General features: G+C 72.8%; 52 protein-coding genes, 2 tRNA genes and 1 riboswitch (1 of these 55 only partly in view). Of the genes, 30 read left to right on the top strand and 24 right to left on the bottom strand.

The features are described 5' to 3' along the window. Nucleotides 1–253: 253 nt before the first annotated feature. The 8 genes from QOL15_RS05000 (at nucleotide 254) to QOL15_RS05035 (ending at nucleotide 9,741) form a co-directional block, all read left to right on the top strand. Nucleotides 254–907, top strand: a complete 654-nt coding sequence (locus tag QOL15_RS05000; RefSeq protein ID WP_065965189.1) for a spermidine/putrescine ABC transporter substrate-binding protein — start codon at nucleotides 254–256, stop codon at nucleotides 905–907. A gap of 249 nt (nucleotides 908–1,156) precedes the next feature. Then, a complete protein-coding gene (locus tag QOL15_RS05005) occupies nucleotides 1,157–1,552 on the top strand; it encodes a DUF3054 domain-containing protein (protein WP_071249653.1) in 396 nt (131 codons plus the stop codon). Between the two features lie 174 nt (nucleotides 1,553–1,726). Continuing rightward, a complete protein-coding gene (locus tag QOL15_RS05010) occupies nucleotides 1,727–3,388 on the top strand; it encodes an inositol monophosphatase family protein (protein WP_083394172.1) in 1,662 nt (553 codons plus the stop codon). A 424-nt stretch (nucleotides 3,389–3,812) separates the two neighbouring features. Then, complete coding sequence (locus QOL15_RS05015; RefSeq protein ID WP_071249655.1) at nucleotides 3,813–4,634, top strand: hypothetical protein; 822 nt, start codon at nucleotides 3,813–3,815, stop codon at nucleotides 4,632–4,634. Between the two features lie 53 nt (nucleotides 4,635–4,687). After that, the gene (locus QOL15_RS05020) at nucleotides 4,688–5,827 is read left to right on the top strand and encodes an ATP-binding cassette domain-containing protein (RefSeq protein ID WP_254784169.1); all 1,140 of its coding nucleotides are present in this window, start codon (nucleotides 4,688–4,690) and stop codon (nucleotides 5,825–5,827) included. Next, nucleotides 5,824–6,672, top strand: coding sequence for an ABC transporter permease (locus QOL15_RS05025; RefSeq protein ID WP_370692462.1), 849 nt, complete (start codon nucleotides 5,824–5,826; stop codon nucleotides 6,670–6,672). The genes QOL15_RS05020 and QOL15_RS05025 overlap by 4 nt, the downstream gene beginning before the upstream one ends. A 172-nt stretch (nucleotides 6,673–6,844) precedes the next feature. Further along, nucleotides 6,845–8,746, top strand: a complete 1,902-nt coding sequence (locus QOL15_RS05030) for an amino acid transporter (RefSeq protein WP_253181712.1) — start codon at nucleotides 6,845–6,847, stop codon at nucleotides 8,744–8,746. Next, on the top strand, nucleotides 8,743–9,741 hold the full coding sequence (locus tag QOL15_RS05035; RefSeq protein ID WP_071249657.1) for a DMT family transporter: 999 nt from the start codon (nucleotides 8,743–8,745) through the stop codon (nucleotides 9,739–9,741). The genes QOL15_RS05030 and QOL15_RS05035 overlap by 4 nt, the downstream gene beginning before the upstream one ends. A 41-nt stretch (nucleotides 9,742–9,782) precedes the next feature. Here QOL15_RS05035 and QOL15_RS05040 read toward each other — a convergent pair whose 3' ends face one another. Continuing rightward, the gene (locus tag QOL15_RS05040; RefSeq protein WP_071249659.1) at nucleotides 9,783–11,465 is read right to left on the bottom strand and encodes a long-chain-fatty-acid--CoA ligase; all 1,683 of its coding nucleotides are present in this window, start codon (nucleotides 11,463–11,465) and stop codon (nucleotides 9,783–9,785) included. A 59-nt stretch (nucleotides 11,466–11,524) separates the two neighbouring features. Here QOL15_RS05040 and QOL15_RS05045 point away from each other — a divergent pair, with 59 nt between their 5' ends. Beyond that, nucleotides 11,525–12,457 carry an oxygenase MpaB family protein gene (locus QOL15_RS05045; RefSeq protein WP_071249661.1) on the top strand — a complete coding sequence of 311 codons (933 nt, stop codon included), beginning with the start codon at nucleotides 11,525–11,527 and terminating at the stop codon, nucleotides 12,455–12,457. Between the two features lie 119 nt (nucleotides 12,458–12,576). On the opposite strand, the gene QOL15_RS05050 is transcribed toward QOL15_RS05045, so the two are convergent. Beyond that, nucleotides 12,577–13,584, bottom strand: coding sequence for an aldo/keto reductase (locus QOL15_RS05050; protein ID WP_071249663.1), 1,008 nt, complete (start codon nucleotides 13,582–13,584; stop codon nucleotides 12,577–12,579). Further along, on the bottom strand, nucleotides 13,581–14,147 hold the full coding sequence (locus tag QOL15_RS05055) for a TIGR03086 family metal-binding protein (protein ID WP_071249666.1): 567 nt from the start codon (nucleotides 14,145–14,147) through the stop codon (nucleotides 13,581–13,583). The genes QOL15_RS05050 and QOL15_RS05055 overlap by 4 nt, the downstream gene beginning before the upstream one ends. A gap of 417 nt (nucleotides 14,148–14,564) precedes the next feature. Between QOL15_RS05055 and QOL15_RS05060 the strand changes: the two genes are divergently transcribed. Then, complete coding sequence (locus QOL15_RS05060; RefSeq protein ID WP_175473893.1) at nucleotides 14,565–14,717, top strand: hypothetical protein; 153 nt, start codon at nucleotides 14,565–14,567, stop codon at nucleotides 14,715–14,717. A 290-nt stretch (nucleotides 14,718–15,007) separates the two neighbouring features. Here QOL15_RS05060 and QOL15_RS05065 read toward each other — a convergent pair whose 3' ends face one another. After that, nucleotides 15,008–15,568 (bottom strand): YceI family protein, encoded by a 561-nt coding sequence (locus QOL15_RS05065; RefSeq protein WP_065965211.1) that lies wholly within the window; start codon nucleotides 15,566–15,568, stop codon nucleotides 15,008–15,010. A 119-nt stretch (nucleotides 15,569–15,687) separates the two neighbouring features. Further along, entirely contained in the window at nucleotides 15,688–16,632 is a 945-nt protein-coding gene (locus tag QOL15_RS05070; protein ID WP_071249668.1) for a hypothetical protein, read from the bottom strand. Nucleotides 16,633–17,238: 606 nt separating this feature from the next. On the opposite strand from QOL15_RS05070, the gene QOL15_RS05075 reads away from it, so the two are divergent. Continuing rightward, complete coding sequence (locus QOL15_RS05075) at nucleotides 17,239–18,243, top strand: aldo/keto reductase family protein (protein WP_071249670.1); 1,005 nt, start codon at nucleotides 17,239–17,241, stop codon at nucleotides 18,241–18,243. 161 nt (nucleotides 18,244–18,404) lie between these two features. After that, nucleotides 18,405–19,196, top strand: coding sequence for a polyprenol monophosphomannose synthase (locus tag QOL15_RS05080; RefSeq protein WP_065964537.1), 792 nt, complete (start codon nucleotides 18,405–18,407; stop codon nucleotides 19,194–19,196). A 259-nt stretch (nucleotides 19,197–19,455) separates the two neighbouring features. Here the strand turns inward: QOL15_RS05080 and treZ are convergent, their stop codons facing one another. From treZ to glgX, 3 genes are read right to left on the bottom strand one after another with little or no spacing between them, the layout of a single operon-like run. Continuing rightward, on the bottom strand, nucleotides 19,456–21,210 hold the full coding sequence (treZ, locus tag QOL15_RS05085) for a malto-oligosyltrehalose trehalohydrolase (protein WP_071249672.1): 1,755 nt from the start codon (nucleotides 21,208–21,210) through the stop codon (nucleotides 19,456–19,458). Then, nucleotides 21,207–23,693, bottom strand: coding sequence for a malto-oligosyltrehalose synthase (gene treY, locus QOL15_RS05090; protein WP_065964531.1), 2,487 nt, complete (start codon nucleotides 23,691–23,693; stop codon nucleotides 21,207–21,209). The genes treZ and treY overlap by 4 nt, the downstream gene beginning before the upstream one ends. Continuing rightward, nucleotides 23,690–26,203 (bottom strand): glycogen debranching protein GlgX, encoded by a 2,514-nt coding sequence (glgX, locus tag QOL15_RS05095; RefSeq protein ID WP_175473894.1) that lies wholly within the window; start codon nucleotides 26,201–26,203, stop codon nucleotides 23,690–23,692. Before glgX ends, treY begins: the two co-directional genes overlap by 4 nt. A gap of 129 nt (nucleotides 26,204–26,332) precedes the next feature. Between glgX and QOL15_RS05100 the strand changes: the two genes are divergently transcribed. From QOL15_RS05100 to QOL15_RS05115, 4 genes are all read left to right on the top strand, one after another. After that, nucleotides 26,333–26,653 (top strand): hypothetical protein, encoded by a 321-nt coding sequence (locus QOL15_RS05100; RefSeq protein WP_065964529.1) that lies wholly within the window; start codon nucleotides 26,333–26,335, stop codon nucleotides 26,651–26,653. Nucleotides 26,654–26,785: 132 nt separating this feature from the next. Next, nucleotides 26,786–26,897, top strand: a riboswitch (TPP riboswitch). Then, the gene (locus QOL15_RS05105; RefSeq protein ID WP_254784170.1) at nucleotides 26,892–27,536 is read left to right on the top strand and encodes an ECF transporter S component; all 645 of its coding nucleotides are present in this window, start codon (nucleotides 26,892–26,894) and stop codon (nucleotides 27,534–27,536) included. It overlaps the preceding riboswitch by 6 nt. Before the next feature lie 5 nt (nucleotides 27,537–27,541). Then, nucleotides 27,542–30,103 (top strand): ATP-binding cassette domain-containing protein, encoded by a 2,562-nt coding sequence (locus tag QOL15_RS05110; protein ID WP_217641023.1) that lies wholly within the window; start codon nucleotides 27,542–27,544, stop codon nucleotides 30,101–30,103. Between the two features lie 286 nt (nucleotides 30,104–30,389). Continuing rightward, the gene (locus QOL15_RS05115) at nucleotides 30,390–30,902 is read left to right on the top strand and encodes an ATP-binding protein (protein ID WP_253181546.1); all 513 of its coding nucleotides are present in this window, start codon (nucleotides 30,390–30,392) and stop codon (nucleotides 30,900–30,902) included. Nucleotides 30,903–31,023: 121 nt separating this feature from the next. Here QOL15_RS05115 and QOL15_RS05120 read toward each other — a convergent pair whose 3' ends face one another. From QOL15_RS05120 to QOL15_RS05140, 5 genes are all read right to left on the bottom strand, one after another. Next, nucleotides 31,024–31,368 (bottom strand): metallopeptidase family protein, encoded by a 345-nt coding sequence (locus QOL15_RS05120; RefSeq protein ID WP_065960110.1) that lies wholly within the window; start codon nucleotides 31,366–31,368, stop codon nucleotides 31,024–31,026. Nucleotides 31,369–31,531: 163 nt separating this feature from the next. Then, nucleotides 31,532–31,604: transfer RNA gene (locus tag QOL15_RS05125), tRNA-His, on the bottom strand. Nucleotides 31,605–31,671: 67 nt separating this feature from the next. Continuing rightward, nucleotides 31,672–32,310: an oligoribonuclease gene (orn, locus tag QOL15_RS05130; protein WP_065960113.1), complete on the bottom strand. Its 639-nt coding sequence runs from the start codon at nucleotides 32,308–32,310 to the stop codon at nucleotides 31,672–31,674. Nucleotides 32,311–33,103: 793 nt separating this feature from the next. Then, entirely contained in the window at nucleotides 33,104–34,348 is a 1,245-nt protein-coding gene (locus tag QOL15_RS05135; protein WP_065960114.1) for an MFS transporter, read from the bottom strand. Then, on the bottom strand, nucleotides 34,345–34,803 hold the full coding sequence (locus QOL15_RS05140; RefSeq protein WP_071245769.1) for a MarR family winged helix-turn-helix transcriptional regulator: 459 nt from the start codon (nucleotides 34,801–34,803) through the stop codon (nucleotides 34,345–34,347). The genes QOL15_RS05135 and QOL15_RS05140 overlap by 4 nt, the downstream gene beginning before the upstream one ends. A 61-nt stretch (nucleotides 34,804–34,864) precedes the next feature. Here QOL15_RS05140 and QOL15_RS05145 point away from each other — a divergent pair, with 61 nt between their 5' ends. Together QOL15_RS05145 and QOL15_RS05150 are read left to right on the top strand one after the other, a co-directional pair. Continuing rightward, entirely contained in the window at nucleotides 34,865–35,155 is a 291-nt protein-coding gene (locus QOL15_RS05145) for a hypothetical protein (RefSeq protein ID WP_071245771.1), read from the top strand. A gap of 81 nt (nucleotides 35,156–35,236) precedes the next feature. Then, nucleotides 35,237–35,497 (top strand): co-chaperone YbbN, encoded by a 261-nt coding sequence (locus QOL15_RS05150; protein WP_083230027.1) that lies wholly within the window; start codon nucleotides 35,237–35,239, stop codon nucleotides 35,495–35,497. Here QOL15_RS05150 and QOL15_RS05155 read toward each other — a convergent pair. From QOL15_RS05155 to QOL15_RS05165, 3 genes are all read right to left on the bottom strand, one after another. Next, entirely contained in the window at nucleotides 35,494–36,975 is a 1,482-nt protein-coding gene (locus tag QOL15_RS05155; RefSeq protein ID WP_071245774.1) for a DUF6716 putative glycosyltransferase, read from the bottom strand. The two genes, QOL15_RS05150 and QOL15_RS05155, sit on opposite strands and share 4 nt — an antisense overlap. Nucleotides 36,976–37,091: 116 nt before the next feature. Beyond that, nucleotides 37,092–37,964 carry an N-acetylneuraminate synthase family protein gene (locus tag QOL15_RS05160; RefSeq protein WP_065960126.1) on the bottom strand — a complete coding sequence of 291 codons (873 nt, stop codon included), beginning with the start codon at nucleotides 37,962–37,964 and terminating at the stop codon, nucleotides 37,092–37,094. Further along, a complete protein-coding gene (locus QOL15_RS05165) occupies nucleotides 37,961–38,941 on the bottom strand; it encodes a cytidylyltransferase domain-containing protein (RefSeq protein WP_071245776.1) in 981 nt (326 codons plus the stop codon). The genes QOL15_RS05160 and QOL15_RS05165 overlap by 4 nt, the downstream gene beginning before the upstream one ends. Nucleotides 38,942–39,896: 955 nt before the next feature. On the opposite strand from QOL15_RS05165, the gene QOL15_RS05170 reads away from it, so the two are divergent. After that, a tRNA-Arg gene (locus QOL15_RS05170) sits at nucleotides 39,897–39,969 on the top strand. A 61-nt stretch (nucleotides 39,970–40,030) separates the two neighbouring features. Here QOL15_RS05170 and QOL15_RS05175 read toward each other — a convergent pair. Further along, the gene (locus tag QOL15_RS05175) at nucleotides 40,031–41,224 is read right to left on the bottom strand and encodes a hypothetical protein (protein WP_071245778.1); all 1,194 of its coding nucleotides are present in this window, start codon (nucleotides 41,222–41,224) and stop codon (nucleotides 40,031–40,033) included. A gap of 75 nt (nucleotides 41,225–41,299) precedes the next feature. After that, on the bottom strand, nucleotides 41,300–41,566 hold the full coding sequence (locus QOL15_RS05180; protein ID WP_083230028.1) for a hypothetical protein: 267 nt from the start codon (nucleotides 41,564–41,566) through the stop codon (nucleotides 41,300–41,302). Between the two features lie 172 nt (nucleotides 41,567–41,738). On the opposite strand from QOL15_RS05180, the gene msrA reads away from it, so the two are divergent. From msrA to QOL15_RS05205, 5 genes are all read left to right on the top strand, one after another. Continuing rightward, nucleotides 41,739–42,266, top strand: a complete 528-nt coding sequence (msrA, locus tag QOL15_RS05185) for a peptide-methionine (S)-S-oxide reductase MsrA (protein ID WP_065960131.1) — start codon at nucleotides 41,739–41,741, stop codon at nucleotides 42,264–42,266. Nucleotides 42,267–42,303: 37 nt separating this feature from the next. Beyond that, a complete protein-coding gene (locus QOL15_RS05190; RefSeq protein ID WP_065960133.1) occupies nucleotides 42,304–42,510 on the top strand; it encodes a hypothetical protein in 207 nt (68 codons plus the stop codon). 140 nt (nucleotides 42,511–42,650) lie between these two features. Beyond that, complete coding sequence (locus tag QOL15_RS05195) at nucleotides 42,651–43,313, top strand: single-stranded DNA-binding protein (RefSeq protein ID WP_065960136.1); 663 nt, start codon at nucleotides 42,651–42,653, stop codon at nucleotides 43,311–43,313. Nucleotides 43,314–43,603: 290 nt separating this feature from the next. Next, on the top strand, nucleotides 43,604–45,289 hold the full coding sequence (ettA, locus tag QOL15_RS05200; protein ID WP_065960139.1) for an energy-dependent translational throttle protein EttA: 1,686 nt from the start codon (nucleotides 43,604–43,606) through the stop codon (nucleotides 45,287–45,289). 3 nt (nucleotides 45,290–45,292) lie between these two features. Next, nucleotides 45,293–45,775 (top strand): thioesterase family protein, encoded by a 483-nt coding sequence (locus QOL15_RS05205; protein ID WP_065960141.1) that lies wholly within the window; start codon nucleotides 45,293–45,295, stop codon nucleotides 45,773–45,775. A 197-nt stretch (nucleotides 45,776–45,972) separates the two neighbouring features. On the opposite strand, the gene QOL15_RS05210 is transcribed toward QOL15_RS05205, so the two are convergent. Continuing rightward, the gene (locus QOL15_RS05210) at nucleotides 45,973–46,830 is read right to left on the bottom strand and encodes an acyl-CoA thioesterase II (RefSeq protein ID WP_065960143.1); all 858 of its coding nucleotides are present in this window, start codon (nucleotides 46,828–46,830) and stop codon (nucleotides 45,973–45,975) included. Between the two features lie 43 nt (nucleotides 46,831–46,873). Between QOL15_RS05210 and QOL15_RS05215 the strand changes: the two genes are divergently transcribed. Further along, entirely contained in the window at nucleotides 46,874–47,575 is a 702-nt protein-coding gene (locus QOL15_RS05215) for a hypothetical protein (protein ID WP_065960144.1), read from the top strand. Nucleotides 47,576–47,622: 47 nt separating this feature from the next. Then, nucleotides 47,623–48,465 (top strand): NAD(P)H-binding protein, encoded by an 843-nt coding sequence (locus QOL15_RS05220; protein WP_071245780.1) that lies wholly within the window; start codon nucleotides 47,623–47,625, stop codon nucleotides 48,463–48,465. 220 nt (nucleotides 48,466–48,685) lie between these two features. On the opposite strand, the gene QOL15_RS05225 is transcribed toward QOL15_RS05220, so the two are convergent. The 3 genes from QOL15_RS05225 to pepN form a co-directional block, all read right to left on the bottom strand. Continuing rightward, nucleotides 48,686–49,090, bottom strand: a complete 405-nt coding sequence (locus QOL15_RS05225; protein ID WP_065960262.1) for a globin — start codon at nucleotides 49,088–49,090, stop codon at nucleotides 48,686–48,688. Between the two features lie 119 nt (nucleotides 49,091–49,209). After that, nucleotides 49,210–50,277, bottom strand: a complete 1,068-nt coding sequence (locus QOL15_RS05230; RefSeq protein WP_071245782.1) for a mechanosensitive ion channel family protein — start codon at nucleotides 50,275–50,277, stop codon at nucleotides 49,210–49,212. A gap of 84 nt (nucleotides 50,278–50,361) precedes the next feature. Beyond that, a complete protein-coding gene (pepN, locus tag QOL15_RS05235; RefSeq protein ID WP_065960150.1) occupies nucleotides 50,362–52,941 on the bottom strand; it encodes an aminopeptidase N in 2,580 nt (859 codons plus the stop codon). A gap of 137 nt (nucleotides 52,942–53,078) precedes the next feature. Here pepN and QOL15_RS05240 point away from each other — a divergent pair, with 137 nt between their 5' ends. After that, nucleotides 53,079–53,720 (top strand): DsbA family protein, encoded by a 642-nt coding sequence (locus QOL15_RS05240; RefSeq protein WP_071245785.1) that lies wholly within the window; start codon nucleotides 53,079–53,081, stop codon nucleotides 53,718–53,720. Nucleotides 53,721–53,835: 115 nt separating this feature from the next. On the opposite strand, the gene QOL15_RS05245 is transcribed toward QOL15_RS05240, so the two are convergent. After that, complete coding sequence (locus tag QOL15_RS05245; protein ID WP_071245786.1) at nucleotides 53,836–54,363, bottom strand: GNAT family N-acetyltransferase; 528 nt, start codon at nucleotides 54,361–54,363, stop codon at nucleotides 53,836–53,838. Between QOL15_RS05245 and QOL15_RS05250 the strand changes: the two genes are divergently transcribed. The 3 genes from QOL15_RS05250 to QOL15_RS05260 all read left to right on the top strand — a co-directional run bounded on the left by QOL15_RS05250 (nucleotide 54,362) and on the right by QOL15_RS05260 (nucleotide 56,534). After that, the gene (locus QOL15_RS05250) at nucleotides 54,362–55,009 is read left to right on the top strand and encodes a helix-turn-helix domain-containing protein (RefSeq protein WP_071245788.1); all 648 of its coding nucleotides are present in this window, start codon (nucleotides 54,362–54,364) and stop codon (nucleotides 55,007–55,009) included. The genes QOL15_RS05245 and QOL15_RS05250 overlap by 2 nt on opposite strands. An 88-nt stretch (nucleotides 55,010–55,097) precedes the next feature. Beyond that, entirely contained in the window at nucleotides 55,098–55,586 is a 489-nt protein-coding gene (locus tag QOL15_RS05255) for a ribose-5-phosphate isomerase (protein ID WP_065960159.1), read from the top strand. An 18-nt stretch (nucleotides 55,587–55,604) separates the two neighbouring features. After that, nucleotides 55,605–56,534 carry an Fpg/Nei family DNA glycosylase gene (locus tag QOL15_RS05260; protein ID WP_065960161.1) on the top strand — a complete coding sequence of 310 codons (930 nt, stop codon included), beginning with the start codon at nucleotides 55,605–55,607 and terminating at the stop codon, nucleotides 56,532–56,534. 6 nt (nucleotides 56,535–56,540) lie between these two features. Here QOL15_RS05260 and QOL15_RS05265 read toward each other — a convergent pair whose 3' ends face one another. Then, nucleotides 56,541–56,550, bottom strand: partial view of an amidohydrolase gene (locus QOL15_RS05265; protein WP_071245790.1) — the end only. Its footprint extends 1,463 nt past the window's final position; 10 of the gene's 1,473 nt are visible here — the last part of the coding sequence; its start codon lies off the right edge, out of view; the stop codon is at nucleotides 56,541–56,543.

Raw genomic sequence — 56,550 nt, forward strand, 5'->3', positions numbered from 1 at the left:
GTGTGCTGGTTCCGCCCGCTCGCGGAAGCGGGGTGTTGCCGGGCTGAGCCGCCGTGCGCGAGCGGGCGATGTGTGCAGGCGCGCGCTCGTGTCGGGTGCTGGTTCCGCCCGCTCGCGGAAGCGGGGTGTCGCCGGGCTGCCTCCGGTGCGCGAGCGGGCGGAAGCCGCACCGGGACGCGCGCGAGGGTGCCGAATCCGCCCGTTCGCGCGCGCTGCCCGGGACCGAGCGCCCGCTGCCGCCTACTGTTGGGGCATGGACGGCATCGACGGGCGCGTACGGGTCGCCGTCGACGTCTGGCTCCGGTGGCTGCCCCGGTGGCAGATCGGCAGCGCGCGGCCTCGAACCCGCATCTGCCGCAAGTGCACGGGGTCGCCCATCGCCAGCGCCGCGGGCTTCGGTCCGGACGTGCCGCACGCGGTCCAGCACGCTCTGATCGGCCGCATGTCGGCGATCATCGAGGACGCCGTCGACGAGTACACCGCCAAGAACCTCCCGCTCCTGCAGCGCGAACTCGAGCGGGCGGCCGCCCGGAAACGGCACGCGGGGTACCAGCCGACCGAGGGCCTGTCGCCGGAGTTCCAGGGCCTCGACGTCGACCCGGAGCCGTCCGAGGGCGAGCCGTTCCTGTTCACCCTCGGCGAGCTGACCGGCACCGGTGCGGCCGAGCAGACGCCACGCGAGCCGCTCTCCGACGAGGCGAAGGCCGCACTCCGCCACGAGATCGCCCTGTCCGACGAGTGCGCCCGTGCGACGGGGACGGCGGTGTGCCTCGCGCTCGTGGAGCACCGTCCGCGCATCGCCGAGGCAGTCGACCGCCTCGTCGAACCGCAGATCGCCGCGCTCGTGTCCGACATGTTCCGGGGGTTCGACGGCCCCGACGACGACCTGCGCGACGGCCTGTTCTGAGCCGATCCGCGCCGCCGTCCCAGCGGCACGGCACGGCACAGCACAGCACGGCACCGCACGGCACGGCACGGCCGAGCGGCGGCACAGCACGGCACCGCACGGCACGGCACGGCACGAGCGGTGGCACAGCACGGCACCGCACAGCACGGCACCGCCGGTCACCGCGGGGGCGGGCAGAACGGGGGCGGGCAGAGCGGGGGCCGGGCAGCGTGGGGACGAGCAGCTGCCGGGACGCGGGAGAATGGTCGGGTGACTCGCACCTGGGGCTGGCTCGCAGCCGTCGTCGACATCGTCCTCATCGTCGCCTTCGCCCTCATCGGGCGCTCCTCGCACGCGGAGGCGTCCTCCGTCGCGGGCACCTGGACGACGGCGTACCCGTTCCTCGCGGGCTGGGCCGTCGGCTCCCTCGTGAGCCTCGCGTGGAAGCGGCCCCTCCGGATCTGGCCGACCGGCGTCGTCGTGTGGGTGGCGACGGTCGCGGTCGGGATGCTGCTCCGTGTCCTCACCGGGCAGGGGGACGTCGCCGGCGACCCGCTCCCGTTGTCGTTCGTGATCGTCGCGACCGTGGTGCTCGGCCTGTTCCTGGTCGGGTGGCGGGCGATCGTCCGGCCCCTGGTGGAGCGACGCCCGCGCGGGCGCGCCTGACGGTCCCGCCCCGCACTCGCTCGCCAGCTCCGACGCGCAGGCGGTCGCCCGCCCCCCCTGCCCGCGCGCCTGACCGCTCCGACGCGCACCCGGACCGCCGCACCACCCGCACCGGCACCGCCCCGTTCACCCGGCCGTCACCCGGACGCCACCCGCCGCGGGCACCATGCCGTGATGACGACCACCGCACCCGTCCCCGCCGGAGCGCCAGCCGCGGCCCGGTCGGTCCGGCCCGTCCCACGCCTGGTCGCCCGCCGCGGTGCCCCGCGCGTCCGACGCGAGGACACGCTGCCCGCGATCGCGGTCGCCGAGGCCCTCGGCGCCGACGTGGTCGAGGTCGACGTCCGACGCACCGCGGACGAGGTCGCCGTCCTGCTGCACGACGAGACCCTCGGTCGTCTGTGGGGCGATCCCCGCCGGGTCGCCGACGTGCCGTGGTGCGAGGTCGCGCGACTCGGCAACGGCCTCGACCGGATCCCGCGGCTCGACGCCGTGCTGGAACGCTTGGAGGACTGCCGGAGCACGCTCCTCCTGCACGTCGTCGACCCGGCCGACGCCCTGGTCGCGGCCCGCACGGTCGCGGCGACGTCGGCGACGACCGCGGTCGCCTGGAACGGGTCCCGCGAGGCGCTCGCGGTGGTCCGGACCGTGCTCCCCGCCGCCGAGACGTGGCTGCCGTGGGAGTCGCTGGACGCCCCGACCGCAGCCGACCTCGACACCTCGACCGCGGCGGCCGCCGGCACAGCGGCCGCGGCCCGCCCGGCCACCGCGACGGCCCCGGGCACCCCGACCGCGGCGGCCCCCGCACCCCGCCCCTCGACCCTCGTGCTCGACGACGTCTTCCTGACCCCCGCCACCCTGGCCGCCGCCCACGACCTCGGGCTCCGCGTCGCCGTGCACACGGTCGACGAGCCGGAACCGGTCCGCTGGGCCGCCCGGCTCGGCGTCGACCTGATCGCGACCGACGACGTGGCCTCGACCCGCGCGGCCCTGGTCGGCGGCGAGCGGGACGGCTGGTCGGGTCCAGAGCGGGAGCCCACCGAGGAGGAGGTCGCGACCCGCGCGCAGGCCCTCGCGCACCGCATCGCGCACGAGGTCGTCGCCTTCACCCGCGAGCACCCGGTCGGTCGGGTGTCGACGAAGCGTTCCCCCGGTGACCTCGTCACGGACGTCGACCGCGCGGTCGAGCGACTCGTCCGCGCCCGGGTCCGTGCGGCCTTCCCGACCCACGGGTTCACCGGCGAGGAGTACGGCGACGCCCCCGGCGACCGGCACCGGTGGTACCTCGACCCCGTCGACGGCACGACGAACCTCGTGAACGGCGTGCCGTGGACCGCGATGTCGCTCTGCCTGACCCGCGGCGGTCGTCCGCTCGTGGGCGTCGTCGCCGACCCGTGGCGCGGCGACGTGCTCGAGGCCCGACGCGGCCGTGGGGCCGTCCTGCGGGACACGCCGTTGCTGCTCGACGACGGCCCGCGTCCACTCGCCGGCGCGGTCGTGGGCGCGGAGTTCGGCAGACGGCGCGACCGCCGGTCGTTCGGCGCGCTGGTCGAGGCCCTCGCCGAGCGCTCCTGTGCCCTCCGCGTGATGGGCTCGAGCACGCTGACGATCGCACAGGTCGCCGCAGGCCGCGGGGTCGGCGGGTGCGTCCCGGCGTTCGACCCGGTGGACCACGGCGCGGCCGTGCTCCTCGTGCACGAGGCCGGCGGTGTCGTCATGACCCGCGAGGGCCCGGTGGACGGCTTCCCCGGGGAGGGTGAACCGTTCCTGGTCGCGCACCCGGGCGCGGCCGACGAGTTGCACGCGGTGTGGACCGCGGCGCTCGCCGCGGGCTGACCCCCGGGCGCAGCGCGGACCGGTGACCGGTCCGGCCTGCGTGGCGCGGGCGGTCGACGCCGACGCGTCGGACGGGAGGCGCGGGTCGGCCCCGCCACGCGCCTCCCGTCCGGCTCGGTGACCCGGTGTGGTGGAGGCCGCCGCACCGGCCCGGCAGGGCGTCCCGCGACGCGTCGGACGGGAGGCGCGGGACGGCCCCGCCACGCGCCTCCCGTCCGGTGGGTGGGAACGCCCACCCGGGCCGACCGGCGGTCTCCACGGGCGATGCGCGTGGGACCGGGCGTGGAGCGCGCGGTCGGGCGACGCCTCGCGGGCTCCCGGCCGACTCTGTGCAGCCGCTCAGCCGGGGCACGACGGGGCTGCCTAGGGTGGCACCCGACGCACCGTCCCGACCGGGGCGGACCGCGCACGAAGGAGCATCGCCATGGGATTCCTCGACCGTCTGCTCGGCCGTCCGGACCGCGACCGTCCCCAGCAGGACCAGTGGGGACAGCAGCCGGCCGCACCGCAGCAGCAGGGGTACCGGTACGGGCAGCAGTCGTACCAGGTGACACCGCAGCGGGGCGGGGCTGCGGACCCGTACGGCGCTCCGCAGTGGGGCGGTCCGCAGGGCGGCGGCCAGCCGGGTGGGCAGTCCGGCGCCGGCGCGACGACCGACGACGAGCGCGCGGTCGAGCGGTACCGCTACCTGCTCCGCACGGCCCCGCCGGAGCGCATCGAGGAGGTGCACGCCGAGGCGTTCGCGACCCTCACGCCCGAGCAGCGCCGGATGGTCTACGACGAGTTCACCCGCACCGCCCCCGCCGGTGAGGCCCCGCGCGGCGACGACCCGCGCTCGTTGGCCCAGGCGGCGACGCGGTCCGAGATCCGCCAGCCCGGCTTCATGGAGCGCTCGCTCGGCGGGATGGGCGGCGGCGCGGGCGGGTTCGGCCAGCGTGGTGGGCCCTCGTTCGGCCGGATGGTCGGCGCGTCGGTCCTCGGCACCGTGGCGGGCTACGTCATCGGGTCGGCGATCATGAGCGCGTTCCTGCCCGACCCCGGATCGTTCGACGGCGGTACCGATGCTGCGGGCGACGGTGGTCAGGAGGACACTGGTGGCGATCCCGCCGACGGCGCAGGCGACGGCGGCGGGTACGAGAACGCGGGCTGGGACGACGGCACCGGCGGCGGCGGCGGAGGCGACTTCGGCGGCGGAGACCTCGGTGGTGGCGGCTTCGGCGACCTCGGTGGCGACTTCGACGTGTGACGTGCGGGGTCGCCGGGGCACCTGACGTACTGCACGACCGCAGGAGGACCGCCATGGCCATCATCGAAGCCTCCGGGCTGACCAAGACGTACCGGTCGAAGTCGGGCCCGGTGCACGCCCTCGCCGGGCTCGACCTGTCCGTCCCCGAGGGCACCGTCACCGCCCTCCTCGGGCCGAACGGCGCGGGCAAGACCACCACCGTGAAGGTGCTCACCACGCTCGTCGTACCGGACGGCGGGACGGCGACGATCGACGGCGTGGACGTCGTCGCCGACCCGCAGGCCACCCGGCGCTCGATCGGCGTCTCCGGGCAGTACGCCGCGGTGGACGAGAACCTGACCGGGTTCGAGAACCTCGAGATGATCGGGCGGCTCTACCACCTGGGTCGACGGACCGCGCGGGACCGGGCGCGCGAGCTGATCGACGTGTTCGACCTGTCCGAGGCGGGGGACCGCCCCGTGAAGGGGTTCTCGGGCGGCATGCGACGCCGGATCGACCTGGCCGGGGCACTCGTCATGAACCCGCGGGTGCTGTTCCTCGACGAACCGACGACCGGGCTCGACCCGCGCAGCCGTCTCGCGCTCTGGGGCATCATCGAGGGGCTCGTCGCGGACGGAGCGACCGTGCTGCTCACCACGCAGTACCTCGAGGAGGCCGACCAGCTCGCCGACGACATCGCCGTCATCGACGACGGGCACGTCATCGCGCAGGGCACCGCCGACCAGCTCAAGGCCCAGGTCGGCGGGCACCGGGTCGTCGTCACCCTGGTCGACCCGGCCGACGGGGACGCCGCCACGACGGCGCTGCGCCGCTACGGGGTCGGGGACGTCGAGTCCTCGGGTGACGGCCGGACGTTCGGCATCGCGGTCGAGGCGGGGCCGTCGGCACTGCAGCGGGTCCTGGCCGACCTCGGCGAGGCCGGCATCGCGCTGCACGACGCCGGGATGCGCCGGCCGACGCTCGACGACGTGTTCCTCCGGCTCACCGGCCACGTGGCGACCGGCGACGACGAGGACGGCGACGGCGGTCCGGCGCGCTCGCGACGACGTGGTCGCCGCGGCGGGGCGCCGGACGCTGCCGACACGTCCGGCCGGGCCGACGGGGCGGAGGCGGGGCGCGCCTCCAGGCCGGGTGGTGGCGACCCGCCGGACGGTGCCGACGCCGCGGGCGCGACCTCGGAGTCGGTCCGGTGACCGCCGTCGGCACGGCGACGAGCCGGCAGCTGCCCGTCGCGGTCACGTCTCCGGTGGCGGTGTGGTTCGAGGACGGCTGGACCGTCACGAAGCGCAACCTGGTGAAGATCAAGCGGTCGCCGGACATGCTCGTGTTCGCGGTCCTGCAGCCGATCATGTTCGTCCTGCTGTTCAGCCAGGTGTACGGCGGTGCGATCCAGGTGCGGGGGACGGACTACACGCAGTTCCTGATGGCCGGGATCTTCGCGCAGACGGTCGTGTTCGGCGCGACGTTCTCGGGGTCGGCGATGGCGCAGGACCTCAAGGAGGGGCTGATCGACCGCTTCCGGACCCTGCCGATGTCGGCGTCGGCGGTCCTGGTCGGGCGGACGAACTCCGACCTCGTGCTCAACGGCATCTCGATGGTGATCATGATGCTGACGGGGCTCGCGGTGGGGTGGCGGGTGCAGTCGGCGCCGCACGAGTTCCTCGCCGGGGTCGCGCTGCTGCTGCTGTTCAGCTACGCGTTCAGCTGGGTGATGGCGCTGCTCGGGATGAGCGTGAAGACACCCGAGGTGATCAACAACGCCTCGTTCATGATCCTGTTCCCGTTGACGTTCATCTCGAACGCCTTCGTCCCGAGCGAGACGATGCCGCTCGTGCTGCGGGTGTTCGCCGAGTGGAACCCGGTGTCGTCCCTCGTGCAGGCCGCGCGGGAGCTGTTCGGCAACGTCGGGTCCGCGCCGGTGCCGGACGTGTGGACGATGCAGCACCCGGTGCTCACCGTGCTCGTGGGCATCGCCGTGATGCTCGTCGTGTTCGTGCCGTGGGCGGTGAACAAGTACACGCGGATCAGCGCGAAGTAGCCGCCGGGCGGACGTGGAACCTGCGGTTGTCCACACCCGGCCGTCCCGCGCTCCCGGGACAGCCCGCGACCGCTTACCATCGTCTCTCGTGACCGCGACCGAAGCCGAGCCCGCCGCTCGACGCGACGCCCCCGAGCGACCCGCCGACCGCAGCGACCGGCTGCGCCGGTGGATGCTGCACGGCGCCGACCAGGGGGCGACCCACCAGGGCCCGCACCAGGTCGAGGTCGAGAAGACCCACCCGTGGTGGCGCGTGATGTGCCTGACCGGCGTCGACTACTTCTCGACGCTCGGCTACCAGCCGGCGATCGCGGCCCTCGCCGCCGGGCTGCTCTCCCCGATTGCGACGGTCGTGCTCGTGCTCGTGACGCTGTTCGGCGCGCTGCCCGTGTACCGCCGTGTGGCGCAGGACAGCTTCAAGGGCGCCGGTTCGATCATGATGCTCGAGAAGCTCCTGCCCTGGTGGGCGGGGAAGCTCTTCGTGCTCGTCCTGCTCGGGTTCGCGGTCACCGACTTCATGATCACGATGACGCTGTCCGCCGCCGACGCGACCGCGCACATCGCCGAGAACCCCTTCACGCCCGAGTGGTTCACCGAGATCCCGGTGCCGCTCACCCTGGCGCTGCTGCTCCTGCTCGGGGTGGTCTTCCTGCGCGGCTTCAAGGAGGCGATCGGCATCGCGGTCGGCCTCGTCGCGGTGTACCTCGCGCTCAACGCGGTCGTCGTGGGCGTCGCGATGTGGCACGTGTTCGAGCGCCCCGTGGTGGTGGGCGACTGGTGGACGAGCCTCACGACGCAGCACAGCAACCCGCTCGTCATGATCGGGATCGCGCTCGTGGTGTTCCCGAAGCTCGCCCTGGGCCTGTCCGGCTTCGAGACCGGCGTCGCGGTGATGCCACAGGTCCGCGGCGACGCCACCGACGACACCAGTGCCCGACCCGAGGGACGGATCCGCGGCACCCGCCGCCTGCTCACCGTGGCCGCGGTCATCATGAGCACGTTCCTCATCACGTCGTCGATCGTGACGACGTTCCTCATCCCGCAGCACGAGTTCCAGCCCGGCGGGCAGGCGAACGGCCGCGCGCTCGCGTTCCTGGCGCACGAGTACCTCGGCAACGTGTTCGGGTCGGTCTACGACTTCTCGACGGTCGCGATCCTGTGGTTCGCCGGCGCGAGCGCCATGGCGGGCCTGCTGAACCTCGTGCCGCGGTTCCTGCCCCGGTACGGCATGGCGCCGCAGTGGGCACGGGCGACACGGCCGCTCGTGATCATCTTCACGCTCATCGCCTTCGCCATCACGATCCTGTTCCAGGCCGACGTCGACGCACAGGGCGGTGCCTACGCGACCGGCGTGCTCGTGCTCATCACGAGTGCCGCGTTCGCCGTGACCCTGTCGGCGCGCCGGAAGCAGCAGCGGAAGCGCACGGTCGCGTTCGGCGTCATCACCGTCGTGTTCGTCTACACCACGGTCGCGAACGTCATCGAGCGCCCCGACGGCGTCCGCATCGCGGCGGTGTTCATCATCGCCATCGTCGTCGTGTCGCTCGTGTCCCGCGTCCGCCGGTCGTTCGAGCTCCGCGCCTCGTCGATCGAGCTCGACGCGGTCGCCCGGCAGTTCATCGAGGCCGATGCCGACCAGTTCAGTGCCGTGTGCATCATCGCGAACGAGCCGGGTGCGGGGACCGCCGCCGCGTACCGTGCGAAGGGCCGCGAGGAGCGACGTGACTCGGGCATCCCGGCACGCGTGCCGACGATGTTCCTCGAGGTGCTGCCCGCCGACTCGTCCGACTTCGAGGAGGACCTGCTGGTCGAGGGCCACGTCGTCCACGGGCACCGTGTGCTCCGGGTCCGGTCCGGCAACGTGCCGAACACCATCGCGTCGACGCTGCTCGCGATCCGCGACATCGCCGGGGTCGTGCCCGGGATCTACTTCGAGTGGAACGAGGGCAACCCGATCCGCAACGCGATCCGCTTCGTGTTCACGGGCGTCGGCGACGTCGCTCCGGTCACCCGCGAGGTCCTGCGCGAAGCCGAACCCGACGTGGCCCGGCGTCCCACCGTCCACGTGTCGTGAGTGACGCGGCGGGGTCGGCCCGCGCCTCCCGGTCCGCCGGCGGCGTGACGGCGGTCCTCGTCGCCGCGACCGTCTGGGGGACCACCGGCACCGCGACGCACTTCGCGCCCGGCGTCCCGGCGGCCGTGTTCGGCGCGGTCACCTTCGGCCTCGGCGGACTGGTCTTCGCGGCGCTCACAGGGCGTCGCGCCGTGCATGCCGTCACGCGGCCGGGTGCCCGGCGCTGGGTGGCGCTCGGGGCGTCGTCGCTCGTCGTGTACGCGGTCGCCTTCTACGCGGCCCTCGCCGACGCCGGGGTCGCCCTCGGTACGACGGTCGCGATCGGTTCCTCGCCGCTCTTCGCCGGGCTGGTCGAGTGGGCCGTTGACCGGCGGCGGGTGACGCGGCGCTGGGTGGTCGCCACCGTGGTGAGCGTCGTCGGCATGGTCGTGGTGACGCTCGCGCGGTCCGGGACGACCGGCGACGGGCGTCTGCTGGCCGGCCTGGGCGCCGCGCTGCTGGCGGGCCTCACCTACGCGACGTACTCGTGGGCCGTCGCCCGGGGGCTGGGGGCCGGGACCGTCGTGCGCGCGACGACGGGCGGTGCGGGTGCCGGGGCCGCTGCGCTCCCGGTCGTGACGGCGTCGGACGGGCGCGGCATCGTCGGCGCGGTGTTCGGGCTCGCCGCCGTGCCCCTCACGGTCCTGGCGGTGGTCGTCGGGCGGGACGACCTCGCCGTCGGGGCGAACTGGCCGGTGTTCCTGTACCTGGCACTCGTCCCGACCGTGCTCGGACACTCGCTGTACGCGCTCGGCCTGCGGCGCACGAGTGCGTCGGCGGCCACCCTGCTGTCGCTGTTCGAACCGGTGGTGGCAGCGGTGCTCGCGGTCCTCGTCGTGGGGGAGCGCCTCGGCGTCGCCGGGTGGACGGGCATCGCGCTCGTCGTCGTCGGTCTGGCGGTGCTCGCCGTGCCGGCCGGCGCAGGCAAGGGCGGCCGCGCGGGGCCCGGGGCGTAGCGAGCGGTCTGCGCGCTGCTCCGTCCCGGGTCCGTGCGCTGCTACTTGCCGGTGATCTGGTCCCGCACCTTGCGGCGCAGCACCTTCCCGATCATCGAGCGGGGCAGGTCCTCGACCACGACGACCCGGCGCGGCACCTTGTACGCGGCGAGCTGGTCGCGGGACCACGCCCGGAGCGCCTCGGCGTCGAACGTCCGCGGGTCCTTCGGCACGACCGCCGCCACGACCTGCTCGTTCCCGGCCTGGGTGATGCCGACGACCGCGACCTCGCGGACGCTCGGGTGCTTGAGGAGCGCGTCCTCGACCTCGGACGGCGACACGTTGAAGCCGCCGGTGATGATGAGCTCCTTGAGTCGGTCGACGATGCTGACGAAGCCGTCCGCGTCGATCGAGACGACGTCACCGGTGCGGAACCAGCCGTCCGGCGTGAACACCTCGTCGGTGGCCTCGGCCTTGCCCCAGTAGCCGCGGAACACCTGCGGACCCCGGACCTGGAGCTCGCCGGCCTCGCCGGTGCCGAGGACCTTCGTGGAGTCGTCCGGGTCGACCACGCGGGCCTCGGTCGAGGAGAGCGGCAGTCCGATCGCACCGAGTCGACGCTCGGGCGACACCGGGTTGGCCATGAGCACGGGGGAGCACTCGGACAGACCGTAGCCCTCGACGAGGTACCCGCCCGTCCGTGCCTCCCACGGCTCGACGACGTCCTGGGACAGCGGCATCGCACCCGAGATGCCGATCTCGATGCCCTGCAGCGAGACCTTGGCGGAGTCGGCGGCGTGCTGCAGCCGCGTGTAGATCGGCGGCACGGCGGGGAGGAACGTCGGCGGGTGCTTCTTCATCGCCTTGAGCACCAGCGCCGGGTCGAACGCGGGGAACAGCACCAGGCGCGACGCCATGCTCATCGCGAAGGTCAGGCAGAGCGTCAGCCCGTACGCGTGGAACATCGGCAGCACCGCGTACACGGTGTTGTCGCCCTGACGGATCTGCGGCACCCACGCCCGGGCCTGGGCCGCGTTGGCGATGAGGTTCCGGTGGGACAGGACCGCGCCCTTCGGCACCCCCGTGGTGCCGGACGTGTACTGGATGAGCGCGACGTCGTCGACGGTCGGGCGCGGGTGGCGCTTCGACAGCTTGCGGCTCGACGCGAGGTCGTCCCAGCGCGTCGTGCCCCGGACCGTCGTCGTCAGCTTGGCGCGGGACTCGCGGGCCTTGGCGACCGGCAGCGCGAGGGCGATGCGGGTCGACCGCGGCATGGCGCGCGTGATGTCGACCGAGACGATGGCGTCGAGCGCGACGTCGGCCGGGAAGTCCTGCAGCGTGGCGACCGACTTGTCCCACGCGATCGCGACCTTCGCGCCGTGGTCCTCGAACTGGTGGCGGAGCTCGCGCGCCGTGTAGAGCGGGTTGTGCTCGACCACGATCGCGCCGAGCCGCAGCACCGCGTAGAAGGCCACGACGTGCTGGGGGCAGTTCGGCAGGACGATCGCCACGCGGTCCCCGGCCGTCACCCCGAGCTTGCGCAGGCCGTTCGCGGCGCGCGTGATCTGCTCCTGGAGGTCGGCGTACGTCGTCGTCCGTCCGAAGAACTCCAGCGCGACCCTCCCCGGGAAGCGCTGCGCGGACTGCTCCACGATGTCGGCGAGGGAGCCCGTGGGCTCCTCGATGTCGTGCGGGACCCCCGGGGCGTACGAGGCAAGCCAGGGACGAGGCGTGTCGATGCTCACCCGGCCAACCTACCGGCGGGGCAGTGCGCATTGTCAGGGGCGCGACGGACGATGGACGCATGCCTTCCGTGTCCGCCGCGTTCCGTTCCCGCCTCAACGACACCTTCACCAACGGCGCCACCGAGCGCCCCGAGTGGATCGATGCGCTCGAGCAGGGCTCCGACGCCGGGTTCTTCGGGCCCGGCTCCGCCACCTGGGCCGTGCACGGCGGCAACCACACGGTGCTCGCCGGCGTCCGTGCACTCCTGGTGCAGGCGCTCCACCCCGGAGCGCTCGCCGGGGTGGCCGACCACTCCCGCTACCGCGAGGACCCGTTCGGACGCCTCGCCGGCACCATCCGCTGGATCTACACCGTCTCGCACGGCGACACCGCCCAGGCCACGCACGCCAGCCAGTGGGTGCGGAAGCTGCACGAGCGGGTGGTCGGTGAGTACGTCGACGGGCACGGCGTCACGCGGCCGTACGCGGCGAACGACCCCGACCTCGCGCGGTGGGTGCACCTCGCCTTCACCGACGCGTTCCTGCGGAGCGCACAGGTCTGGGGTTCGGACATCCCGGGCGGCGCGGACGCCTACGTGCGCGAGTGGGCGACCGCCGGGCGGCTCATGGGGGTGGAGGACGCGCCGGAGTCCGAGACGGAGCTCCGCGAGCAGATGAACGGGTACCTCGACCGGGGCGAGCTGCGGGCCGACGCGCGCACCCACGACGTCGTGCGGTTCATCAAGGACCCGCCGCTCGCCCGCCTGCTCCGACCGGGCTACCGTGCGGTCTTCGACGGCGCGGTCGCGACCCTCGACCCGCGGCACCGCTCGATGCTCCGGTTGCGGACACCCGCGATCGGGCCGGTCGAACTGCCCGTGCGGCGGACCGCCGGCCTCGTGCTGGACGGCATCGGTGCGGTCCTGGGGAACCAGCCGGGGACGGAGCGCGCAGCCCTCGCCCGGATCGAGCGGCTCGAGCGCGAACGGCGGGCGGCCGGCGCGCCAGCCTGACCGCGGGACGCTCCGCGACCGACGCGGCCGAGGGACGATCCGGGTCGCGACGCGACCCGTGGACGGACGGGAGGCGCGGTGCCAGCGTGCACCGCGCCTCCCGTCCGTCTCGTGGTGCGTCAGAAACCGGACGGCACCCGGGGTGTGTAGGGCGACTCGAGTCGCGACACCTCGTCGGCGGTGAGCTCGATCGCCGTCGCGGCGACCGCGTCGTCGATGTGGTGCTCCTTGGTCGCGCCGATGATCGGCGCGCTGACGGCCTGCTTGCCGGCCACCCACGCGAGGGCGACCTGGGCCATGCTCACGCCGCGCGCCTCGGCGATCTCCTGCACCGCGCCGACGATCGCGCGGTTCGCGTCCTCGTCCTGGCGGTAGAGGGTCTTGCCGAACTCGTCGGTGTCCGCGCGGCTGCCGGAGCCCTGCGCGTCCCAGGGGCGGGTGACGCGGCCGCGGGCGAGGGGGCTCCACGGGATGACGCCGACGCCCGTCGCCTGCGCGAACGGGTGCATCTCGCGCTCCTCCTCGCGTTCGAGGAGGTTGTACTGGTCCTGCATGCTGACGAACTTCGTCCACCCGTGCAGCTCGGCGACGTGCTGCATCTGCGCGAACTGCCACGTCCACATGCTGCTCGCGCCGATGTAGCGGGCCTTGCCGGCCTTCACGACGTCGTGGAGGGCCTCCATCGTCTCCTCGACCGGGGTGGCCGGGTCGAAACGGTGGATCTGGTAGAGGTCGACGTAGTCCGTGCCGAGGCGCGTCAGCGAGGCGTCGATCTCGTGCATGATCGCGGCGCGGGAGAGGCCGGCGCCGTTGCGTCCGGGGCGCATCCGGTTGAACACCTTCGTGAAGACCTGGACGTCCTCGCGTGGGGCGATCTCCTTGAGGAGCTGCCCGGTGATCTCCTCGCTGGAGCCTGCGGAGTACACGTTCGCGGTGTCGAACGACGTGATGCCGGCCTCGAACGCACGACGGACGAACGGGCGCGCCTGGTCGATGTCGACGCTCCAGGCGTGGGCGCCGCGCTCGGGGTCGCCGTAGGACATCATGCCGAGGACGATCCGGCTGATCTCGAGGCCGGAGGCACCGAGGCGTGTGGTGGGGACCGTCGGGGACTCGTCGCTGGTCATGCGTCCACCCTGGCATCGCGCCCTGTGACGGCGAGCAGGCGGACCTGGAGGGGTGCGTCCGCCCCGGTCTCGACCGGGGCCGCGTAGAGCCCGGTCGCTGCGAGATCCTCGACCTGCGGCTCGAAGTACTCCCACACGGCCTGCACGAGTTCCTCCGGGAGGGTCTCGTCGGTCCCGGTCGCCCGGGCGAGGTCCCACGTGTGGATCGTGATGTCGCTCGTCTGCTCCGTGAGGTACTCCCCGGCGCTGACGACGTCCGTGCTGAGGTGCACCGGGGTGTCAGCGGGCGCATTCCGCCAGGCCCGCGAGGCCTCGGACGCGAACTTCGTCCACTCGGCCGGCAGGTCGTCGCCGATCGGCTCGATGTCGGCCTCGGCCTGGGCGTAGTCGCAGCCGGTGAGGAGCTTCGGGATCCACCGCTGCTCGTCGACGACGTGCCGGACGAGGTCGCGGGTCGTCCACTCGGAGTCCGGGGTCGCTGCGTCCCAGTCGGTGACGGCGGCGACCCGTCGGCCGAACTCGGCGGCGGCGAGCTCCTGCATCGCGATCCAGTCGGTGGCCATGGGGTGCTCCTGTTCGTCGGTGGGGTGCGCGGTGGGTGGGGGCGGTGGTCGGGTGCGCGGTGGGTGGGGGTGCGTGCGTGGTCGGTGCGTGGTGCGTGGGGGTGTGGTGCCGTCGTCGGCCGCGCGCGCTCAGCTTCGCGCGCGGGCGGGCGATGTGTGCACGTCCGTGAGTCGTGCTCGCACCGATTCTGCCCGTCGGACTTCCGCGTGAGTGTTCGCCGTGCTGGCATCGGGTGCAACGAGGGCATCGGGCGGGCGATTCCCGCGTGCGCGTCCGCCCGAACGTCGGCGTGGAGGTCGTGATCGCTCGGTTCAGCAGGCCGTCCGGTCTGCTGTCCGTCTGCATGAGGCGGTCGTCCTCAGGCTGCGTCGTTGGTCCTGCGGGCGGGCGATGTTCGCATCGGTTCAGCTGGTGCCGTGCACATCTCGCCCGCTCGGGGTTTGGGTGTGTCCGCGGCCATGGCGGTGTTCGCGGGCGTGGTGCGGCTTGGCATGGCGCGGCGCGGCGCGTGGCTGAACCTGGCTGCCGTCGAGCAGACCACCGGAGCGGCCCGTACGAGCGGGACGTGAGCGGGCGGATTCGGCACAGCGAGGTCGAGGTCCGGTGCGAACATCGCCCGTTCGCGGGTGGGGCGCGTGTCGGTGACGACCGGGGACGGGGGTGAGAGCGGGCCGGCGGGGGACGGCGGGACGGCGGGGCCTCGGGAGTCGAACCCGGGGCGGGAACGCCGAACGGCCCGGCTCCGTGGGGGAGGAGCCGGGCCGTTCGCCGGGTGCTGCAGTGCGCTTGTTCAGTGTCCCCGCGCACCGTGACCGCTCGGGGCGGTCCCGGTGACGGAGTGCTTCGAGAGCTGGGGAGCTCAGGCCGCCTGGAGGACGAACTGCACGTCGAGGTTGATGGTCACGTCGTTGCCGAGCGTGAAGCCACCGGCCTCGAGTGCGGCGTTCCAGTTCACGCCGAACTCGGTGCGGTCGATCTTGGTCGTCGCCTCGGCGCCGAGCTTGACCTGGCCGTAGCCGTCGGTGGTGACGCCGCCGAACTCGGTCTTCAGGGTGACGTCCTTGGTGACGCCGCGGAGGGAGAGCTTGCCGTCGATGAGCATGTGATCGCCGTCCTCGCGGATGCCGGTCGACACGAAGGTCATCTGCGGGTGCTCCTCGGTCAGGAAGAAGTCACCAGTGGCGAGGTGCTGGTCGCGCTGCGCCTGGTTGGTGTTGATGCTGGCGACGTCGATCGAGGCCTCGAGCTTGGTGTCGAGCGGGTTCTCGGCGGTCACGAGCGTCGCGTCGAAGCGCTCGAACGAGCCCTTGACCTTGCTGATGGCGAGGTGCCGGACCGAGAAGGTGACCTCGGAGTGCGTCGGGTCGATCTTCCAGGTGCCGGTCTGGTAGCCGGGGATGGCGGAGGCGGTGAGCGTCATGGTGACTCCTTCTGAAGCGTTGGTCTGCGGTTCCCGAGCGACGCAGTAGTTTCATGCGCCTGCATCGAACCCGATGGTAGCCCATTCTGCACCTGATTGGTTGAAGCGTCAACCAACGTTCATCTCGCGGACGTGAGCCGACCCCGTCGACGCGTGTCGTGCCTCCCGGCCGTTCCTGCGTCGAGGAGTCGACGGATGCGGCTCGCGAACTCGTCGGCGAGGGGGCCGACGTCGTCGGCCGTCGCTCGCACCAGCCACCAGTCGACGTCCTTCAACCGCTCGCCCCGCGTCAGGTCCTTCCGGAACGCCCGTGCGTCGGTCCGGTGGAGATCGCTCTCGTACTCGATCGCGACCCGTGCCCCGGGGTAGGCCAGGTCGACGCAGGCGACCCACCTGCCCTGCGCGACGACGTCGTGGTTCAGCTCGGGTTCGGGCAGGCCTCGACGGATGAGCGTGAGACGCAGCCTGGTCTCGCCCGGGCTTCTCGAACCGGGCCGCACCAAGGACAGGGCTGCCCGTGCGCGGCGGAGGCCTCGCGATCCTCGGTGGCGTCGCACAGCACGGACGAGTTCGCCGACCGTGCACCAGTTGAGCCACCCGACGATGGCGTCGCCGGCGACGACCAGTTCGTCGACGGTGAGGGAGCGGGCGAGCATCACGAACGTGTCGGCGGGATGGACGACGGCAGCGGTCCCCGAGAAGACGACGCGGGCGCGGCTGGTGCGTGCACGGTGGCCGACCGTGCCGCGGACGCGGAGTGCCTGGTCCTTCCCGATCGTGGTGACGTGGATGCGGGGGTCGTCTTCGAGCCGTCGGGGGAGCGGTATCCCGAGCATCCGCGCGGCGGTCGTGTGACTGAACGCCTGGTCGGGGCGGAGACGCGGGGCGACCGCGCGAGCGAGGTCCTCGTGCGTGCGGGGAGTCGTCCATGTGCGCGTCCCGTGGAACGGACGGACGAGTCGGCGGGAGCGGAGCGTCGATGCCGGGACGCCGCGCTGGATCGCTTCGCGGACGCGGAAGGGGCGGTTGCGGAGGGCTGTCGGGAACCGGGCGGTGAACTCCATGGCGGCAGCGTGGCAGTGCGAGACCGGGGTGATGGGTGGTTCGCAGGCGGCGGTGGAAAGTCGCAGCGGGGGTGACGTTGTGGAGGAATCGGCAGGGGTTGGGTGCGCATTGCGTCGATGGTCCGGCGGCGGTGGTGGTGTGGGTGCGGCGAGCGGGCGGATTCGGGCTGGGGCGCGCGGGGCGAGGTGCACGATTCGCCCGTCGGGGTCGGGAGGGCGGATTCGGGCTGGGGCGCGCGGGGCGGGGTGCACACATCGCCCGCTCGCGATTGAGGAATGGACGAATGGGCCGACGAGCGGGCGGACGAGCGGGAGCGGGCGAGCGGGCGGATTCGGGCCGGGGCGCGCGGTGCGGGGTGCACACATCGCCCGCTCGCGACGGAGGGTCGAGCAGGCAGACGAGCAGGCAGACGAGCAGGCAGTCGAGCAGGCGGACGAGCGGACGAACGAGCAGGCAGACGAGCGGCCGAACGAACGAGCGGGTGGGCGGCCGAGCGAGACCAGCCGCCCCGCCCCGCTGCGCGGACAGACGAACGAGCCCGCCCCCGGCAACCAGGTACTCACACGACCTCTCACCCGCGCGCAGACCCCGCTAGCGTCAGCACCATGGAATTCAGGTACCTAGGCAACTCAGGTCTCAAGATCTCCGAGATCACCTACGGCAACTGGCTGACGCACGGCTCGCAGGTCGAGAACGACGTCGCCACCCAGTGCGTGCGGGCAGCGCTCGACGCCGGCATCACCACCTTCGACACGGCCGACACGTACGCCAACACGGCGGCCGAGACCGTCCTCGGCGAGGCCCTCAAGGGCGAGCGTCGCCAGTCGCTCGAGGTCTTCACGAAGGTCTACTGGCCGACCGGGCCGAAGGGCCACAACGACGTCGGGCTCAGCCGCAAGCACATCATGGAGTCGATCAACGGCTCGCTCGAGCGCCTGCAGACCGACTACGTCGACCTGTACCAGGCCCACCGCTACGACTACGAGACCCCGCTCGAGGAGACCATGCAGGCCTTCGCCGACGTGGTGCGGCAGGGCAAGGCGCTGTACATCGGCGTCAGCGAGTGGAACGCCGAGCAGATCCGCGCCGGTGCCGCGCTGGCCAAGGAGCTCGGCTTCCAGCTCATCTCGAACCAGCCGCAGTACTCGATGCTCTGGCGGGTCATCGAGGGCGAGGTCGTGCCGGCCTCGAAGCAGCTCGGCCTGTCGCAGATCGTCTGGTCGCCCATCGCCCAGGGCGTGCTGACCGGCAAGTACAAGCCGGGCCAGCCGCTGCCCGAGGGCTCCCGCGCCACGGACGAGAAGGGCGGCGCGGACATGATCAAGCGGTTCATGCGCGACGAGGTCCTCGAGGCCGTCCAGCGCCTGCAGCCCGTCGCCGACCAGGCCGGCCTCACGCTCGCCCAGCTCGCGATCGCGTGGACCCTGCAGAACGAGAACGTCGCGAGCGCCATCGTCGGCGCCTCGCGTCCCGAGCAGGTCACGGACAACGTGAAGGCCGCGGGCGTGACGCTCGACGCGGATGCACTCGCCGCCATCGACGAGGCCCTGGGTGACATCCCGGAGCGCGACGCATCCAAGTCGGTCAGCCCGGCGCAGCGTCCCGCCTGACGCGACCACCCGACGGACGGGAGGCGCGGTGCCAGCCGGCACCGCGCCTCCCGTCCGCTGCGTGGTGGCGGCCGCGACACGCACCCTGACCGGCTTCGCAGCGGTGCGGAGGAGGTTCGGGGGCGGGGACCGGTACGGTCGTGGTGCGAACAAGGAGCATCATGAGCAAGTCCCTGGTCATCATCCCGACCTACGACGAGGCGGAGAACGTCCGTCCCATCGTCGCACGCACGCTGGCAGCGACCGACGGTGACGTCCACGTGCTCGTCGTCGACGACAACTCCCCGGACGGCACCGGCGACATCGCGGACGCGATCGCCCGTGAGACCGACCGTGTGCACGTGCTGCACCGCACGGTGAAGGACGGCCTCGGCGGCGCGTACCTCGCCGGCTTCGCGTGGGGGCTCGAGCGGGGCTACGGCAAGCTCGTCGAGATGGACGCGGACGGCTCGCACCACCCGGAGTACCTCCCGCGCATGCTCGAGCTCGCCGACACGAACGACCTGGTGCTCGGCTCCCGGTGGATCAGGGGCGGCGAGGTCGAGAACTGGCCGTGGTACCGCGAGTTCCTGTCCCGCGGCGGCAACCTCTACACGCGGATGGCCCTCGGCATCGCGGTCCGTGACGCCACGGGCGGGTTCCGGGTGTTCACCGCGGACGCCCTCGAGCGCATCGACCTGTCCGGCATCGCGTCGAAGGGCTACTGCTTCCAGGTCGACCTGTGCTGGCGCGCTCTCGAGGCCGGTCTGCACGTCGTCGAGACGCCGATCGTCTTCACCGAGCGCGAGTTCGGCGTCTCGAAGATGAGCGGCAACATCGTCCGCGAGAGCCTCACCCTCGTCACGAAGTGGGGGATCGACCGCCGCCTGCGCGAGGTCCGGTCGCTCGTGAAGGACCACCGCCGACTGCCGTCCGTCCGGACGAACGCACACGTCGCCGTCGACCGGACCTGACCGGCCTGAGCAGTCCCGTGCGGAGCGGCGCGATGCCGCGGGTGGTGACCCGGGCTCCGGCCCGGTGACCCGCGCCGCGCGTCGCGCCGGGGGCCGCACCGGCGCCGCGGATCGTGGTCCGCCCCGCGGGTCGCGGACGGCGGCCGTGCGGATCGCGTCCGGCGCGACGAGCGCGGCGACCCACCACACGACGGACGGGAGGCGCGGTGCCGCTGGGCACCCGTGCCTCCCGTCCGTCGTGTGAACCGTCAGACGGTCGTCAGCGCACCACGACCACGCCACGGGACGCGAAGCGGACGAGCCCGTCCTCGACCGAGGCCTCACCGAAGCGGTAGAGCTCCTCGCCGGCCGCGTCGGGCACCGGGACCTCGGCGGCGTCGTCGGCGAAGTTGACGACCACGTGCACCGGTGCGGCGTCCGGCCCGAGGAGCCCGCGCGTCAGCACGAGCCACCGGTCGTGCTCGTCGAAGCGGACCGCGTTCGCCTCGTAGCGGTGGTCGACGAACGCCTGGTCGGTGCGGCGGAGCGCGACGAGCACCCGGTACGCCCGGAGGATCGCGGACCCGCGTTCCGACGAGGCGTCCGCCCAGTCGAGCTTCGAGTTCGTGAACGTGGACGGGTCCTGCGGGTCCGGGACCGTCGACTCGTCCCAGCCGTGCTCGGCGAACTCCTTGATGCGTCCCTCTGCCGTCACCTTGCCGAGCGCCGGCTCGGGGTGCGAGGTGAAGAACTGCCACGGCGTCGTCGCGGCGAACTCCTCGCCCATGAACAGCATGGGCGTGAACGGACCGAGCAGCGTCAGGGCGGCGGCGATCACGAGGGACTCGTCGTCCAGGGTGGCGGCGAGACGGTCGCCGGCGGCACGGTTGCCGATCTGGTCGTGGTTCTGGTTCGCGACCACGAGGGCGGTCGCCGGCGAGGTGCCGCGGTCGATCGGACGCCCGTGGCGCTTCCCGCGGAAGGACGACCACGTGCCGTCGTGGAAGAACCCGTGGTCGAGGACCTTCGCGAGCGCCGACAGCGGGGCGAAGTCGGCGTAGTAGCCGTTCGTCTCGCCGGTGAGGGCGACGTGGACCGCGTGGTGGAAGTCGTCGGACCACTGTCCGGCGAGCCCGTACCCGCCGGCCTCCTGCGAGCGGAACATGACCGGGTCGTTGAGGTCCGACTCGGCGATGAGCGACAGCGGGCGGCCGGCGAACTCCGAGTAGGCCTCGGTCTCCGACGCCATCGCCTGCAGCACGTGCGGGCGGGTGGTGTCGCGGATCGCGTGCACCGCGTCGAGGCGCAGCCCGTCGACGTGGTGGTCGCGGAACCACATGCGGACGTTGTCGAGCACGTAGCGCCGGACCTCGGGGTGCTCGACGTTGACCGAGTCACCCCAGGTGTTGCCGAGTCCCTGCAGCAGGTACGGACCGTACAGCGGCAGGTAGTTGCCGCTCGGGCCGAGGTGGTTGTAGACGACGTCCTGGATGACGCCGAGCCCGAGCGAGTGCGCGGTGTCGACGAACCGGTCGTAGGCGTCCGGGCCGCCGTACGGGTGGTGCACGGCGAACCAGCCGACCCCGTCGTAGCCCCAGTTCCACTCGCCGTTGACGGCGTTCACCGGGAGGAGTTCGACGAACTCCACGCCGAGCTCGACCAGGTGGTCGAGCTTTGCGGCGGCGGCGTCGAGCGTGCCCTCGGGCGTGTACGTGCCGACGTGCATCTCGTAGATGACGCCGCCGCGGGCCGGACGACCGGTCCATGCGTCGTCGGTCCAGGCGAAGCGCTCGGGGTCGACGACCTCGGACGGGCCGTGCACCCCCTCGGGCTGGTAGCGGCTGCGCGGGTCGGGACGGACCGCGTCGTCGTCGTCGATCCGGAACCCGTACCGGGCGCCCACGACGGGGACGACCTCCTCGGTCGTCCACCAGTCGTCGTCACCGCGGGTGAGCGCGTGCTCGACGCCGTCGACGACGAGTCGGACGCGCTCGGGGTTGGGTGCCCAGACGCCGTAGCGTGCGGGAACGGTCATGCGTGACCCTCCAGGATCTCGATCTCGGCCTGCTGGTCGAGGACGGTGCCGTCGGCTTCCGCCGCGGTGTCGGAGCGGTCCCGGGTGCCGGAACCGTCCGTGGTGGTGGACGTGGTCGCCGTGGTGGCGGTGTCGTCACGCTCGGCGAGGTCGGCCGGGACGAGCAGCGCGACCGGGTAGTCGGCGAGGAGCTCGGACAGGGCGATGCCACGCGCGGCCGGGAAGCGTCGGCCGGTGAGCAGGTCGACACGCTCGAGCGGCACCGGGTGCACCAGCGTGTCGCCCCAGCCGCCGACACGCTCCAGCCCGACCGGGAGCCGGGTCGCGACCGTCACCGCGCCGCCGCGGTCGAACGCGAGGACGTGGTCGGCCGCGATCCCGGTCGCCTCGAGTTCGAGGTACCGGGTGAACAGCTCGGGGTGGTCGCGGCGGACACGCAGCGCGCGGCTGGTGACGAGCACCTTCGCGGCGCCGTCGATCCCGACCGCGGGGAGGTGCTCGGGGCCCGCGTCCTCCGGCCCGTCGAGGGTGGCGAGGACGTGCCGGAGCTCGGCGTAGTCGACCGGTCGACGGTTGTCGGGGTCGACGAGCGAGCGGTCCCACGCCTCGGTGCCCTGGTAGACATCGGGGACGCCCGGCATGGTCAGCTGGACGAGCTTCTGCGCGAGGCCGTTCGACCAGCCGGCGGCGTCGACCGTGCGGTCGAGCTCGTCGAGCACGGCGACCACCTCGGGGTCGTCGAACGCGGCGTCGACGAGGGCGTGCATCTGCCGCTCGAAGGCCTCGTCAGGCTCGGTCCAGGTCGTGCTGTCGCCCGCTTCGCGCGAGGCCTTCTCGGCGTAGGCGTGCAGGCGCTCACGGCTCGCCGGGCGGGATCCGACGATCGCCTGCCAGAGCAGGTCGGCGAGGACCGCGTCGGGCAGCGGTGCCAGCGTGTTCAGCCGCTCGAGCGCCGCCGACCACTCCGAGCCGAGTTCGGCGAGCACCGCGATGCGCGCACGGGTGTCCTCGCTCCGCTTGGTGTCGTGCGTCGTCAGGGTCGTCATGGTGTGCGGCCAGCTGCCCTGGCGGTCGCGCTGCGCCTGGTGGAAGTCGCGCACGGACACCGCGAAGACGCTCGGGTCCGCGCCGACCTCGCTCAGCGAGCTCAGGCGCGAGGTGCGGTAGTACGCGGTGTCCTCGACGCCCTTCGCCATCACCATGCCGGACGTCTGCTGCAGCCGGATCGCGGCGGCGTGCTGCGGGTCCACGAGCGCCGGGGCGATCCGGTCGATCACGTCGTCGAGGTCGGGGCGTGCCTCGGCGGCTCCTTCGAGGGCGTCGATGAGGTTGTGGACGCCCTCGGGCAGGTAGGTCCGGTAGACGTCGAACGAGGCGACGATCTCGGCCACCGCGTCGACGATCCGCTCCTGCGGCACGTCGGGAGCGGTCGGCGCGAGCAGCCGGGCGAGCCGGGCGACCTCGCTGCCGAGGATCCCGTCGGCGATGCCGCGTCGGGTGTCGTGGGTGAGCTGCTTCCAGTCGCCCGGCTCCGCACCGGAGGCGGCGGTCAGGGCTTCCTCGCCGACCGGGTCGACGAGGACGCGGTCGAGCAGGCCGAGGGCGTCGTACCCGGTCGTGCCGTCGACCGGCCACGACGAGGGCAGCTGCTCGCCCGGCTCGAGGATCTTCTCGACGAGCGTGTACGCGCCGCCGGTCAGCTCGTGCAGGTCCTGCAGGTAGCCAGCCGGGTCGTACAGGCCGTCCGGGTGGTCGATCCGCAGGCCGTCGACCAACCCGTCGCGGAACCAGCCGCCGATCGTGGCGTGCGACGCGGCGAAGACCTCGGGCTCCTCGACTCGGATCGCGGCGAGGGTGTTGACCGCGAAGAACCGGCGGTAGTTGAGGTCGTGGTCGGCGCGCTTCCAGTGCACGAACTCGTAGTGCTGGCGGGCGTGCACGGCGGTCACGTCGTCGCCGTCCTGCACGGACCCGGCCGCGGTCGGGTACGCGGTCTCGCCGACGCGGAGCACGGGGCGGTCGGCGTCCGACCGGTCGAGGGCCACGGCGTCGAGCAGGCGGTCGTCGAGCACCGGAATGCGGACCTTGCCGTCGCCGGCGTCCCAGTCGACGTCGAACGCCCACGCGACGGGCGAGCCCTGGCCCTGCTCGAGGAGGGACCACCACCACGGGTTCACCTCGGGGGTGGCGACGCCGACGTGGTTCGGCACGATGTCCACGAGGACGCCGAGGCCGGCGGCGTGCGCGGCCTCGGCGAGACCGCGCAGGGCCTCGTCGCCGCCGCGCTCGGTGTCGACGTGCCCGTGGTCGACGACGTCGTAGCCGTGCTGTGAGCCGGGCTCGGCCTGCAGCACGGGGGAGAGGTACACCCAGTCGGCGCCGAGCTCGCGGATGTGGTCCACCACCTCGGCTGCCCTGGTCAGGTCGAAGTCCGCCGTGACCTGGAGTCGGTAGGTGGAGGTGGGGACGCGTCGGGTGCTCACGCGGGTGCTCCTGTGCTGTCGGGTTCGTCGAGCGCGTCGGGTCCGTCGTGCTCGTCGTTCGTCGTGCTGGTGTCGTGCTCGTCGGACGGTGCCGCTGCTGCGTCCGAACTCGGGCTCGCGCCCGCGACCGGTGCGTCCGCCTCGACCTCGGCCCCCGGCGCGGTGCCGGGAGCGGCGACGGTCGGGTCCGCGTCCTCGGCCGCGTCTGCGCCCGCGTCGGCAGCGGCAGCGGCAGCGGCATCCGCAGCCGCAGCAGCATCTGCGTCCGCGGCGTCGGGCGCGGTGCCGTCCTCCGAGGCCGACGCCACGGGCGCACCCGCGGGGTTGGCGGTGGTCGGGGTCGTGGCGCCCGCTCCGGTGACGGCGTCCGAGCCGACCTCGACCGGCGTGGTCGAGACGACGTGGTCGGGTTCGGCGCGGAGCACGATCATCGAGCGCGCGGGGACGTCGAGCGGTGTGCCCGCCTCGTGCACCTCGTCGCGGGCGCCGGGCTCGGCGGTGTCGATCCGCACCGTCCAGCCGGGCGCGTACTCCTCGGGCGGGAGGATGAACGTCACGACGTCGTCGTGGGCGTTGTAGTACGTCAGGAACGCGACATCGGTGACCCGCTCGCCCCAGCGGTCACGACCGCGGATGCCGTCGCCGTTCAGGTACATGCCGACGCTCTTGCCGAAGCCGGAGTCCCAGTCCTCGGGGTCCATGGCCTCGCCGGAGGGCGTGAGCCACACGACGTCGGGCAGGGGCTCGCCCTCGCCGCGTCGGACCGGGCGGCCGTTGAAGTACCGCGTGCGGCGGAACGTCGGGTGGTCGTGCCGGAGCTTGACCACGTCGGCCGTGAACTGGACGAGGTCGTCGTCGGCGTGCTCCCAGTCGATCCAGCTGATCGCGGAGTCCTGCGCGTACACGTTGTTGTTGCCCGACTGGGTGCGGCCGAGTTCGTCGCCGTGCGCGATCATCGGCACGCCCTGGCTGAGCAGCAGCGTGGCGAGGAAGTTGCGTCGACGCTGCAGTCGGAGCGCGTTCACGGTCTCGTCGTCGGTCGGACCCTCGACCCCGGAGTTCCAGGACCGGTTGTGGCTCTCGCCGTCGTTGTTGTCCTCGCCGTTGGCCTCGTTGTGCTTCTCGTTGTAGGCGACGAGGTCGTACAGCGTGAAGCCGTCGTGCGCGGTGATGAAGTTGATGCTCGCCTTGGGCGTGCGGCCGTCGTGTTCGTAGAGGTCGGCCGAACCGGAGATGCGCGACGCGAACTCGCCGAGCGTCGCCGGTTCACCGCGCCAGAAGTCGCGCACGGTGTCGCGGTACTTGCCGTTCCACTCGGACCACTGCGGCGGGAAGTTGCCGACCTGGTAGCCGCCGGGGCCGACGTCCCAGGGCTCGGCGATGAGCTTCACCTGCGACACCACCGGGTCCTGCTGCACCAGTTCGAAGAACGCCGCGAGCCGGTCGACCTCGTAGAACTCGCGGGCGAGCGCGGCCGCGAGGTCGAAGCGGAAGCCGTCGACGTGCATCTCGGTCACCCAGTAGCGCAGCGAGTCCATGATGAGCTGCAGCGAGTGCGGGTGCCCGACGTTGAGCGAGTTCCCGGTGCCCGTGTAGTCCATGTAGTAGCGCTTGTCGTCGTCGACGAGCCGGTAGTACGCGGCGTTGTCGATGCCGCGGAACGACAGCGTCGGGCCGAGGTGGTTGCCCTCGGCGGTGTGGTTGTAGACGACGTCGAGCACGACCTCGATGCCGGCGCGGTGCAGCTCGCGCACCATCGCCTTGAACTCCTGCACCTGCTGGCCCTGGTCGCCCGAGGCCGAGTAGTGCGAGTGCGGGGCGAAGAACCCGATGGTGTTGTAGCCCCAGTAGTTCGACAGCCCCTTCTCCTGCAGGGTCGAGTCGTTCACGAACTGGTGCACGGGCATGAGCTCGAGCGTGGTGACGCCGAGGCGCTTGAGGTGCTCGATGACCGCCGGGTGCGCCACGCCCGCGTACGTTCCGCGCTGTTCCTCGGGCACGTCGGGGTGGGTCTCGGTGAGGCCCTTGACGTGCGCTTCGTAGATGACCGTCTCGCCGTAGGGGATCCCGGGTGCCCGGTCGCCCTGCCAGTCGAAGAAGGGGTTGATGACGACGCCCTTCATCATGTGCGAGGCGGAGTCGTCGTCGTTCGTGGAGTCGGGGTCGCCGAACGTGTACGAGAAGAGCGACTGGTCCCAGTCGATCTCGCCGCTCGTCGCCTTGGCGTACGGGTCGAGCAGGAGCTTCGACGGGTTGCCCCGGACCCCGCTCTCGGGGTCGTACGGCGCGTGCACACGGAAGCCGTACTCCTGTCCCGGGGCGATGTTCGGCAGGTAGGCGTGCCAGACGTACGCGTCCACCTCGACCAGGTCGACGCGTTCCTCGTGCCCCGCGGCGTCGAACAGGCAGAGCTCGACCCGCTCTGCCACCTCGCTGAACAGGGCGAAGTTGGTGCCGCTGCCGTCGTAGGTCGCGCCGAGTGGGTACGGGTTGCCGGGCCAGGTGTGCAAACGGTCCTCCAGTGGTGGGTCCCGCCAACATATCGGCGTGACCTGCCCGCGTCCGCAGACGAGGCCCCGCAGTGGACAGCAGCGCGCGGGCCACGGGCTGTGGAGGAACGGCCGAGTAGCCTCGCGCGCATGACTGACATCGTGAGCCAGATCGCGGACAAGGTGCGCCCGGTCGGCGTCTCCACCAACTACGGCGAGCCGATCGAGGTCGGCGACCAGACCCTCATCCCCGTGTCGCTCGGCTGGTACGGCTTCGGTGCCGGCGGCGACGGCGACAACGGAGGCGGCGGGGGCGGTGGCCTCTCGATCCCGGTGGGCGCGTACGTCCGCCGCCCGGGACAGGACCTGCAGTTCGAGCCGAACCTCATCTCCCTGCTCGCGGTGAGCATCCCGACCATCTGGGTGACCGGCAAGGCGCTCGCGAAGCTGGTGCGCGCACTCAAGAAGTGACCCGATGACGGACGGGAGGCCCGTGGCGACGCCGCCACGGGCCTCCCGTTGCGTCCGTGGTCGCGTCACGCGACCGACGCGACCGGTCTGCGCACGGGTCGCGGCGCGCGACCGGCGCGCGTCTAGACTGACGCCTACACACACGGGAGTCCGGGTCCACCGGGCTGAGAGGGAGCGAACGGCGCTCCGACCGTCGAACCTGATCCGGATCATGCCGGCGCAGGGAGGAGTCAGCACCATGCCTGCAACCATGCAGTCCACCGCACCGTCCACGACGACCGGGCGCTCGCTGCGCTGGCGCGTCGTCGACATCGTCGTCGCGAGCGTCCTCGCGGTCGCCATCGGCGTCGTCTTCAAGCTCTGGGAGTTCGGCTACGAGCCCCTCAGCACCGTGAGCGCGCTCGTCCTGCCGGGCTCGCAGTCGCTGTTCGGCGGCGTCTGGTTGCTCGCCGGACCGGTCGTCGCGATCATCGTGCGGAAGCCCGGCGCCGCACTGTACGCCGAGATCGTCGCTGCCTCGGTCGAGGCGCTGCTCGGCACCCAGTGGGGATGGCTCACCCTCGAGGCCGGACTCGTCCAGGGCCTCGGCGCCGAACTCGTCCTCGCGCTGTTCCTGTACCGCGCCTACCGCCTGCCCGTGGTCGTCCTCGCAGGCGCCGCAGCCGGCCTCGCGATGGGCCTGAACGACACGGTGCTCTGGTACCCGGGCCTGGACGCCGGCTTCAAGGTCGTCTACGTCGTCTGCGGCATCGTCTCCGGCGCGGTCATCGCCGGTGCCGGGTCGTGGCTGGTCGTGCGGGCGCTCGCCGCCACCGGGGTGCTGTCGCAGTTCGCCGCGGGACGCGAGCACACCAAGCGGTCGAGCGCGGCCTCCCGAGCGTGACGACCGTGTCCGCGGGCGCCGGTCACACCGCGGCGGGGCCCGCGGACGCCGGCGCCGTCGAGGCCGTGGGTGCGCCCTCCGGGTCGAGCGGCGCGGCCGGCATCGAGTTCCGTGACTGGGGCTGGCGCTACGCGGCGCGCGACAGGTGGGCCGTGCGCGGCGTCGACCTGGTGGTCCGCCCGGGGGAGCGCGTCGCCGTCGTCGGGCCGTCCGGCGCGGGGAAGTCGACGCTGCTGCGTGCGGTCGCCGCCGTGCTGCCCGACGAACCCGACCCCGACGACGACACCGCAGCCGCGGTGCAGGGCACGGTGCTCGTCGACGACCGGCCGCCCGGATCGGTGCGCGGGCGTGTCGGCCTCGTCATGCAGGACCCCGAGGCGCACACCGTGATGTCGCGGGTCGGGGACGACGTGGCCTTCGGCTGCGAGAACACCGGTGTCCCGCGCGACGAGACCTGGCGCCGGGTACGCCACGCGCTCGACGTCGTCGGACTGGACCTGCCGCTCGACCGCTCGACGACCGCGCTGTCCGGCGGGCAGCGGCAGCGGCTCGCCCTCGCCGGCGTGCTGGCGATGCGTCCGGGCGCCCTCGTCCTCGACGAGCCGTGCGCCAACCTCGATCCCGCGGGGGTCGCCCAGGTCCACGACGCGGTCCGGGCCGTGCTCGACGAGACCGGCGCCACCCTGCTCGTCGTCGAACACCGGATCGGCACGTGGCTCGACCTGGTCGACCGGCTCGTGCTGCTCGAGCCCGAGGGCGGGGTCGTCGCCGACGGGCCGCCCGCGGAGGTGCTCGCCGAGCACGGTGCGGCGCTCGGCGCGGCCGGCGTGTGGGTGCCCGGGTCGGAGCCGGCGCGGGGATCGGCGCGGTCGGGTGGTGCGGCGCGGTCCGGTGGCGCGGTGCTCCGGCTGTCCGGGGCGGGAGCCTCCGGGGGTGTCCTCGGTGCGCCGCTGCTCGTCGCGCGCGACCTCGGCACCGCACGGGGCCGACACCACCCGGTCGGCACGGGCATCGACCTCGAGGTCCGAGCCGGACGAGTCCTCGCGATCACCGGCCCGAACGGCGTCGGCAAGTCGACGCTCGGGCTGACGCTCGCGGGCCTGCTGCCGCCGGCCGCCGGGTCGCTCGCCGCGACCGACACGCTGCGGGGCGGCGACGGCGCCGGGCAGGGCTCCGTCGGACCTGCTCCGTCGGCGTGGACCAGTCGCGAGCTCGCCGCACGCATCGGCACCGTGTTCCAGGACCCCGAGCACCAGTTCGTCGCCCGGACGGTCCGCGAGGAACTCGCCACCGGTCCGCGAGCCCTCGGCCGGACGGACGTCGACGAGCGGGTGCAGCGGGTCCTCGACGACCTCGGGCTGCAGCACCTCGCCGACGCCAACCCGTTCACGCTCTCGGGTGGTGAGCAGCGGCGCCTCGCGATCGGCACGGTGCTCGCCGCGGAGCCGTCGGTCCTCGTGCTCGACGAACCGACGTCCGGTCAGGACCGGGCCACCTGGCAGGCCGTGGTCGACCGGCTCGGTGCGCTCGCCGACGCCGGGACCGCGATCGTGGCGGTGACGCACGACCGTGACCTCGTCCGGGCGCTCGACGCGGACGAGGTCGTGCTCGGGGAGGACGGGCTGCGACCGGCCGGCCTCGGGACGGCGGGGCCCGAGGGCGTGGCCGGTGCTGGTGCCGGTGCCGCCGAGGCACCCGCGTCCGCAGCTGCGCCCGTGCGCGCTCCCGGCCGTTCCGCGGACGAGGTGGGCACGGCGGTGGGGGCGACCACCGGCGGCGGCGAGCCGGTGTCCGGGACGCGAGCCGCGCCTCCCGTCCGACCCCGCGGCATCCGCGGGGTGCAGCCCGTCGCGTCGCTGCTCGGGGTGCTCGCACTCGGGACGTGCCTGGTCCTCAGCCTCGACGTGGTGTCGGCGGCGGTCGCCCTCGCGCTCGAGGTCCTGCTGCTCCCGCTCCTCCGCCTGCCGTGGCGGACCCTGCTGCTGCGGACCGCGCCGCTCCTGGCCGCCGTGCCGCTGACCGCCCTGAGCATCGCGCTGTACGGACGGCCGTCGGGGCGGGAGTGGTTCGACCTCGGCTTCGCGCACGTCACGGACGGGTCGCTCGGACTCGCGCTCGCGACCGCCCTCCGGGTCCTCGCCGTGGGGCTGCCCGCCGTCGCGCTGTTCGTCCGGGCCGACCCCACCGACCTGGCGGACGGGCTCGCGCAGCTCCTCCGGCTGCCGGCGCGCTTCGTGCTCGGCGCGCTCGCCGCGATCCGGATGATGACGCTGCTGGGCGACGACTGGCGCCAGCTCGGCGCCGCGCGGCGTGCTCGCGGGGTCGCGGACACCGGGCGGCTGCGACGCGGTGCGTCGATGGCGTTCGCGTTGCTCGTCCTGGCGCTGCGGCGTGCGACGACCCTCGCGGTCGCGATGGAGTCGCGGGGGTTCGGCGCGCCGGGTCGGCGGACGTGGGCTCGGGCGGCGCGGTTCGCCGGACCGGAGTGGGCGATGCTGGCGGTGCTCGCCGGGGTCGGGGCGGTGTCGATCGGGGTGTCCGTCGCGGCGGGGGTGTGGCGTGTCTGAGGGGGACGTGGTGCGGGGCGTCGCGGGTGGGGCGGCTGGGGTGTCCGGCGCGCCTGCGTCGGATGCGCTGGCGTCCCTGGGCTGGACGGCGTCGGCGATCGGGTCGGAGCTCGTGACCGGGTCGGTGTCCGTGCCCGGGGTGGGGTCCGTGCCTGGGCCGGGGCCCTTGCCCGGGTTGGGGTCCGGACCTGGACCCGGGCCCGTTCCCGGGTTGGGGTCCGGACCTGGACCCGGGCCCGTTCCCGGGTTGGGGTCCGGACCTGGACCCGGGCCCGTTCCCGGGTTGGTGGACGAGCTCGTCGAGGCGGCGTCGGCGGCCGGTACCGGGCCGGTGGGGCGCCTCGTCGTCCTCGTCGACGGGCGGTCCGGCACCGGCAAGACGACTCTCGGGCGAGCCCTCGGGGCGCGGCTCGGTGCGACCGTCGTGCACCTCGACGACGTCTACCCGGGCTGGGACGGTCTCCGCGCCGCATCGGACGCGGTCGTCGACCAGGTCCTCGGCGCACCCTCCGGGTACCGCCGCTGGGACTGGGCAGCGTCCCGTCCGGCCGAGTGGGTGCCGGTGGGCCCGGCCGGCCCGCTCATCGTCGAGGGGTGCGGTGCCCTGTCCCGGCGGTCGGCTCCGCTGGCATCGCTGCGTGTCTGGCTCGAGGCCGACGACGCGGTCCGGCACGAGCGGGCCATCGGCCGCGACGGCGAGGTGTTCGCGCGGGAGTGGGACCGGTGGGCGGCGCAGGAGGCGGCGTTCATCGCGGCGGAGGACCCGGCGTCACTCGCGGACGTGGTCGTCCGGACCTGAGGCGTCCAGGGTGCGGCGGTGTTCGTCGTTCGTCCGGCGTGCGGCGGTGTTCGTCGTTCGTCCGGCGTGCGGCGCTGTTCGTCGTTCATCCGGCGTGCTGCGGTCGTGCCTGGGTGTCGGGCTACGCCCAGCCGAGTTCGTGGAGGCGTTCGTCGTCGATGCCGTAGAAGTGGCCGATCTCGTGCACCAGGGTGGTGTGCACCTCGTCACGGAGTTCCTCGACGGTGTCGCACTCGGCGAGGTGCTGCTTCCGGAACACGACGATCCGGTCCGGGAGCTCACCGAAGCCGTACTGGCCGCGCTCGGTTGCGGCGACCCCCTCGTAGACGCCGAACAGCTCGGCACCGTCCTCGGGCTCGTCCTCGACGACGAAGACGACGTTGTCGAGGCCGTCGACCATCTCGTCGGGGAGCAGGTCGAGTTCGTCGGTCACGAGTTGCTCGAACTCGTCGGCGGACATCTCCATCACGCGTCGATCGTCGCACAGCGGGCTGGTCGGGAGGTCGGTGCGCGAGCGCCGCGGTTCCGTGGGGTCGGCGAGCTGCCCGCGTGGCGCGCAACGTGGATCGGCCCGGGTTCGCAGTGAACGAAGAAGGCCCCCGTCTCGCGACGGGGGCCTTCTCGTACGGGGTGAATAACGGGTCTCGAACCCGCGACCTCCTAGACCACAACCAGGCGCTCTACCAACTGAGCTATATCCACCATGTTCGCTCCGGGGCTACCCGGGCGACCACTCAATAGTAGTACACGCTGGCGGCGCTGTGGACCACTACTCGGCGGCGGGCTGCGCGAGCCGCGGTTCCCACTGCTCGACGACCTCGGCTGCGACGGCCCGGACGTCCTCGGTGGTCGGGCCCGGCTCGGCGACGAACCCGGCGCGGCGGTAGTACTCGAGCTCGCGGATCGACTCGAGGATGTCGGCGAGGGCGCGGTGGCCGCCGTGCTTCTCCGGTGCGTTGAAGTACACGCGGGGGAACCACCGGCGGCAGAGTTCCTTGATGCTGGACACGTCGACGCTGCGGTAGTGCAGGTGACCGTCGACGCGCGGCATGTACTTGGCCAGGAAGGCGCGGTCGGTCCCGATCGTGTTGCCGGCCAGCGGCGCGGTCCCGGCTGCCGGGACGTGCTGGAGGATGTACTCGAGCACCTGGTACTCGGCGTCGGCGAGCGAGACGCCGTTCGGGATCTCATCGCTGAGGCCCGACGTCTCGTGCATCTTCGTGACGAACTCGTTCATGTTGTCGAGCGCGGACTGGTCGGGCTTGATGACGATGTCGAAGCCCGGGTGCACCGGGGTGAGGTCGAAGTCGGTGATGACGACCGCGACCTCGACGAGTTCGTCGACAGCGACGTCGAGGCCCGTCATCTCGCAGTCGATCCAGACGAGGCGGTCGTTCGCAGTTGCCATGCCGACGATCCTATTCCGCGGGTGTGACGCTGCTGCGCCCGGTGCATGCCCTGTGGACTGCCGGCCCGCTCGGCGTCGCCCCCACTGGCTGCGCTGCCCGCCCCATCGGTCCGGCAGCCCGGCAGTCCGGCAGCCATGCGCATCGGCCGGTGCGGTGACTCGGGCGGGCGATGTGTGCACGGAGTCCGGCGTGGGCGCGACGACTTCGCCCGCTCGCGGCGTCGTGCCGGGAGCCCGCGATCGGTGACGGGCGAGGCGGAGGTGGGTTGCGCCTCCCGTCTCGCGGCGTCGTGCCGGGAGCCCGCGATCGGTGACGGGCGAGGCGGAGGTGGGTTGCGCCTCCCGTCTGGAGGCGTCCGGCCGGGCGTGCGCGGTCGGTGACGGGCGTGGCGGAGGTGGCGCGTGCCTCCGCTCCGACGCCCGCGCAGGTCCGGGCGAGCGGGCGAATCCGCACACCAACGACGGGCAAGGCCTGCACACATCGCCCGCTCGCGTGCGTGCCCCGTGCTCCGTGCCCCGCGCACCGCACCCCCGCAGACCGCACCGCGCCCCGCTCCGGCGCACGGCGCCCCGAGCCGAGCGGGCGAATCCAGCGACCGCCGCCAGGCGGTCCATGCACACATCGCCCGCTCGCGCCCGCTCGCGCCCGCTCGCGCCTCGCGCCCGCTCGCGCCTCGCGCCTGCTCGCGCCTCGCGCCTGCTCGCGCCTCGCCCGCGCCCGCTCGACCCCCCCCACACACGAACGGCCCGCAGCGCCGAAGCACCCCGGGCCGCCCGACCGGGCCGCTCCGCGTCAGAGCATCTCGCCCGCCGAGATCGCCTCGGCCTCGACGCGCTCGGGCTCGGGCGCCGCGCCCTCGTCCACGCGCCGCAGCACCTTGGTGGTCAGCGCGACCACCACGAACGCGATCGCCACGGAGACCCCCGCGAACACGTACGCCGCACTCGGCGAGAAGTCGTCGGCCAGCAGGGTCGCGACGGGCGGGGCGATGGCGCCGCCGATGAACCGCACGGCGGAGTACGCGCTCGACGCGACCGAGCGGGGGAGGTCCGTCGCCTCCATGACGCACTCGGTGAGCACGGTGTTCAGGACCCCGAGCACGAGTCCGCCGATCACCACGCAGACGATCAGGCCGGGCTGGGACCGCACCACGACGGCGGCGGCGAACAGGTCGAGCGCGAGCAGCGGCAGCGCGATCTTGAGCACGGTCGTGCGGCGCATCCGCGCGGTCAGCATCGGCGCGACCCAGACCGAGGTGATCGCGAGTCCGACGCCCCACCCGAAGAACGTGAAGCCGATGCCGAGCGCGCCGAAGCCGAGCGGGAACGGCGTGTAGGCGAGCAGGACGAAGAAGCCGATGTTGTAGAAGAGCGCGGTGACGGCGAGCGCGGCGAGCGCCGGTCGACCGAGGGCGCGGAACGGGGCGGAGAGCTTCGTCGGGGTCGGCTGCTCCAGGCCGGAGGACTTGAGCAGCACCACCACCGCGATGAACGCGATCGCCATGAGGGTGGTCACGCCGAAGAACGGTCCGCGCCAGCTCACCGAGCCGAGCAGGCCACCGACGAGCGGGCCGACCGCGATGCCGAGGCCGAGCGCGGCCTCGTACAGGATGATCGCCGAGGCGGTCCCGCCGGATGCCGCACCGACGATCGTGGCGAGCGCGGTGGAGATGAAGAGCGCGTTGCCGAGGCCCCACCCGGCGCGGAAGCCGATGATGTTCCAGACACTGCCCGAGGTCGCGGCGAGCACCGAGAACACGACGATGAGCGCGAGGCCGATGAGCAGGGTGTTCTTCGCGCCGATGCGGCTCGAGACCCAGCTCGTGAAGAACATGGCGACACCGGTGACCGCGAGGTAGCTCGTGAAGAGCAGTTCGGTCTGCGCCGCGGTGGCGTGCAGGGAGTCGGCGATCGCGGGGAGGATCGGGTCGACGAGGCCGATGCCCATGAAGGCGACGACGCAGGCGAAGGCGATCGCCCAGACCGCGGACGACTGCTTGAGGATGCTGCCGGACGCAGCGGGTGCGTGGGCGTTCACGCGGTGGTCTCCGTTCTGGTGGTGGTGAGGGTGTGGGCGGCGGTGCGCGATGCGAGCACGTGGGCCGCGTCCCGCAGGGTGGCCCACTCGTCGTCGTCGAGGTCGGCGAACACGGGCCCGACGGTCTCGGTGATCGTGGCGCGCCAGGTGGCGAGCCGGTCGTGCCCGGCGGGGGTGATCGCGATGCGCTGCCCGCGGGAGTCGTCGGGGTCGACGGTCCGGGTGACCAGGCCGTCGGCGTGCATGGACGCGACGAGCTTCGTCATGGTGGGCTGCGCGACGCGGGACAGCGCGGCGAGTTCGCCGATCCGCAGTCGCTCGTCGGTCTCGAGGATCCCGAGCGTCCGCCACACGGCGGCGGACGTGGGGTTGCCCGTCGCCTGCGCCGCAGCCCGGATGAGCCGGTTCACGGACACGAGCAGCGTCTCGATCGTGGCAGCCCGATTTTGTTCCATGCCGGAACTGTATAGCCGGGCTATGCATCCGTCAACAGGCGCCCCCTGGTACAAGGGATGCATGAGTGACATCACGATCCACGAGGGCGACGAGTACACCGCGATCTTCCACGGCGGGCCCTTCGACGGGACGACCGACACCCGCACCGCGACGAGCGACGCGATCGACGACGAGGTCACCGTCTACGCCGACCTCGAGGGCCTCCAGACCGCCTTCGCGTACAAGGCGACGAAGACCCGCCAGGTCCTCGACCAGACCTCCGTCGAGTACGAGTACGCCCCCGGAGACTCCGACCCGGTCGACGACCTGCAGGACCGCGGCGACCGCAGCGGCGAGTTCGACCGCGAGTAGTCCCACCCGCACCACCCCGCGAGCGCCGCGTGCCCCGAGCCGATCGGGAGTGCACGCGGCGCTCGCCGCGTTGCAGCCCGCGTGCAGCTCGACCTCTGGACCTCCGCCTTCTGTGCCCCGTGCGCGGCCGCCCGTCGCGTGACCGGTGAGGCCGCGGCCCTGGTCCCCGGCCTCCGGGTCCACGAACGCGACGTGGCCGCGCACCCCGAGACCGCCGAGACGCTCGACATCCGGTCGACGCCGACGATCATCGTCCGACGGGACGACGGCACCGAGGTCTTCCGCTCGCCCGGGGTCCCCTCGCGCGACCAGCTGCTGCTCGCGGTCGCGAAGGCGCTCTAGTCCGTCGTCCGGCCGACGACCGGTCCGGAGGCGCGTCCCGCCCCCGCCACGTCGGTCACCCGGTCGTGCGGTGCCGGTCGGGAGGCGCGTCCCACCCCCGCCGCATCGCTCGCACCGTCCGTGCGGCCCGGCCCAGGGCCGTGGTCGTCCCCGCCCCGCAGCTCGCGCTGGGAGCGTGGCGGCAGCACGACCGGCACCGTCGGGGGCGCCACCGTCCGCCGCGCACGTCGAGCGATCCGCTTCAGCGCGCGCACCGGCGTCCCGACGAGCAGCGCCACGAGGCCGGCCACCGACCGGTCCGCCGACCCGAGCGCGTGCCGCCGCTCCCAGGACCGGCGCAGCGCCCCGCCTCGACTCCGCCGTGCCGCCGGACGATCGACCAGCCCACCGGAGTCGCGTGCGGTCATCAGCGCCTCTGCCCGGTCGGACCAGTCGTCGTCGCCGGGCGGGTGGAAGTGGTTGTCGTGCAACCACTCCGGGCGGACCGTCCCGAACCGCCCGTCCACCAGGTCGATCGCGTCGCCCTCGAGCCCGCTGTCCACGAACACCTCGTTGATGAGGGACCGCGACACCCCGAAGTCCGTCAGTGTCAGGGCCGGGACGCCGCGCGCCACGGCCTCGAGGACCGCGGTCGAGCTGATCGTCACGAGCGCCACCGCACGGTCGAGGTGCCGAGCCATCGGACCGCTCGCCACGACGAGGTTCGCCGGCCGGTCGTCGGGCAGCAGCTCCGGGTAGGGGTACTGCTCCCGGTGGGTCTGGTGCTCGCCGGCAGCCGCGCGGACCTTCACGACGACGCGCCACTCCGGGTGTCGCCGGGCGGTCGCGAGGAGCCACCCGACCACGCGGCGCCGGTCGTCGAGGTCGGCGGGGACGCTCGGCTGCGCGGCGAAGACCACGGCGTCCCGACGGGGACCGCCCCCACCGTGAGGAGCTGCGGGGTCGTCCGTGTCCTGCGTCCGGGACGACCCACGCCGCGAGCGGGCGAAGGGCAACGTCGCGAGGGCGAACGCCGGTTCGATCCCGCCCGCTCGCGCGAGGTCGCGGTAGGCGCGGACCTCGCGGTGGCTGTGCAGGACGAACACGTCGGCGCGGGCGCGGAAGAACACGCCCTTCCACTTCGCCGGGAACGAGATGCCCGGGAGCCCCGTCAGCAGGACCGGACGGGGACGGACCCGGCGGACCACCTCGTCGATCACGAGCTCCGCCACCGGCCCGATGCACGCCACGAGCAGCGCGTCCGGCGGCTCGGCCCGGAGTCGCGCGACGACCTCCGCGACCGGCACCGGCCGGGGCGGCTCGGCCGCGAGGTGCGCGAGTCGGCCGTCGAGCCCCTGGAACGCCGCCCGGAGCTGCCCGGGACTCGCGGAGCGCGGGGTGTCGACGACGAGCAGCTCCAGGTCCCAGTGCGCGGGGGCGGTCGCGAGCAGGTGGGCGCCCCACTTCGCGAACGAGTCGGTGTCGACCAGGCCGACCACGCGCCGTCGGCGAGCCGACGGGACGGACGGGAGGCGCGCCTCCCGTCCGTCCCGTGACGCACCACGCGCGTCGGGTGGGTCGACCGCCGGGGCCGGCCCGTCCGCCGCGTCCCCGCTCACGCGCCGACGCGGCGCAGCTTCGCCATCGGAGCCCGCTCACCGGGGAAGATGCGCTTGACCCCGTCGCCGAGCGCGGTCTCGATGATCCGGACGTCGCGGGCGAGGGTCTGCAGTCCGTGCGGCTCGAGCGACGCCGCGTGGTCCGAGCCCCACATCGTGCGGTCGAGCGTGATGTGCCGCTCGACCGCGGTGGCACCCAGCGCGACCGCGGCGAGCGAGATCTGCAGGCCGGGCTCGTGGCCCGAGTACCCGACCGGCACCCCGGCGTAGCGACCGGCGAGGGTGTCGATCATGCGGAGGTTGGCCTCCTCGGCGGGGAGGGGGTAGGTGGACGTCGCGTGCATGAGCACCAGCCGGTCCGTGCCGAGCGTGGCGACCGCGCGGTCGATCTGCTCGAGCGTCGACATGCCGGTCGACAGGATCACCGGCTTGCCCGTCGCCGCGACGGCCGAGAGCAGCGCGACGTCCGTGACCGACGCCGACGCGATCTTGTAGGCCACGACGTTGAGGTCCTCGAGGAAGTCGACGCTCGGCTCGTCCCAGGGCGACGCGAACCAGTCGAGGCCGCGCATCGTCGCGTGGTCGCCGATCTCGATGTACTGCTCGCGGTCGAACTCGACGCGGTAGCGGTACTCCAGGTAGGTCATCTCGCCCCACGGGGTGCTCCGCGGGGTCTGCTTCATGTGCTCCGGGGTCGAGATCGCCGGGGTGCGCTTCTGGAACTTGACGGCCTGCAGGCCGGCGTCGGCGGCGACGTCGACGAGGCGTTTGGCGATGTCGACGTCGCCGTTGTGGTTCAGGCCGATCTCGCCGATGAGGTACGCGGGGTGGCCGGCGCCGATGGTGGACGTGCCGATGGTGACGGTCATGGCGTTCCGTTCTGGGTCGGTGCGAGGGGCCACCGCGCGGGGGCGGGGCGGTCGGAGGGGGCTGGCGGTTGTCCGGCTGGTCGCTGTTCGGGCCGGGGCAGCTCGGCTGGGGGCAGCGGGTCTCGGTGCTGTTCGGGTCGGGGCTGCTCGGCTGGGGGTAGCTGGTCTCGGTGCTGCTCGGCTGGGGGCAGCTGGTCTCGGTGCTGGTCGTCGCGTGGGTCGGGGCGGTCGAGACGCTCGGCGAGCGTGGCCGCGAGTTCCAGGTCCGCCGCGTCGTCGACGTCGACCGCGCCGCGAGGATCGACCACGACGAACTCCACCCGCCCCGAGAACCGGTGGCCGGTCGCACGGAACCGGTCGTGCGCGAGGGCGTAGAAGGCACCTGTCTCGCGGTACTCGGGCTCCCGGTCCTGGCGACGGGGTCGGACGGCGGCGTCGTGGTTCACCGCGCGGGCGCTGCCGTCCTCGGCGGTCCGCCAGAGGAACGCGTGCGAGGGCGTGGCGGCGAACACCGCGTCGGCGTGACCGTCGCGCACCCGGCGCACGGCGGTGTCGACGTCGGCGGGGTCGATGAACGGCGAGGTCGCCTGCACGAGGAGCACGACGGCCGGCGGGATCGAGGAGGGCGGGGGCGTCGCCCGGGTGACGGGAGTGCCCGTGCCCGTGTTCTCCTCGCCCCGCGCGCCGTCCGCCAGGAGGTCGAGGACGTGCAGCACCGCGGACTCCGACGACGCCTCGTCGCCGGACAGTTCCGGCGGACGTCGGACGACCCGTGCCCCGGCGGCGGCCGCCTCGGCCGCGATCGCGTCCCCGTCGGTCGACACGACCACGAGGTCGACGGTCTCGGCGCGCAGCAGCGACTCGACGGTGCGACGCACGAGCGAGCGCCCGCCGACCGTGCGGAGGTTCTTGCCCGGCAGACCCTTCGACCCCGCGCGGGCCGGCACCACGGCGACGACGGTTCCGGGGGAGCGCATGTCCGGGACGGTACGGAGCGCCGGTGTCCCGGAGGAGAACTCGGGGCTGCCGCCCGCCGAACCCCGCCGGAACGGGAGGTCCGCCGCCCGGGCGCTCGCGGCGCTGGGCGTTCGCGGCGCCGGGCGTTCGCGGCGCCGGGCGTTCGCGGCGCCGGGCGCGCGTCGCACGGGCCCGGGCGACACGCGCGCGAGCGGCGAGCGGCTCCCCACTGCACCCGGAGCGGGCGCTTCCTGCACGCCCCGCAGCGGATCGCGTGCCCGTTCCGCCCGCTCGGGGTGTGTCCGAGCCGGGGAGGCGAGCCCGCTTCCGCGAGCGGGCGCTTCCTGCACACTCCGCGGCGGATCGCGTGCCCGTTCCGCCCGCTCAGGGTGTGTCCGAGCCGGGGAGGTGGACCCGCTTCCCCGAGCGGGCTCCTCCCTCGACGCCTGCGGCGTTCTCTCCGCCGGACCCCGAGCGGGCGCTTCGTGCACACCCCGCGGCAGATCGCGTGCCCGTTCCTCCCGCTCGGGGTGCGTCCGAGCCGGGGAGGTGGTGCCGCTTCCGCGAGCGGGCTCTTTCCGCGAGGCCGTCGGCGGCTTGATGCCGTTTCCGCCCGCTCGGGATCCTGAGGCGGAGGCAGGGACTCGTCGGCGAAGGTCGAGTGCCCGAGCGGGCTCTTCCAGCGCGAGCGGCGTGCAGGAGCGCGCCGGTTCCGCCCGCTCGGGGCCGCGCGCGGCGGTGCCCGACCGGACTCGAGGACGCGGACCGTATCGGCACGGCTGGCAGCGCCGAGTCCCGGCCGCCCGCGTTCTCCGCCGGAGAGGGGGAGCTGCTCGAACGAAGGCCGGTGCCCGCTCGGTTGCATCGCGAGCACCGGACACCGCCGCACCTCCGTACGGTGCGGCTGCGTCGGCCCCCGCTCCCCGGTTTCGTGCAGCGCCTCCGCGGACCTCGGCGGTAGGATCGTCGCCGTCCGCCTCCGTAGCTCAGTGGATAGAGCAGGTGGTTTCTACCCACCGTGCCGCGGGTTCGATTCCTGCCGGGGGCACCGACGACGAGAGGCCGTCATCCCGGGGATGACGGCCTCTCTCGTTCGTGATCGCGGGGACTCAGTCGTCGTCGTCGGCGCGACGACGCAGCTCGCTCGCGCTGATCGGCTGCGTGTAGGGGGAGTCGTCGGTGTCCTCGTGGTCGGCACGGCTCGACGCAGGGTCGCCCACACCGGCGCGATCCGATCCGCCGGTCCCGGTCCCGGTGCCGCCGAAGCCGGGCGTTGCGGCGCGGTTGACGTGCGACTCCGCCGACGTGGGACTCGACACCCGCGTGCCGTCGTCGGTCGAGGCTCGCGACTCGTCGTCGTCGGTCCCACGGGAGCGCGAGGCGAGCGGCGAGCCGAGCGGCGGACGGACCGGAGCACCCGACAACGGCGTCGTCGCACCGTCGCCGTACGCGCGGGTGGCGTTGCCGGAATCGTCACCGATCGGCGTGGTCTCGTCCTGGTCGGAGGAACGCCCCTCCGAGGATCGCTGGTCGCCGGACGCTGCACCGCGGCTCCACGACGGGACGGAACCCTCGCGGGGAGCGGCCGACGATGCTGGGGCCGCAGCCGGCGTGACGGGGGAGGCCGCGCCTCCCGGCTGGGCGGTGGGACGCAGCGAGGTGGTGGTGGGCGCGGGTCGATCCTGCTGGGCGGACGCGGTGCGTGCACCACGGCCGTCGGAACCGCGATCGGCGGTGCCGTCGCGCCGGTCGACCTGGTCGGCGTTCCAGTCCTGCTGGCGCGCGATGAGCTCGGCATCGGGGTCCGGGGAGTCGAACTTCCACCGCTCGAGGTCGGACTTGAACAGCTTGCGAGCGCGGTTCGGGCGGGCCTGCCACTCGAGCATGCGGTCCTGGAGTTCACCGAGGGACTGGCCGGCCTGCGAGGTGAACGTCGACGAGTTCTTCTTGATGTCGGCGATCTCGTGCTGTGCCCAGTCGGCGGCGAGCGGTGCGCCGCTGACGGGGAGCATCCGGAGCCGGAGGTCCGCATCCTCGGCGAGGTGGTCGGCGTATGCACGCTCGTCGTGTCCGAGCGACCCCCAGCGCGCGGCCTTGCGCGCCGCGGAGACGACGGCCGCGACCGCGGCGTACCGGCTCTCGCGCTCGTGCAGCGACACGACCCGCTTGGTCGCCCCTCGGCCGATCAGCGCGGCGATGACGCCGGCCACGACGATGGCGACGAAGGGGATGATCACTCCGGACAGCACCCGCCACCCGTTGTCGGACGACGTCCAGTCGGTCAGCTCGTTCCACCAGTCCATGCGCGAACCCTACTCACGGAACGGTCAGGCTCCGGGGAGGCCGGACGGCGTTCCGCCCGACCCGCGACAGCGCGGTCATCCCCAGCGCAGGCAGTCGACGGCGTCGTCCGCGGACCAGACGTTGGGCAGCTCGACGAAGCGGCGTTCCGTCGCCACGTAGCGGCGCGCGCGGTATGCGGTGCCGCCGGCGACGTCGAGCCGGTCCACGTAGCCGACGATCTCGCCGTTGGCGCGGGTGACCCGGCTGAGGTCGTCCCGCACGTCGAGCACCCGGAGGTCCCCACGGCTCCGCGCGACCGGCGTCGTGCGGAGTCGGAACACGGGTTCGGTGGTGCGCTGCACGGGAGCCTCCAGGTGGTCGTCGTTCGTGGTCTGCTCCGACGGTACGGGCGACCACCGACACGCCGGGCCCCGGGCGGACAGCTGGGGAACAGTGCGGCCGCGCCTGCTGTTGTGGAGGAAGTACACCCCGGTACCGGCTCCGCTCGGAGCCCAGGAAGGTAGGTTGACCCCCATGACGACGTTCGTGCTCGCAGGTGGATGTTTCTGGTGTCTCGACGCCGTGTACCGCACGCTCCAGGGTGTGCAGGACGTGGTGTCCGGGTACGTCGGCGGCGCGACGGAGAACCCGTCGTACGAGGCCGTGTGCACCGGAGCCACCGGCCACGCCGAGGCGGTCGCGGTGACCTTCGACGAGTCGGTCATCCCGGCCGAGGTCATCCTCGACGTCTTCTTCACGCTCCACGACCCGCGCCAGCTCAACCGCCAGGGGGCCGACGTCGGCACCCAGTACCGCTCGGCGATGTTCCCCGCGGACGACGAGCAGCGTGCCCTGTTCGAGCGGGCGATCGAGCGCGCATCGGACATCTGGGACGGCGGCATCGTGACGACGATCGAGCCGCTGGGTACCTTCTACCGTGCGGAGGAGTACCACCAGGACTTCTTCGCGAAGAACCCCGGTCAGGGCTACTGCATGGCGGTGGCGCTGCCCAAGGTGAACAAGGTGCGCAAGGCCTACAGTCAGTACATCCTGGCGTCCTGAGGCACGGGCGTCGGGGCCACGAGGAGGTGGTCGAACGATGATGGACAACACCGGGACCTGGGTGGCGGTCGGACCGGCCGGCGCGGTGGGCAGCATCCACCGCGCGGCGGACGGCTTCCACGTCGAGCTCTACGGACGATCCGGTCCGGGCGGCGGGACGTACCCGTCCCTCGCCTCCGCGAAGGGTGCGGTCCACGCCGCCCTCGGCCCGCTCGCGGAGCGGCCCGAGTTCCGGGCGCACTGACCGCGAACGGTCCGTCGTCGCGGACCACCGGCCTGCAGGCGCGGGGGACTTCTCCTCCACAGGTCACCTCCGAAGACTGACCAGTCACAGATCGAGCCCCGGGGCGCTTCCGCGCCTCGGGGCTCGATCACGATCGACGCATGAACGACACCATCACGGTCTGCGGGATCATCGCCACCGAACCCCGCCACCTCGTCACCGACACCGGCATCGCCATCACGAGCATGCGACTGGCCTCTCCGTCCCGCCGATGGGACCGGTCCACCTCGACCTGGACCAACGGTGCGACCAACTGGTTCACCGTGACCGCGTTCCGGTCGCTCGCCGCCAACGTGTACAAGTCCTTGAAGAAGGGCGACCGCGTCGTCGTCACCGGTCGGGTGCGGATCCGCACGTGGGAGCGGGACGGGCGCGGCGGCACCTCGGTGGAGATCGACGCCGAGGGCATCGGCCACGACCTCGCGTGGGGCATCAGCAACTGGATCCGCGTCCCGCGGCACGCGAGCGAGACCACCGCCGCCCCCGGCACGTCACCGACCGTCGACCCGACCACGGGCGAGGTGCACGGCCACGACGAGGCAGGTGCCGTCGACGGCGCCGAGGCCGACGGCGGACCCGCCCACCGCGAGGACCTGCCCGACCCGGCCGAGGCGGCGGAACACACCGCGGTGGCGCTCGACGGGGAGTTCGCGCCGCCGTCCGCACCGCCCGGCGGCGAGGACCCCGACGACGCCGGGTACCCCGACGGCGGTCTCGGAGCAGCGCCCGGCGTCGACCACCTCACCGGACGTCCGGCGGCCTGATCGGGCGCCGACCCCTCCGGCACCGATCACGCAACCGAGGCCGCTCGCCCGGACTCCGGCCGCCCGGACCCCGGCCGCCCGGCCGCACCCGATCATGCGGGGCGGTCCGGGGGGACCGGGGTGCACGGCCGCGCCCGATCCGGCTGGGCGGTCCGGGCGGCCGGCGGGTCCCGCCACCCGCGAGGCCGCAGTGCTCACGGCGGCCCGGGTCGGGGAGGGCTCGGTGCTCCGCCGGTCGGATCGCGGCACGGGTCCCCGGAGACGCGCCCGATCAGTAGACTGACTCCGATATGGCTGAGTACATCTACCAGATGGTCCGCGCCCGCAAGTCGGTCGGCGACAAGCTGATCCTCGACGACGTCACGATGTCGTTCCTCCCCGGCGCCAAGATCGGCGTCGTCGGGCCGAACGGTGCGGGCAAGTCGACGATCCTCAAGATCATGGCGGGTCTCGACCAGCCGTCCAACGGCGAGGCGAAGCTCTCGCCGGGCTTCACCGTCGGCATCCTCATGCAGGAGCCCGAGCTCGACGAGTCGAAGACCGTCCTCGAGAACGTGCAGGAGGGCGTCGGCGAGATCCACGGCAAGATCACGCGCTTCAACGAGATCTCCGCGCTGATGGCCGAGCCGGACGCCGACTTCGACTCGCTCCTCGCCGAGATGGGCACGCTGCAGGAGGAGATCGACGCGGCTGACGCGTGGGACCTCGACTCGCAGCTCGAGCAGGCGATGGCCGCGCTCCAGTGCCCCCCGGGGGACGAGCTCGTGACCCACCTCTCCGGTGGTGAGAAGCGCCGCGTCGCGCTCTGCAAGCTCCTGCTGCAGAAGCCCGACCTGCTGCTCCTCGACGAGCCCACCAACCACCTCGACGCCGAGTCCGTGCTCTGGCTCGAGCAGCACCTGCAGCAGTACCACGGTGCAGTCCTGGCCGTGACCCACGACCGGTACTTCCTGGACCACGTCGCCCAGTGGATCGCCGAGGTCGACCGCGGCCGTCTCTACCCGTACGAGGGCAACTACTCGACCTACCTCGAGAAGAAGCGTGCCCGTCTCGAGGTCCAGGGCAAGAAGGACGCCAAGCTCGCGAAGCGCCTGTCCTCCGAGCTCGACTGGGTCCGCAGCAACACCAAGGGCCGTCAGGCGAAGTCGAAGGCCCGTCTCGCCCGCTACGAGGAGATGGTGACGGAGGCCGAGCGCACCCGGAAGCTCGACTTCGAGGAGATCGTCATCCCGGTGGGCCCGCGTCTGGGCTCGCAGGTCATCGACGCCGAGAAGCTCCACAAGCAGTTCGGCGACCGCGTCATCATCAGCGACCTGTCCTTCACGCTGCCCCGCAACGGCATCGTCGGCGTCATCGGCCCGAACGGTGTCGGCAAGACGACGCTGTTCAAGACGATCGTCGGCCTCGAGCCCCTCGACGGTGGCACGCTGAAGATCGGCGAGACGGTCGACATCTCCTACGTCGACCAGAGCCGTGGCGGCATCGACCCGAACAAGAACCTGTGGGAGGTCGTGTCCGACGGCCTCGACTACATCCAGGTCGGCAAGACCGAGATCCCGTCGCGTGCCTACGTCTCGCAGTTCGGGTTCAAGGGCCCGGACCAGCAGAAGCGCGCCGGCATCCTCTCCGGTGGTGAGCGCAACCGCCTGAACCTCGCGCTGACGCTCAAGCAGGGCGGCAACCTGCTGCTCCTCGACGAGCCGACGAACGACCTGGACGTCGAGACCCTCGGCAGCCTCGAGAACGCACTCCTCGAGTACCCCGGGTGCGCCGTCGTGATCACCCACGACCGGTGGTTCCTCGACCGCATCGCGACGCACATCCTCGCGTGGGAGGGCCTGAACGAGGACGGTACGCCGAACTGGTACTGGTTCGAGGGCAACTTCGAGGCCTACGAGGAGAACAAGATCGAGCGCCTCGGTGCCGATGCGGCGAAGCCCGGCCGCGCGACGTACCGCAAGCTCACGCGCGACTGACCCGTGGCGAGGCTGCACGTCCCGGTCCGTCTGCGCTGGAGTGACATCGACGCGTACGGCCACGTGAACAACTCCGCGATGCTGCGTCTCCTCGAGGAGGCGCGCATCGCGGGGTTCTGGGGGCACGAACCGTCCGAGGCCGACGGGTCGGGCGAGCTGCCGGATCCGATCATCGACGGCCGCCCGGGTTCCGGGACGATGACGGTGATCGCGGCCCAGCGCCTCGAGTACCTCGCGTCGATCCCGTACCTGCGTCGACCGCTCGACGTGCACCTCTGGATCGGCCGCATCGGTGGTGCGAGCCTCGATGTGTCCTACGAGGTCTGGTCGCCCGCCGGCGTCGAGCCGGCCGTGCTGTACACCCGGGCCACCACGGCCCTGGTCATGGTGGACGCCGAGACGAACCGGCCGCGACGTCTCACCGACGCCGAGCGTGCCGCGTGCGAGCAGTACGCCGAGCCTCCGGTCGAGTTCGCTCGCCCGTAGGTCGCCGCCCGCCGCTCCCGGTCCGGCTTCGGCCCGCCGCAGGCTTCGCGGCCGAGCGCCCGGTCGGCTCCGCACAACGGAAAGCACCTCGCGCCACGGAACGCCGTGGCGCGAGGTGCTTTCCGTTGTGCGCGAGCACGCCGCACCGCGCTATCACGCGCCGGCACCGCGGGCCGGCGCCCACGCGCCCCCGCCGCTCACCGCGGCACGCGCATCATGCCCTCCTGGGCCACCGACGCGAGCAGGCGCCCGTCCCGCGCGAACATCCGCCCGAACGCGAGCCCCCGCCCGCCCTGCGCGCTCGGTGACTCCTGCGCGTACAGCACCCACTCGTCCGCGCGGGCGTCCCGGTGCCACCACATCGCGTGGTCGAGGCTCGCGAGCTTGACGCCCGGCGTGCCCCAGGCCATCCCGTGCCGCCGCATGATCGGCTCGAGCAGGGACAGGTCGCTCGCGTACCCGAGGACCGCGCGGTGCAGCGCCGGCTCGTCGGGCAGCGCACCCTGCACCCGGAACCACACGGCCTGGTGCGCCACGTGCTCGCCCTGCACGTCGACGAACACCGGACCCTCGACGTGCCGCAGGTCGATCGACCGCTCCGCCCACGCCTGCGCGACCGGGTCGTCGATCGGCGCGAGGATCGACGCCGCCGACGGCAGGGTCTCGGGATCGGGGATGTCGACCGGGAACGGGTCCTGGTGCTCGACGCCCTCGTCGGGGCGCTGGAACGACGCGATCATCGAGAAGATCGGCACCCCGCGCTGGTACGCCTGCACGCGTCGTGTGGCGAACGAGCGGCCGTCGTGGATGGTCTCCACGCCGAAGGTGATCGGCACGTCGGTGTCGCCGGGGCGCAGGAAGTACCCGTGCATCGAGTGGATGTCCCGACCCTCGATGGTGTGCTGCGCGGCGACGATGCACTGCGCCAGGACCTGCCCGCCGAAGACCCGGCCGCCGGGCGACCAGTGGCTCGCCCCGGTGAGGATCGTCTCGCCCGTGCTGGCCCCGGTGTCCTGGAGTCGGAGGGTGCTGAGGAAGTCGGGTTCGCCGCGCATCCCCGCAGTCTACGAACGTCGCTCCGGTAGGATCGGCGGTGACATGGGCACCTCGTTCACGCTTCCCGACGCCGCCTCGCTCGGCGACCTCCGCACCTACCTCGGACGGGCTGCCCGCATCGAGGACGGATCCGTCCGGCTCGTCGCCGACTCCGGTGTCCTCGCGGTCTACACGGCGATCCTCTACCCGCTCGGCCTCCTCGACGAGCTGCCGACGGTGCTGGGGCTCCGCACGTTCTCCCTCGCCGGCACGGCCAGCATCGACGCGGTGGTCCCGCTCGCCTCGCTGCAGGAGCGCTTGCGACTGCTGGGCGAGCAGCACGAGGCCGACCGGGCCGAAGGGGCCGACCCGACCCGCGCGACCCCGGTCGAGGTGGAACTGCCGCACGAGGTGCACACCGTGACCTGGGCGGCGATCTCCCCGCCCCGTGGCGGCTGGGTGCCGCTGCCCGACGTCTCCCCGGAGCTCCTCCGCCGGGCAGCCCGTGACGGCATCGCCGAGGTGGCCGACGCGGTCCCCTCGAACGCGGGCGAGGCGATCGTCCGCCGCATCCGTTCCGAGGTCTGGGGCCGTCCGGTGCCCGGCATCGAACACGTCCCGGCCGGTGCCGGGTTCGCGGGGGAGAGCCTCGGGTTCCTCGGGCACGACCCCGTCCGGCTGTTCGAGACCGGCCCGTGGAGCCGCCTCACGACCTCCCGCGGCCACGTGCTCGTGAAGCGTCGCGCCTGGTCCCTGAGCGTCTGAGCTCCTCCGTCCACCACGCCCCAGGGCTGCCGTGGTTGGGTGTCGCCATGCACGTCTTCCTCACCGGCGCCTCCGGCTACATCGGCTCCTGCGTCCTGCGCGCGCTCGTCGCACACGAGCACGAGGTCACCGCCCTCGTCCGGTCCGACCAGAAGGCGCAGGCCGTCCGCGACGCGGGCGGCCGCGCCCTCGTGGGCGACGTGACGGACACCGACGTCGTGCGGCGGCTCGCGCACGAGGCCGACGCCGTGGTCCACACCGCCTCGGCGTCCGGGGTCGACCCCGACTTCACCGCGACCGTCCTCGAGGCGCTCGCGGGCACGCCGAAGCCGTTCGTGCACACGGGCGGCATCTTCACGTTCGGCGCATCGACGACGATCACCGAGGAGTCCCCGGTCGCCCCACCCGCACTGACAGCGTGGCGTGCGCCCATCGAGGCGGCGGTCCGCGCGAGCGAGGTACGCACCACGATCGTCGCGCCGGGCATCGTCTACGGCCGGGGCGCGGGCATCCCGGCGATGTTCGTCGGCGACGGCGAGCACGAGGTGCGGCTGGTCGGCGACGGCTCGCAGCGCTGGACGACGGTGCACATCGACGACCTCGGCGAGCTGTACGTGCTCGCCGTCCACCGCGCGGAGCAGGACGGGTACGTCGTCGCGGCGTCCGGGGACAACCCGACCGTGCGCGAGATCGCCGAGGCGGGCGCGCACGGCTCGCCGGTCGTTGCCGAGGACGTCGACGCGTCGCGGGCGCGGCTCGGGGCCGACTTCGCGGACGCGCTGCTGCTGCACCAGGAGGCCTCCGGGGAGCACGCGCGCTCCGCCTACGGCTGGCACCCGACGCGGCCCTCGCTCGTGGACGACCTGACCGACGGCTCCTACGTGCGCTGAGCGGATCCCTCGCGACCGCGACGAGACGACGGACGGGAGGCGCGGTGCGGGCGCGCACCGCGCCTCCCGTCCGTCACCGGTCGCGTCGACGACGTGAGCCGGTCGACCCGTCGGGTCGCGACGCGAGAGCGGACCCGTCGGGTCGCGACGCGAGAGCGGACCCGTCGGGTCGCGATCCGCGAGCGACCCCTCGGGTCGCCACCCGACACCGGCCCGCAGGTCAGTCGAACGTGTTCGTCATGGCGTGGGCGGCCCGCTCCAGGTAGTCCCACAGCTCGGCCTCGTCGAGCGGTGCGAGGTCGAGCGACCCGACGGCGTCGTGCATGTGGAGCAGCCAGCGCTCGCGGGCCTCGGGCGTGATGCGGAACGGGTTGTGCCGCATCCGGAGCCGCGGGTGTCCGCGTTCCTCGCTGTACGTGCCGGGGCCGCCCCAGTACTGCTGCAGGAAGGCCGACAGACGCCAGATCGCGCCCTCGAGGTCGTCGGCCGGGTACATCGGCCAGATCACGTCGTCGCGCTGGACGCCCTCGTAGAAGCGCCGGACGAGCCGGTCGAACGTCGGAGCGCCCCCGATCCGCTCGTACAGCGAGCCCGTCGCCGACGCCCCGTGCTCCCCGACCCGCAGCGTGATCGGCTGCGCGGGGCCGCCGCCAGCCACGGGCAGGGCGCCGCCGGGGCCGCCGCCGGTGCTCCCGCCCGCCAGGGGCAGGCCGCCGGTTCCTCCGGTCGGGGGCGCGGGCTCGCTCACTGGTGGTCCTTCCCGGCGTCCGGCTCGTCGGTGCGGATCGCGCGTCCGAACAGGTTGCCACGCCTGCCGCGGGACTTCGTCGGCGCGGGCGTCGGCTGGGTCCGGACGGTGCGGAGCCCGTTGATCGAGGTGGCGTTCTCCCAGCCCTCGGGCATGATCATCGCCATCGCGGGGAGCGTCACCCCGAGCTCGTCCACCGAGCGCTTGAGCCGGACACGCAGCTCGCGGCCGACGACGTCGAGCTCGGACGCGCGGGTCTTGACGACGAGCCGGAAGACCATGCCCGCGTCGCTGACCGACTGCAGGCCCCAGATCTCCGGCTTCTCGACGATGCGCTGGCGCCAGCGCGGCTCCTGCGACATCCGGACCGCGGCGGCGAGCAGGGCGTCCTGCACGGCGTCGATGTCGGTGTCGTACGGGACCGTGATGTCCACGAGCACGCGGGACCAGCCCTGCGACAGGTTGCCGACGCGCAGGATCTGCCCGTTCGGGACGAACCACAGGATGCCGTTCACGTCGCGGATCTGCATGACCCGGAGGCCGACGTTCTCGACCACACCGGTGGCGGGGCCGGTGTCGACGACGTCGCCCACACCGGCCTGGTCCTCGAGGATCATGAAGACGCCGGACAGCAGGTCCTTCACGATGCTCTGCGCACCGACCGCGAGGCCCGCCGCGATGAGGGACGCACCACCGACGATGCCGACCGCGGCGTTCGGCAGCACGAGCGGGATGATGATCGCGAGCGCGATGAGCACGACGATGACGGTCGCCAGGTTCTCGAGCACGCTGCCGAGCGTGCGGGTGCGCTGCACGACGCGGGCGGTCTGCACGGGGGAGGCGATGAGGGCCTGGGTGTCGTCGACGTTCTGCCGACGCTTCGCCCCGCTCACCACCCGCGCCACGACGCCCTTGATCGTGTGGCGCAGGAGGAGCCGGACGACGACCGCCGCGAGCAGGGTGATGACGATCACGATCGGCACGTGCCAGGTGTCGACGAACTGGGTGAAGGTGTTCGACATCCACTTGGGGACGTCGTCGGTCGAGGTCGCAGCCAGGTTCATGATCCGATCGATGCTAGAGGGCGGGGCCTCGGCGACCCCTGAGGATCACCGAGGCCCCGCCCGTGCGTGGTCGTCCGACGCAGGTCAGGCGTCGGCCGCCTGGACGCGCAGCGCGCGCTCGGTGCCGGCCAGGTTCTCCGTCACGATGCGGCGGAGCGCCGGGGTCTCCGGGTGCGCCTCGAGCCAGGCCGTCGCGGCGTCGCGGAGCTCGACCGAGGCGAGCGGTGCCGGGTACAGCCCGGTGACGATCGTGTCGGCCATGTGGTAGCTGCGCTCGGCCCAGATGCGGGTGAGCACGTCGAAGTACTTCGCCACGAGCCCCTCGAGCACCACCGGGCTGTTCGTGTGCTGGAAGCCCATCGTCGTCTGGCGCACGATGGCGTTCGGCAGCTCGTCGGAGTCGACCAACGAGGAGAACGCCGCGAGCTTGCCCTCGGCGGTGGGGATCGTCGCACGGGCGCGTGCGGCGGCCTGTTCACCCGACGCGGTCTTGTCGGCGGCCAGCTCGGCGTCGACCTCGGCGTCGCCGGCAGCACCCGCGAGGACCAGGCCCTCGAGCAGCTCCCAGCGCAGGTCGGTGTCGATCTCGAGGCCCGGCAGCGTGACCGACCCGTCGCGGAGGCCCTGCAGGGTCGCGACGTGCTCCGGCGTGGACGCGATCTGCGCGAAGAACTTCACGAACTGGAACTGCGCGTCGGAGCCGGACTCGGCCGAGGACGCCAGCTGCCAGAGCGTGTCGCCCACCGTGCGGACCGTGGCGTCGACCTTCTCCGGCGCCACGTAGTTGCGGGCGGTCAGCAGCAGCTGCGAGAGCGTGGTGCGGATCGTCGTCGACTCGGTCTCGGTCGCGATGTTGCCGAGCACGAGCCGGACGTAGTCGCTCGCGGCGGACTCGGCGTCGCGGGTGGCGTCCCACATCGCACCCCACACGATCGAGCGGGCGAGCGGGTTCGCGATCGCCGCGAGGTGTTCGATCGCGGTGCGGCGGGACTGCTCGTCGAGCCGGATCTTGGCGTACGCCAGGTCGTCGTCGTTGAGGAGCACGAGGTCGCCGCGGTGCACGCCGACGAGCTCGGGGACCTCGGTACGGGCGCCGTCGACGTCGATCTCGACGCGGTGCGCGCGCTCGAGCTTGCCGCCGGCGGACGCGGCGTCGGCACCGAACGGAGCCGTGGCGTCCTGCGTGACGGCGTAGACGCCGATCGCCAGACGGTGCGGACGGAGCGTCGGGTGGTCGGCCGGGGCCTCCTGCAGCACGGCGAAGGACGTGATGACGCCGTCCTCGTCGACCTCGATCTCGGGGCGCAGGGTGTTCACGCCCGCCGTCTCGAGCCAGAGCTTCGACCACTCGGACAGGTCGCGGCCGCTCGTGGCCTCGAGCTCGACGAGCAGGTCGCGGAGCTCGGTGTTCCCGTGGTGGTGCTTCTTGAAGTACGCCGAGACACCGGCGAAGAAGGCGTCGATGCCGACCCACGCGACGAGCTGCTTGAGGACCGAGCCGCCCTTCGCGTACGTGATGCCGTCGAAGTTGACCTGGACGTCCTCGAGGTCGTTGATCGTCGCGACGATCGGGTGCGTCGAGGGGAGCTGGTCCTGGCGGTAGGCCCAGGACTTCTCCATCGCCTGGAACGTGGTCCACGCCTCGGTCCACTCGGTGGCCTCGGCGGTGGCGATGGTCGACGCCCACTCGGCGAACGACTCGTTGAGCCACAGGTCGTTCCACCACTTCATGGTGACGAGGTCGCCGAACCACATGTGCGCGAGCTCGTGCAGGATCGTGACGACCCGGCGCTCCTTGATCGCGTCGGTGACCTTCGACCGGAACACGTAGGTCTCGGTGAAGGTGACCGCGCCGGCGTTCTCCATCGCACCGGCGTTGAACTCCGGCACGAACAGCTGGTCGTACTTCTCGAAGGGGTAGGCGACGTCGAACTTCTCCTCGAAGTACGCGAAGCCCTTCTTCGTGGTCTCGAACACGTACTCGGGGTCGAGGTACTCGGCGAGCGAGCGGCGCGCGAAGACACCGAGCGGGATCGTCCGGCCGTCGCGGCTCGTCAGCTCGTCGCGCACGACCTCGTACGGGCCGGCGACGAGCGCGGTGATGTAGCTCGAGATGCGGGCCGTCGGCGGGAACGCCCACGTGGCGACCTCGCCGTCGACGTGCGGCTCGGGCGTCGGCGCGTTCGAGACGACCTGCCAGCGGGCCGGTGCGGTCACGGTGAAGGTGAACTCGGCCTTGAGGTCGGGCTGCTCGAACACCGCGAACATGCGGCGGGAGTCCGGGACCTCGAACTGCGAGTACAGGTAGACCTCGTCGTCGACGGGGTCGACGAAGCGGTGCAGGCCCTCGCCCGTGTTCGTGTAGAGCGCGTCGGCGACGACGACCAGCTCGTTCTGCTCCTGCAGGTCGGCGAGCTGGATCCGGACGCCGTCGTTCACCGCGGCCACGTCGAGCGCGGTGCCGTTCAGGGTGACCGAGTGCACGGTCTTCGTGATCGCGTCGATGAACGTCGACGCGCCGGGCGTCGCGGTGAACCGGACACGCGTGGTGCTGCCGAAGCTCTCGGCGCCGCGGGTCAGGTCCAGCTCGACGTCGTACGTCTGCACGTCGACGATCGCGGCACGTTCCTGGGCTTCGGTTCTGGTGAGGTTCTCTCCGGGCACGGACGCTCCAACTTCGCTGGCGGCGCGGACGATCGATGTCCGCGGTGTGGGGAGTCCCGGCACGGCGTCGTGCGCCGTCGGGACGATGGGATCAGCCTAGCGAGCGCGCGTACGCTCGCATCGTGACCGAGACGACTGTGGACAACACCGAGACGACCCCGACCGCCGTGGAGTTCTGGTTCGACCCGAACTGCCCCTGGGCCTGGATGACGAGCCGCTGGGTCGGCGAGGTCGCCCGCCACCGGGACCTCGACGTGACGTGGAAGGTGATGAGCCTGTTCGTCCTCAACGAGGACCAGGACATCCCGGACGAGTACCGCGAGCGGATCGTGAAGGGGCAGCTCTACCCGCGCATCGTCACCGCCGCGAAGCTCCGTCACGGCCAGGAGATCGTGAAGCCGCTGTACGACGCGCTCGGCGAGCACGTCCATCACCGCCAGGAGTCCGACCCCGAGCAGGTCGTGCCCGCGGTGCTCCGCGAGCTCGACCTCGAGGCGGACCTGCTCGAGTACGCCTGGACCGACGAGGTCGACCAGGCCGTGCGCGCGAGCCACCAGGACGGCATCGACCGTGTCGGCCAGGACGTCGGCACCCCGGTGATCGCGGTCGAGGGCACCGCCTTCTTCGGTCCGGTCATCTCGCCGGCACCGAAGGGCCAGGAGGCGCTCGACCTCTGGGACGGCGTCGTCGCGGTCGCGAAGGTCCCCGGGTTCTTCGAGCTGAAGCGCTCCCGCACGGTCGGCCCGGTCTTCGACACGGTCGAGCAGCCCGCCGGCTGACCGGCGCGACCCACGGACGGACGGGAGGCGCGGTGCGGACCGGCACCGCGCCTCCCGTCCGTCCCGTGGTCGCGTCGCGACCCGCGCGCGCGTCGCGGGGTCGCGCCGCGGTCCGTCAGTCCAGCTGCAGCCGCATCAGGGTGAGGTCGAGCCACCGGTCGAACTTGCGGCCGACCTCGGGGACCACGGCGACCGTCGCGAAGCCGAGCCGTTCGTGGAGCGCGATCGAGCCGGTGTTCGTGCTGCAGATCCCCGCCACCATGACGTGGCGGTCCTCGCTCCGAGCGCGGGCCACGAGCGCGGCCATGAGCGTGGAGGCGACGCCCCGGCCACGGAGGTCCTCGACGACGTAGACGCTGTGCTCGACGGTGTGCCGGTAGCCCGGGTGCGGCCGCCACTGCGAGTACGTGGCGTAGCCGGCGACGCGGCCGTCGACCTCGGCGACGAGCACGGGCCACCCGTCGCCCTGCCGCTCGGCGAGCCAGCCGTCGAACCACGCGCGCGGGTGCGGGACGTCCTGCCAGATCGCCGTCGAGTGCAGCACGGCGTCGACGTGCAGTGCGTGGACGACGTCGAGGTCTGCCGGGGTGCATTCGCGGACCAGGGCCGGGGCTGCTCCGTCCGTCGCATATGCTGTCGTCATGTCTCAGATCGTAGACGACTCGGCGTCGGCCACGGAACCCGCCGACGTGTCCGAGAACGCCGACGACGCCGCCCAGCGCCACCTGGGGGAGCGGTTGCAGCGCCTCCGGACCGAGCGGCGGTGGAGCCTCACCGAGCTCGCCGAGGAGTCCGGCGTCTCGCGGGCGATGATCAACCGCGTCGAACGCGGGGTGTCGAGCCCGACGGCGACGATCCTCGGGCGGTTGTCCGGCGCGTTCGGGCTCACCGTCTCCCAGCTCCTCGACGAGTCCCTCGAGCACGACGTCCCACGCACGGCCGACCCCGACGCCGCGCGGGGTGTGCAGCGTGGGGCGACCGCGGACTCGTGGACCGACCCGGAGACCGGGTACCGCCGCCGCCCGGTGTCGAGCGCCGCCTTCCCCGCGGACGTCACCGAGGTCCGCCTGCCCGCCGGCCGCGAGGTCGCGTACCCGGCGAGCGCCTACGCCTTCCTGCGGCACTGCATCTGGGTCGTCGACGGGGTGCTCGAGGTCGTCGCGGGCGGTGACGTCACCCGGTTGGCGGCCGGCGACCGCATCGAGCTCGGCGACCCGGCCGACGTCGTGTACCGCAACCCCGGTGACGAGCCGGTCCGGTACGTCGTGGTGGTGGTCCGCGCGGCGTAGCGGCACCGTCGGCACCGGCGGAGCGGCGGCCCGTCGGGCGGTCCGTCGGGCGGCGGAGCTGGCCGCGACGCGGGAATATGATCGGGGCATGCGCATCCACCTCGGAACGGACCACGCCGGCCTCGAGTTCACCAAGACCCTCGCCCAGCACCTCACCGAGGCCGGACACGAGGTCGTCGACCACGGTCCCACCGAGTACGACGCGCTCGACGACTACCCCTCGTTCTGCATCAACGCCGCGCACGCGGTCGTGCAGGACCAGCGCGCGGGCGTCCCGGCGCTCGGCGTCGTGTTCGGCGGCTCCGGCAACGGCGAGCAGATCGCGGCGAACAAGGTCGCGGGCATCCGGGCGGCGCTGGTGTGGAACGAGTCCACCGCGCTCCTGGCCCGGCAGCACAACGACGCGAACGTCATCTCGATCGGCGCCCGCCAGCACACCGAGGACGAGGCGATGCGCTTCGTCGACCTGTTCGTCGCCGAGCCCTTCTCCGGTGAGGAGCGCCACGCCCGCCGCATCGCCCAGCTGGCCGAGTACGAGACGACGGGGCACATCGCCGGTCGGCAGATCGACGAGTAGGCCGGGTAGACAGGACCGATGCCCGAGGGTCACTCCGTCCACCGCATCGCGAACCAGTTCGACCGGCACTTCGTCGGCAAGCGCTGCGAGGTCTCCAGTCCACAGGGGCGGTTCGCCGCCGGTGCCGCGCAGCTCGACGGCAAGCGCATGGTCGCTGCGCGTGCCGTGGCGAAGCAGCTGTTCCTCGAGTTCGAGGACGACCTGTTCCTGCGTGTGCACCTCGGGTTGTACGGGGCGTGGGACTTCGCGGGTGTGATCTCCTCCGCCGAGGCGCTGTCCGAGGACGGTGACGGCGAGGAGTCCCTGTCGTCGATCGGTGCGCCGCGGCTCGCGCGCTACCGGATGGCCGAGCAGGAGAAGGTCGAGGACCCGATCGAGTCCTTCCCGCCGGACCCCGTCGGACAGGTGCGCGTGCGGCTCCTCACCGAGGACACCGTCGCCGACCTGCGCGGACCGACCGCGTGCGTGGTCGAGGACCCGGCGGGCGTGCAGCGGGCGCTCGACAAGCTCGGCCCGGACCCGATCAACGACGACGGACCCGAGGCCGAGCGCACCTTCGTCGAGAACGTCCGGAAGCGGAACGTCGCGATCGGGCAGCTGCTCATGGACCAGTCGGTCGTCGCCGGCATCGGGAACATCTACCGCGCCGAGCTGCTGTTCCGGCAGCGCATCGACCCGTACAAGCCGGGCAAGAAGATCACCGTGAAGCAGGCGAAGGCGCTCTGGCAGGACTGGTCGACGCTCCTGCACGCGGGCGTCCGCGACGGGCTGATGCTCACGATGGACGACCTGTCGCCGGCCGACCACGCCAAGGCGGTCCGCTCCCGCAAGGACCGGCACTGGGTGTACCACCGCCAGGGCGAACCCTGCCGGGTGTGCGGTACCGAGATCCGGATGGCGGACATGGCCGGACGCAAGCTCTACTGGTGCCCGAAGGACCAGAAGTAGCGCCCGCTACCGGTCG

It is taken from the genome of Curtobacterium sp. MCBA15_012, assembly GCF_001864935.2.
Lineage (GTDB): Bacteria > Actinomycetota > Actinomycetes > Actinomycetales > Microbacteriaceae > Curtobacterium.

Coding starts and splice junctions, on each gene's coding strand:
- QOL15_RS05015 (WP_071249655.1), top strand. CDS start 3,813: ATGGGATTCCTCGACCGTCTGCTCGGCCGTCCGGACCGCGACCGTCCC.
- ettA (WP_065960139.1), top strand. CDS start 43,604: ATGGCTGAGTACATCTACCAGATGGTCCGCGCCCGCAAGTCGGTCGGC.
- treZ (WP_071249672.1), bottom strand. CDS start 21,210: ATGACCGTTCCCGCACGCTACGGCGTCTGGGCACCCAACCCCGAGCGC.
- QOL15_RS05010 (WP_083394172.1), top strand. CDS start 1,727: ATGACGACCACCGCACCCGTCCCCGCCGGAGCGCCAGCCGCGGCCCGG.
- QOL15_RS05210 (WP_065960143.1), bottom strand. CDS start 46,830: ATGCGCGGCGAACCCGACTTCCTCAGCACCCTCCGACTCCAGGACACC.
- QOL15_RS05120 (WP_065960110.1), bottom strand. CDS start 31,368: ATGGAGATGTCCGCCGACGAGTTCGAGCAACTCGTGACCGACGAACTC.
- QOL15_RS05070 (WP_071249668.1), bottom strand. CDS start 16,632: ATGGAGTTCACCGCCCGGTTCCCGACAGCCCTCCGCAACCGCCCCTTC.
- QOL15_RS05045 (WP_071249661.1), top strand. CDS start 11,525: ATGCCTTCCGTGTCCGCCGCGTTCCGTTCCCGCCTCAACGACACCTTC.
- QOL15_RS05190 (WP_065960133.1), top strand. CDS start 42,304: ATGATGGACAACACCGGGACCTGGGTGGCGGTCGGACCGGCCGGCGCG.
- QOL15_RS05030 (WP_253181712.1), top strand. CDS start 6,845: ATGCTGCACGGCGCCGACCAGGGGGCGACCCACCAGGGCCCGCACCAG.
- QOL15_RS05055 (WP_071249666.1), bottom strand. CDS start 14,147: ATGGCCACCGACTGGATCGCGATGCAGGAGCTCGCCGCCGCCGAGTTC.
- QOL15_RS05195 (WP_065960136.1), top strand. CDS start 42,651: ATGAACGACACCATCACGGTCTGCGGGATCATCGCCACCGAACCCCGC.
- QOL15_RS05250 (WP_071245788.1), top strand. CDS start 54,362: ATGTCTCAGATCGTAGACGACTCGGCGTCGGCCACGGAACCCGCCGAC.
- QOL15_RS05020 (WP_254784169.1), top strand. CDS start 4,688: ATGGCCATCATCGAAGCCTCCGGGCTGACCAAGACGTACCGGTCGAAG.
- QOL15_RS05050 (WP_071249663.1), bottom strand. CDS start 13,584: ATGACCAGCGACGAGTCCCCGACGGTCCCCACCACACGCCTCGGTGCC.
- QOL15_RS05220 (WP_071245780.1), top strand. CDS start 47,623: ATGCACGTCTTCCTCACCGGCGCCTCCGGCTACATCGGCTCCTGCGTC.
- QOL15_RS05215 (WP_065960144.1), top strand. CDS start 46,874: ATGGGCACCTCGTTCACGCTTCCCGACGCCGCCTCGCTCGGCGACCTC.
- QOL15_RS05260 (WP_065960161.1), top strand. CDS start 55,605: ATGCCCGAGGGTCACTCCGTCCACCGCATCGCGAACCAGTTCGACCGG.
- QOL15_RS05165 (WP_071245776.1), bottom strand. CDS start 38,941: ATGCGCTCCCCCGGAACCGTCGTCGCCGTGGTGCCGGCCCGCGCGGGG.
- QOL15_RS05255 (WP_065960159.1), top strand. CDS start 55,098: ATGCGCATCCACCTCGGAACGGACCACGCCGGCCTCGAGTTCACCAAG.
- QOL15_RS05000 (WP_065965189.1), top strand. CDS start 254: ATGGACGGCATCGACGGGCGCGTACGGGTCGCCGTCGACGTCTGGCTC.
- QOL15_RS05080 (WP_065964537.1), top strand. CDS start 18,405: ATGAGCAAGTCCCTGGTCATCATCCCGACCTACGACGAGGCGGAGAAC.
- QOL15_RS05065 (WP_065965211.1), bottom strand. CDS start 15,568: ATGACGCTCACCGCCTCCGCCATCCCCGGCTACCAGACCGGCACCTGG.
- QOL15_RS05175 (WP_071245778.1), bottom strand. CDS start 41,224: ATGGACTGGTGGAACGAGCTGACCGACTGGACGTCGTCCGACAACGGG.
- QOL15_RS05230 (WP_071245782.1), bottom strand. CDS start 50,277: ATGAACCTGGCTGCGACCTCGACCGACGACGTCCCCAAGTGGATGTCG.
- QOL15_RS05100 (WP_065964529.1), top strand. CDS start 26,333: ATGACTGACATCGTGAGCCAGATCGCGGACAAGGTGCGCCCGGTCGGC.
- QOL15_RS05245 (WP_071245786.1), bottom strand. CDS start 54,363: ATGACGACAGCATATGCGACGGACGGAGCAGCCCCGGCCCTGGTCCGC.
- QOL15_RS05075 (WP_071249670.1), top strand. CDS start 17,239: ATGGAATTCAGGTACCTAGGCAACTCAGGTCTCAAGATCTCCGAGATC.
- QOL15_RS05105 (WP_254784170.1), top strand. CDS start 26,892: ATGCCTGCAACCATGCAGTCCACCGCACCGTCCACGACGACCGGGCGC.
- QOL15_RS05140 (WP_071245769.1), bottom strand. CDS start 34,803: ATGGAACAAAATCGGGCTGCCACGATCGAGACGCTGCTCGTGTCCGTG.
- msrA (WP_065960131.1), top strand. CDS start 41,739: ATGACGACGTTCGTGCTCGCAGGTGGATGTTTCTGGTGTCTCGACGCC.
- QOL15_RS05145 (WP_071245771.1), top strand. CDS start 34,865: ATGAGTGACATCACGATCCACGAGGGCGACGAGTACACCGCGATCTTC.
- orn (WP_065960113.1), bottom strand. CDS start 32,310: ATGGCAACTGCGAACGACCGCCTCGTCTGGATCGACTGCGAGATGACG.
- QOL15_RS05160 (WP_065960126.1), bottom strand. CDS start 37,964: ATGACCGTCACCATCGGCACGTCCACCATCGGCGCCGGCCACCCCGCG.